Annotated in this window: 45 protein-coding genes, 1 pseudogene and 1 riboswitch (1 of these 47 running past the window's edge); of the genes and pseudogenes, 30 read left to right on the top strand and 16 right to left on the bottom strand. The window is 58.6% G+C overall.

Translation table 11 applies throughout. The annotated features are described in order from the left end of the window. From EV561_RS23395 to poxB, 5 genes are all read left to right on the top strand, one after another. A protein-coding gene (locus EV561_RS23395) for an FkbM family methyltransferase (protein WP_132524940.1) crosses the window boundary here: on the top strand, positions 1-344 show its final stretch. The gene continues 622 nt to the left of window position 1, outside the view; 344 of the gene's 966 nt are visible here — the last part of the coding sequence; the start codon falls outside the window, past its left edge; its stop codon occupies positions 342-344. 249 nt (positions 345-593) lie between these two features. Further along, positions 594-1,382 carry an ABC transporter permease gene (locus tag EV561_RS23390; RefSeq protein ID WP_132524938.1) on the top strand — a complete coding sequence of 263 codons (789 nt, stop codon included), beginning with the start codon at positions 594-596 and terminating at the stop codon, positions 1,380-1,382. A gap of 354 nt (positions 1,383-1,736) precedes the next feature. Continuing rightward, a complete protein-coding gene (locus tag EV561_RS23385; RefSeq protein WP_165927889.1) occupies positions 1,737-5,228 on the top strand; it encodes an HAD hydrolase-like protein in 3,492 nt (1,163 codons plus the stop codon). Between the two features lie 601 nt (positions 5,229-5,829). Then, positions 5,830-6,651, top strand: a complete 822-nt coding sequence (locus EV561_RS23380; RefSeq protein ID WP_132524934.1) for a nickel-binding protein — start codon at positions 5,830-5,832, stop codon at positions 6,649-6,651. Positions 6,652-6,888: 237 nt separating this feature from the next. After that, the gene (poxB, locus tag EV561_RS23375; protein WP_132524932.1) at positions 6,889-8,613 is read left to right on the top strand and encodes a ubiquinone-dependent pyruvate dehydrogenase; all 1,725 of its coding nucleotides are present in this window, start codon (positions 6,889-6,891) and stop codon (positions 8,611-8,613) included. A gap of 367 nt (positions 8,614-8,980) precedes the next feature. Here poxB and EV561_RS23370 read toward each other — a convergent pair whose 3' ends face one another. Continuing rightward, positions 8,981-9,301 (bottom strand): hypothetical protein, encoded by a 321-nt coding sequence (locus tag EV561_RS23370; RefSeq protein ID WP_132524930.1) that lies wholly within the window; start codon positions 9,299-9,301, stop codon positions 8,981-8,983. 302 nt (positions 9,302-9,603) lie between these two features. On the opposite strand from EV561_RS23370, the gene EV561_RS23365 reads away from it, so the two are divergent. Continuing rightward, complete coding sequence (locus EV561_RS23365; RefSeq protein ID WP_132524928.1) at positions 9,604-10,785, top strand: acetate/propionate family kinase; 1,182 nt, start codon at positions 9,604-9,606, stop codon at positions 10,783-10,785. A gap of 82 nt (positions 10,786-10,867) precedes the next feature. Continuing rightward, positions 10,868-11,332, top strand: a complete 465-nt coding sequence (locus EV561_RS23360) for an NUDIX domain-containing protein (RefSeq protein ID WP_132524926.1) — start codon at positions 10,868-10,870, stop codon at positions 11,330-11,332. 6 nt (positions 11,333-11,338) lie between these two features. Here EV561_RS23360 and EV561_RS23355 read toward each other — a convergent pair whose 3' ends face one another. Next, positions 11,339-11,911 (bottom strand): histidine phosphatase family protein, encoded by a 573-nt coding sequence (locus EV561_RS23355; RefSeq protein ID WP_132524924.1) that lies wholly within the window; start codon positions 11,909-11,911, stop codon positions 11,339-11,341. 106 nt (positions 11,912-12,017) lie between these two features. Then, a riboswitch (cobalamin riboswitch) is annotated at positions 12,018-12,086 on the top strand. 59 nt (positions 12,087-12,145) lie between these two features. On the opposite strand from EV561_RS23355, the gene EV561_RS23350 reads away from it, so the two are divergent. From EV561_RS23350 to EV561_RS23335, 4 genes are all read left to right on the top strand, one after another. Next, positions 12,146-12,355: a CbtB domain-containing protein gene (locus EV561_RS23350; protein ID WP_132524922.1), complete on the top strand. Its 210-nt coding sequence runs from the start codon at positions 12,146-12,148 to the stop codon at positions 12,353-12,355. Positions 12,356-12,367: 12 nt separating this feature from the next. After that, positions 12,368-13,129 (top strand): CbtA family protein, encoded by a 762-nt coding sequence (locus EV561_RS23345; protein WP_132524920.1) that lies wholly within the window; start codon positions 12,368-12,370, stop codon positions 13,127-13,129. A gap of 115 nt (positions 13,130-13,244) precedes the next feature. Beyond that, entirely contained in the window at positions 13,245-13,838 is a 594-nt protein-coding gene (locus EV561_RS23340; protein ID WP_132524918.1) for a hypothetical protein, read from the top strand. Further along, a complete protein-coding gene (locus tag EV561_RS23335) occupies positions 13,835-14,452 on the top strand; it encodes a DNA-3-methyladenine glycosylase (RefSeq protein WP_132524916.1) in 618 nt (205 codons plus the stop codon). The genes EV561_RS23340 and EV561_RS23335 overlap by 4 nt, the downstream gene beginning before the upstream one ends. 95 nt (positions 14,453-14,547) lie before the next feature. Here the strand turns inward: EV561_RS23335 and EV561_RS23330 are convergent, their stop codons facing one another. From EV561_RS23330 to EV561_RS23315, 4 genes are all read right to left on the bottom strand, one after another. Continuing rightward, entirely contained in the window at positions 14,548-16,095 is a 1,548-nt protein-coding gene (locus EV561_RS23330; protein ID WP_132524914.1) for a DHA2 family efflux MFS transporter permease subunit, read from the bottom strand. Next, entirely contained in the window at positions 16,088-17,323 is a 1,236-nt protein-coding gene (locus EV561_RS23325; RefSeq protein WP_132524912.1) for an HlyD family secretion protein, read from the bottom strand. Before EV561_RS23325 ends, EV561_RS23330 begins: the two co-directional genes overlap by 8 nt. Further along, positions 17,316-17,780 (bottom strand): MarR family transcriptional regulator, encoded by a 465-nt coding sequence (locus EV561_RS23320; protein WP_132524910.1) that lies wholly within the window; start codon positions 17,778-17,780, stop codon positions 17,316-17,318. The genes EV561_RS23325 and EV561_RS23320 overlap by 8 nt, the downstream gene beginning before the upstream one ends. A gap of 419 nt (positions 17,781-18,199) precedes the next feature. After that, complete coding sequence (locus tag EV561_RS23315) at positions 18,200-18,997, bottom strand: response regulator transcription factor (protein ID WP_132524908.1); 798 nt, start codon at positions 18,995-18,997, stop codon at positions 18,200-18,202. Positions 18,998-20,085: 1,088 nt separating this feature from the next. Here EV561_RS23315 and EV561_RS23310 point away from each other — a divergent pair. From EV561_RS23310 to EV561_RS23285, 6 genes are all read left to right on the top strand, one after another. Further along, complete coding sequence (locus EV561_RS23310; RefSeq protein WP_132524907.1) at positions 20,086-21,060, top strand: fibrinogen-binding protein; 975 nt, start codon at positions 20,086-20,088, stop codon at positions 21,058-21,060. A gap of 156 nt (positions 21,061-21,216) precedes the next feature. Further along, the gene (locus EV561_RS23305; RefSeq protein WP_132524905.1) at positions 21,217-23,247 is read left to right on the top strand and encodes a hypothetical protein; all 2,031 of its coding nucleotides are present in this window, start codon (positions 21,217-21,219) and stop codon (positions 23,245-23,247) included. A 41-nt stretch (positions 23,248-23,288) separates the two neighbouring features. Further along, positions 23,289-25,775 carry a type I secretion system permease/ATPase gene (locus EV561_RS23300; RefSeq protein WP_245512856.1) on the top strand — a complete coding sequence of 829 codons (2,487 nt, stop codon included), beginning with the start codon at positions 23,289-23,291 and terminating at the stop codon, positions 25,773-25,775. 5 nt (positions 25,776-25,780) lie between these two features. Continuing rightward, the gene (locus EV561_RS23295) at positions 25,781-27,154 is read left to right on the top strand and encodes an HlyD family type I secretion periplasmic adaptor subunit (RefSeq protein WP_132524996.1); all 1,374 of its coding nucleotides are present in this window, start codon (positions 25,781-25,783) and stop codon (positions 27,152-27,154) included. Between the two features lie 93 nt (positions 27,155-27,247). After that, on the top strand, positions 27,248-27,739 hold the full coding sequence (locus EV561_RS23290) for a hypothetical protein (protein ID WP_132524903.1): 492 nt from the start codon (positions 27,248-27,250) through the stop codon (positions 27,737-27,739). Between the two features lie 129 nt (positions 27,740-27,868). After that, positions 27,869-29,623 (top strand): GNAT family N-acetyltransferase, encoded by a 1,755-nt coding sequence (locus EV561_RS23285; protein ID WP_165927888.1) that lies wholly within the window; start codon positions 27,869-27,871, stop codon positions 29,621-29,623. A gap of 66 nt (positions 29,624-29,689) precedes the next feature. Here the strand turns inward: EV561_RS23285 and EV561_RS23280 are convergent, their stop codons facing one another. After that, positions 29,690-29,971, bottom strand: coding sequence for a hypothetical protein (locus EV561_RS23280; RefSeq protein ID WP_132524899.1), 282 nt, complete (start codon positions 29,969-29,971; stop codon positions 29,690-29,692). 168 nt (positions 29,972-30,139) lie between these two features. Here EV561_RS23280 and EV561_RS23275 point away from each other — a divergent pair, with 168 nt between their 5' ends. Genes EV561_RS23275 through glp form a run of 5 tightly spaced genes read left to right on the top strand, consistent with a single transcriptional unit; the run spans position 30,140 to position 35,626 of the window. Beyond that, a complete protein-coding gene (locus tag EV561_RS23275) occupies positions 30,140-32,032 on the top strand; it encodes a peptidylprolyl isomerase (RefSeq protein ID WP_132524897.1) in 1,893 nt (630 codons plus the stop codon). Positions 32,033-32,057: 25 nt separating this feature from the next. Beyond that, the gene (trpD, locus tag EV561_RS23270; RefSeq protein WP_132524895.1) at positions 32,058-33,074 is read left to right on the top strand and encodes an anthranilate phosphoribosyltransferase; all 1,017 of its coding nucleotides are present in this window, start codon (positions 32,058-32,060) and stop codon (positions 33,072-33,074) included. A 16-nt stretch (positions 33,075-33,090) separates the two neighbouring features. Continuing rightward, positions 33,091-33,906: an indole-3-glycerol phosphate synthase TrpC gene (trpC, locus tag EV561_RS23265; protein WP_132524893.1), complete on the top strand. Its 816-nt coding sequence runs from the start codon at positions 33,091-33,093 to the stop codon at positions 33,904-33,906. A 1-nt stretch (position 33,907) separates the two neighbouring features. Next, the gene (moaC, locus tag EV561_RS23260; protein ID WP_132524892.1) at positions 33,908-34,399 is read left to right on the top strand and encodes a cyclic pyranopterin monophosphate synthase MoaC; all 492 of its coding nucleotides are present in this window, start codon (positions 33,908-33,910) and stop codon (positions 34,397-34,399) included. 3 nt (positions 34,400-34,402) lie between these two features. Continuing rightward, the gene (glp, locus tag EV561_RS23255) at positions 34,403-35,626 is read left to right on the top strand and encodes a gephyrin-like molybdotransferase Glp (protein ID WP_132524890.1); all 1,224 of its coding nucleotides are present in this window, start codon (positions 34,403-34,405) and stop codon (positions 35,624-35,626) included. 86 nt (positions 35,627-35,712) lie between these two features. Here the strand turns inward: glp and gnd are convergent, their stop codons facing one another. Beyond that, positions 35,713-36,741, bottom strand: a complete 1,029-nt coding sequence (gene gnd, locus EV561_RS23250; protein WP_132524888.1) for a phosphogluconate dehydrogenase (NAD(+)-dependent, decarboxylating) — start codon at positions 36,739-36,741, stop codon at positions 35,713-35,715. A 328-nt stretch (positions 36,742-37,069) separates the two neighbouring features. Between gnd and EV561_RS23245 the strand changes: the two genes are divergently transcribed. From EV561_RS23245 to tehA, 3 genes are all read left to right on the top strand, one after another. Further along, the gene (locus EV561_RS23245) at positions 37,070-37,891 is read left to right on the top strand and encodes an alpha/beta hydrolase (RefSeq protein WP_132524886.1); all 822 of its coding nucleotides are present in this window, start codon (positions 37,070-37,072) and stop codon (positions 37,889-37,891) included. Between the two features lie 76 nt (positions 37,892-37,967). Continuing rightward, a complete protein-coding gene (locus tag EV561_RS23240) occupies positions 37,968-38,936 on the top strand; it encodes an MBL fold metallo-hydrolase (protein WP_132524884.1) in 969 nt (322 codons plus the stop codon). A gap of 41 nt (positions 38,937-38,977) precedes the next feature. Then, complete coding sequence (tehA, locus tag EV561_RS23235; RefSeq protein WP_132524882.1) at positions 38,978-39,973, top strand: dicarboxylate transporter/tellurite-resistance protein TehA; 996 nt, start codon at positions 38,978-38,980, stop codon at positions 39,971-39,973. A gap of 12 nt (positions 39,974-39,985) precedes the next feature. On the opposite strand, the pseudogene EV561_RS23230 reads toward tehA, so the two are convergent. Next, positions 39,986-41,121: pseudogene (locus tag EV561_RS23230) on the bottom strand (citrate synthase). Between the two features lie 84 nt (positions 41,122-41,205). On the opposite strand from EV561_RS23230, the gene EV561_RS23225 reads away from it, so the two are divergent. Together EV561_RS23225 and EV561_RS23220 are read left to right on the top strand one after the other, a co-directional pair. Next, positions 41,206-42,294: a citrate synthase/methylcitrate synthase gene (locus tag EV561_RS23225; RefSeq protein ID WP_132524880.1), complete on the top strand. Its 1,089-nt coding sequence runs from the start codon at positions 41,206-41,208 to the stop codon at positions 42,292-42,294. Positions 42,295-42,713: 419 nt separating this feature from the next. After that, positions 42,714-44,588, top strand: coding sequence for an adenylate/guanylate cyclase domain-containing protein (locus EV561_RS23220; protein ID WP_165927887.1), 1,875 nt, complete (start codon positions 42,714-42,716; stop codon positions 44,586-44,588). 38 nt (positions 44,589-44,626) lie between these two features. Here EV561_RS23220 and EV561_RS23215 read toward each other — a convergent pair whose 3' ends face one another. The 6 genes from EV561_RS23215 to EV561_RS23190 form a co-directional block, all read right to left on the bottom strand. Then, the gene (locus tag EV561_RS23215) at positions 44,627-46,480 is read right to left on the bottom strand and encodes an adenylate/guanylate cyclase domain-containing protein (RefSeq protein ID WP_132524876.1); all 1,854 of its coding nucleotides are present in this window, start codon (positions 46,478-46,480) and stop codon (positions 44,627-44,629) included. A 6-nt stretch (positions 46,481-46,486) separates the two neighbouring features. After that, positions 46,487-47,020: a FecR domain-containing protein gene (locus EV561_RS23210; RefSeq protein ID WP_245512854.1), complete on the bottom strand. Its 534-nt coding sequence runs from the start codon at positions 47,018-47,020 to the stop codon at positions 46,487-46,489. Between the two features lie 330 nt (positions 47,021-47,350). Further along, on the bottom strand, positions 47,351-48,979 hold the full coding sequence (locus EV561_RS23205) for a CTP synthase (RefSeq protein ID WP_165927886.1): 1,629 nt from the start codon (positions 48,977-48,979) through the stop codon (positions 47,351-47,353). Positions 48,980-49,123: 144 nt separating this feature from the next. Next, positions 49,124-49,597 (bottom strand): preprotein translocase subunit SecG, encoded by a 474-nt coding sequence (secG, locus tag EV561_RS23200; RefSeq protein WP_132524870.1) that lies wholly within the window; start codon positions 49,595-49,597, stop codon positions 49,124-49,126. 116 nt (positions 49,598-49,713) lie between these two features. Continuing rightward, entirely contained in the window at positions 49,714-50,484 is a 771-nt protein-coding gene (tpiA, locus tag EV561_RS23195; RefSeq protein ID WP_132524868.1) for a triose-phosphate isomerase, read from the bottom strand. Positions 50,485-50,595: 111 nt separating this feature from the next. Continuing rightward, complete coding sequence (locus tag EV561_RS23190) at positions 50,596-51,486, bottom strand: alpha/beta hydrolase (RefSeq protein ID WP_132524866.1); 891 nt, start codon at positions 51,484-51,486, stop codon at positions 50,596-50,598. Between the two features lie 216 nt (positions 51,487-51,702). Between EV561_RS23190 and parE the strand changes: the two genes are divergently transcribed. From parE to EV561_RS23175, 3 genes are all read left to right on the top strand, one after another. Beyond that, positions 51,703-53,769, top strand: coding sequence for a DNA topoisomerase IV subunit B (gene parE / locus EV561_RS23185; protein WP_132524864.1), 2,067 nt, complete (start codon positions 51,703-51,705; stop codon positions 53,767-53,769). Positions 53,770-53,954: 185 nt separating this feature from the next. Beyond that, complete coding sequence (locus EV561_RS23180; RefSeq protein ID WP_132524862.1) at positions 53,955-55,088, top strand: esterase-like activity of phytase family protein; 1,134 nt, start codon at positions 53,955-53,957, stop codon at positions 55,086-55,088. Positions 55,089-55,260: 172 nt separating this feature from the next. After that, positions 55,261-56,442, top strand: a complete 1,182-nt coding sequence (locus EV561_RS23175; RefSeq protein ID WP_188079979.1) for an AI-2E family transporter — start codon at positions 55,261-55,263, stop codon at positions 56,440-56,442. 5 nt (positions 56,443-56,447) lie between these two features. Here the strand turns inward: EV561_RS23175 and EV561_RS23170 are convergent, their stop codons facing one another. After that, positions 56,448-57,587 carry a DUF2336 domain-containing protein gene (locus tag EV561_RS23170; protein ID WP_132524858.1) on the bottom strand — a complete coding sequence of 380 codons (1,140 nt, stop codon included), beginning with the start codon at positions 57,585-57,587 and terminating at the stop codon, positions 56,448-56,450. Between the last annotated feature and the right edge of the window lie 84 nt (positions 57,588-57,671).

Genomic DNA, 57,671 nt, shown 5'->3' with positions numbered 1-57,671 from the left:
ACGGGCATGGAACCCGATTGACCAGAAACGACAATGCTGGCGGCGGCCTGCGCGTTACGTCAATTGATGATTATGTGGAGAGTGAAAATATCTCTCTTGGGTTCATAAAGTTGGACATCGAAGGCCTGGAATTCGATGTCATCAAGGGAGCAGCTGGAACCCTCACTCGCGATCGCCCCGCATTTGCGGTCGCCATTTATCACACGCCGCAAGATTTTCTCGAAATTGCTCCATTTGTCGAGAGGCTTGGACTGGATTACACACTGATGGTTCGACATCTCCATCCGCAATTAACGAGCTTCTTCGGCGAGTTCATGTTGATTGGCTACCCGGCGAATAGATAAGAGCTGACGAGAAAGACGAGCGATGCATGCCATCTTAACCTGGATCGCAATGATCGGCTTGTTCATCTGGATATTGCCACTGGTAATTGTGGCGGCGATTTTTTCTGTGAGTCGATTTAAAAAGATGCCTTTGATCGCCGCAAGATTTGCATAAACTGGGAAGCGATGGCACCTAAATCCTTTCGCTACTGCAGAAAGCGTGGTGGGACACTAAGACATAACGGATTTGTTTTGTAGAAAGAAGCAGAAATGAATGACTTCTTTATGGGATTGCTGCGACAAAAAAACATTATATTTGCACTAATTATTCGTGAGTTTAGAGTTAGAAACAGTAAACATGCATTCACACATCTGTTTGACATTGTGCACACGGTGTTTTTCATCATAGCACATTGGTTGATATTTAAATTTGCCGGGCGCCATCTGTTGATTGGCGATAGTCTTTTGACGTGGATCACGACAGGAATTTTCCCTGTCCTTTATTTCCGATCCATCAGCATTCGCGCAGCCCAAGGCGTTCGAGCGTCAAAGCCTCTCAGGACGATTCCATTTGTTCATCCGCTAGACGTCTCGATCGCGAAAGTGGCGATCGAAGCCCTGACATTCATTGGAACATTCGCATTTTTCTTCGATATGATTTATGTTTCAGGAGAGTCTAGATATGCTGCCCCTTTCAATCTTTTACCAATTTTAGAATCTATTGCTCTGCTTACATTGCTCGCGTTTGGCGTTGGCCTTGTGAATTCATTTATATCTTCGGTATTCCCGTTATATACACTTGCATGGAGTGCGTTTGCTCGTGTTCAATTGTTTTTTAGCGCTGTATTTTACATCCCAGAATACCTGCCGCCAAGCGTGAGATACTGGATATCATTCAATCCTCTTTTGCACTTTGTTTCGCTCTTCCGAACAGGATTCTATCAGAGCTATCCAACCCACTTGATATCGTTCTCTTACATGTTCTGGTGGGCAATTGGCACGACATTTGTCGGTTTGGTTTTAGAGCGCAGAATGAGAGAAGCTTCACTCGCATATTGAAAGTGAAGCGTAGAGGCTTACTTTCCTGGGCGTTTTAATCTTGAACAAAGGATATCGCGCCAGCTTGAAGAGCCCCGCGTCGTTGGCAGGGTAGCCTGCGAGTGGCAACCTTCTCACGAGCGGATATGCCATCCCCAGAAAAAAATTGACAACCCAATGTTGAAGGCGCAACTACATTAAAAGCGTCCAGATTACTGCAGATTGAATATTATGACTAAAAAGCGAGTCCTTCTTCTTTCCCATCTCGACACGGAATTAGGAGATCCCTTCTTTAGGGCCGGAGCATACAAGAGCTATCTGATCCCTATAGCCAGGGCACTCACGGCAACGACGGAATTCGAGACAAGGTTCATTATGAACCGCCATATTTTCGCGACCTTATCGTCCGAAGCGCTGGCGCCGGAACTATGCATCCTTTGTGATTCATCGTCCAAAGATCACATTGCGTTCGGCCGGATGATGACAGCCTCTTACAGGGGAATGCAAAAGGACGATCAGGAACCGGCAATCGCGTACGTGCGTCGTCTGCTCGATGGGTGGGAGCCTGACCTTATTGTTTGCTGGGAGGCCCCAGCAGACATTTTCCGAGCCGCTTTCCCTTCATCTGTGGTTCTGGACGTCATGCCCAGTATCTTCGCTCGACCGCCATATCCCAAGGCCATATCGATTGACCCGGTGGGACTATACCAGAATTCGTGGCTTTCCGTACCGACACAGGCGCTTTCCGCTGTTTCCGAAAAGGCGATCGCGATGGTGGAGGAGCTTCGAAATTTCTATTTGGCTCATTTCAATGGTCTCGGGTGTGAAAGGCACTTCAGAAATCTCTTGGCGCTGCCTGAGGAGACGCCGATTTCTTTGATCCCTCTCCAGATTAGCAAGTATTTCGGCTTTCGAGAAAATTGCGAATTCGAAGATCAGTATGATTTTCTAGAGACGGTTGCGAGAGCCGCAACGGGTGAGACGGTCATCGCGACGCAATATGTAGGCGGCCTCGTTTCGGAAAAGGTGATCACCGATGCAAACCTCAAATACCTGCAAGAGAATGTGGGCGACATTCGCTATAGCGCTTCATTTGAGGCAGTCGACAGTATTTCGCAGTACATCGTTCCATGGGTAGACAAGGTCTACTCCGTGTCAAGCACGTTAGGCCTCCAAGCGAAATTGCTCGGGAAAACCCTGATTTCCCCGTCCACATCCCATTTGCAGTATTTGGCCGATGCGACGCAGCTGAGCGTCGAAGCCAACAATGTAAACCAAGACAAGTTGTTGGCTGCGTATCTGTCGCGAGGCGTCGTGATCTTCGACCGGATTGCCAAAGAGGACGGTTATTTCGCGGGTATTGTGCACAATATCCTGGAGCGGAGAAATTCGGGCTGTCAGGGTGCAGACTTGTTGCCGGACGAGGCAGTCGTCAAAAACAGCTACAGTGCCTTTATTTCACATAGCAATCTTGGACAATCAGTCATCAATCTTCGAAAGCTGTTCCCAAGTGCTTCACTTGACTTTGCGGAGACCGAGATCCCGGCAGACATTGCGCAAGCCATGAAGCCGGATGCTGTCCAAGTTGTGTCATTCGATATCTTCGACACGCTGGTCCGCCGCACGGTCTACAAGCCAGAGGACGTATTCGAACTCATGCAACGGCAGTTGCCGGGTACAAACCTATTGCCGACGCATGCGGTAGTTCGGTTCGCAGAAATGCGCCAAGCAGCAGAACGACTCGTCCGTTCAAAACGCGATGCCGCTCTCAAAGAACCAGAAAATGCACTCGCGGAAGAAATCACGATCAAAGAGGTCTATGAGGAGTTCGCCTACTGCGTTCGAGCCGGGAACATCGATGTTGATGCACTTGTTCGACTTGAGCAGGAAATCGAACTGTCGGTTCTACGCCCCCGGCGAATTGGTCGAGCTATTTATGATTTTGCGCTAGCGAACAAAAAGCGCATCGTGCTTACCTCTGATTTCATTCATCCGCTTGCCTTCATTGAACGCGTCCTAGAACAATGCGGCTATGAAGGACATGAACGCGTATTCGTCTCGAGCGCTGTAGGCTCGAAAAAGCACAGCGGTGCGCTGTTTGACTACGTGCGCGCCGAAATCGCCGTCAACCCCGATAACATCCTGCATATCGGAGACAACCCGATCGGCGACGTCCAAAGGGCACGTGAAAAGAAATTCCGCTCTGTCCTTATTCCTTCCGGTCGCGCGCTTCTCAAGGAAGCTCTGCTTACACTAGGTACGAGCGAAGCTGTGCTCGACAAGTCATTCTATCTCAGAACCATTGCTGGACTTTTCGCTAACACATTCCTGTTTTCTAGCGGCCCTCGTCTCAAGGACCCGGAAACACGTGGCATCCCACCCAAGTTTCAGATGATCTCAACTCTCGAAGAAATGGGGTTTGCTGTCGTTGGCCCTATGACTCTGGCTTTTGCCAATTGGATAATTGATAGGGCACTCAGAGACCACTGCGGTCAGATAGTTTTCTTCGCACGCGATTGTCATCTCCCTTACGAGATGGCCAAAAAAATGGTCGCTTGCCGTGGGTTGGAGGAGCAAATTAAGCTTGTCTACGCACCCACATCGAGGAAGAGCGTGACCGGCTTCGACATCTTCTCTCCGGAAGATGTGTTCAATATTCGCTGTGATGATTTCACCGCTAGCGGCTCTCTTCAAAAGCTGCTTGCTGAACGTTTTCTCATTTCTGCCGATCTTGCAGATCGAGACCTACTCGACAAATGGAGCATCGACAGTCTTTCAATACCGAGAAAAGGTACACAACTCGCAGCGATTTACGGACTCGCTTATGATATCGCTCATCGCCATTGGGGTATATTGGAGCCAATATACCAGAACCGACGTGCGACGTTCGCGTCATACCTCAGGGAACGCACAACGGTTGATTTCTCTGTCAAGTCGGCGGCAGTCGATTTCGGCTATCAGGGCTCAATCCATAAGAAAATAGCTCCGTTATTCAATGAGCCGCTGCTCCCGCTTTTCTTCATGACCTATAGCAATGGCTTCGGTGAGGCCTCGATCGATGGAGCACAGGCATTCTTTGCCGACAATCGAAATCCGGAAACCAGATCGAACGTCTGCATTACCCACAATCTACTGCTCGAAACACTGATGAATGAGGGGAACGGTTCAGCCCTTGGGATTGTTGCGATCTCCGATGGTCGGCATGAGCTCGTGACAGATGGTGCGGTTACTCCCGACCATGCCCGCGCCATTCGCAGCATCCATGCAGGCGCCATGCTGCTATGTGAGGAGTGGTTGCGAGAGTGCGGCGCATTGCACAAATATGCTTCCGTAGAACGAGACGCAGCGGCCTTTTTCTTCTCGATTTTAGCCACGAAGCCGTCACTCCTTGAAATTTCCTTGCTCAGCAACCTCGTCTTTGACAATGCGTTTGCCGGATTCCAGAACACCAAAATCATTGATCGGGAAGCCTTCTGGCCCGAGGCATATAAGATTTGGAATGCGCGAAATTCCAACGAAGCCGCAGAAGAACAGTCCTCGAACGAAATTTCTCCGATCGCCACTCGCTATGATGAACTTTTGAGGCAAGCACATAAAGCCTGGGACGAAAGTCGATACGCCGATGCCGCCAATTATTTTACTCAAGCGGCAAACGAGAGCCCCGACACCGGAACCCACTTGCGGGAGGCGGCGGAGGCTTGCATCCTCAACGGCGACAGAAATGGAGCGCTGGCCCGCCTGATGAGAGCCCAGGCTATCGCTCCAAAGAACAAGGCGATCAAGAGACGCATTCGGGAATTGAACCGGCCGGGGTGGATTTCAGCTATCATCCAGCCTCGCCCCTTCCCGGTGGCAAAACGCGGGTAGGATTCCGTAAACTGAAATGCGGCCACCGTTCCGGGCTCGGTGGTCGCAATTGGCCCTGTCGTCTAGGCGCCAGCGTATCGAGTCCGCTGACGGGTGCGAGCAACATAAGGGAGGTCTGGCTGTCAACCTGCGGCATTGTGATCAAGTAGACAGGGCTTGCCGGAACAACCATAACTATACAGTCGCATGGTCGGTGCTCTGCGGGATCATTCTTGCCGGCATTCGCAAAACGATGATCCATCGCATCGATCTTGACGCCGATCGCGGAAACGCCGATAAAAATATCGCAGTCTACCGATGAGGCTGCACATTGTTGCGCTCCGGATAGAGGCTGTAGACCGTCGTTCCCTGTGACTTATAAAGGGCGATGGCGCCTTTTCCGCGATTGTTTGCGCCGACTTGATGGACGATGCAATTACCAAAGTGGCAAGCGGATTGATGACGTTGCGTCGGGGCTCAATGATGTCGCGGCTGCCGTGTTGGAGATGCGAAGGTCGCCATAGTCGTCAGAATTGGCGGCACCCGAACTGCGCAGACCGCGCTTGCAACTGAGTAGTCGCACGCCGGCCGTCTTGGGATCCCAGTCAGAGGCGTTATGCAGATGGCTATCTTCATGGACAGGCATGATCTCGCGGGTACCTCGGCTGCCGAGGTTGCGGAGGCGCATTGCAAGGATATCGAGATTGAGGACCAGTACGGGGTCAAGTTTCTGACCTACTGGTTCGATGAGCGGCGCGGGACAGCCTTTTGCCTTGTGGATGCTCCCGATATGGAAACCGCACAATGCGTACACCGCCAGGCGCACGGCTTCATCGCCGGTGAGGTCGTCGAAGTCGCGCTGTCGGCGGTCGAGGCGTTTCTTGGCCGAATCCACGATCCTGAACCGATGCCCGGACAATCCTCCGCCGAAATGGACGCCGGCCACAGGGCGATCCTCTTCACGGACATTGTCGGTTCGACTGCCATGACATCGCGTCTCGGTGATCGCATGGCGATCGAACTGGTCAGGGCACATGACGCCGTCGTGCGCAGATGCCTCGGTAAATCATGCGGCCGAGAAGTCAAGCACACCGGCGATGGCATTATGGCGGCATTCGCTTCGACAACTGCGGCCGTCGATTGCGCCATGACTATCCAGCGAGAATTCAAGCGCTACAATGATGGAAATCCCGAGCCAATTCATGTTCGCATTGGACTGGATTGTGGCGAGCCCCTTGAGGACAGCAATGACCTCTTTGGCTCCACGGTGCAACTTGCCGCACGCTTATGCGCTGCGGCTTCCAGCGACGCGATCCTCGTGTCAGAGAACATTTTTCGAGAATACGGTGCCTCCGATCTCTTCGCTCAGGCGACACGACGACGGTTGAAGGGCTTTTCCAAGCCTGTGTTGGCCTTCCAGTGTGATTGGGCTGATTGCGGATGAGCGCATAAAGGCCGATGGCATTTGGTCGATGACTGACCGGCGCGGCTGTTTCGCGTTGTTCTCATACCGCCTGATGACGCAGGCCGAAGCCATTCACCCTTGAGCGTAGCCTATTCATCCTTCGATATGTTGGACGACTATCCGGTACATCCTATTCTTAAGGCTAACAGTTGATCCGAACGTCTCATCGACGTGGGTCCCTCAAACTTACGCCGGCAAAGAACAGGAGCAATGATCATGCCACAAACCGTTGCCGATCTTTTGGCCGAAACCCTTGCGGAAGCAGGCGTTGAACGCATCTGGGGTGTCACTGGAGATAGCCTGAACGGGTTGAACGACAGCCTGCGGCGGCTGGGCCGGATCGACTGGACGCACGTAAGGCACGAGGAGACTGCCGCCTTTGCCGCCGGTGCCGAGGCGGCTATATCAGGCAAGATCGCCGTCTGCGCAGGCAGTTGCGGTCCGGGCAACCTGCATCTGATCAACGGTCTCTACGACTGTCAGCGCAATCACGTTCCGGTGCTGGCAATCGCCGCTCACATCCCGTCATCCGAAGTCGGACTCGGTTACTTCCAGGAGACGCATCCGCAGGAGCTGTTTCGCGAGTGCAGTTGCTTCGTCGAGCTGGTGTCCAATCCGGCGCAGATGCCAGAGATCCTGCATCGTGCGCTCAACACGGCCATCGGCCGCAGCGGTGTTGCCGTTCTCGTCATCCCCGGCGATGTAGCGCTGGCCGAGGCGCCCACTCGACCGAAATCGAAAGCTGCGCTGCCGAAGTCGCCGCGTATTCTGCCGCTGGCGGAGGAGATCGACCGGCTTGCTGATCTTCTCAATCGGTCGGAGACGGTGACGATCCTGGCTGGCAGCGGCTGCGCCAGCGCGCATGACCAAGTGGTGGCGCTGGCCGAAAAGCTTGGCGCTCCTGTCGTCCATGCGTTGCGCGGCAAGGAGCATGTCGAATGGAACAATCCCTATGATGTCGGCATGACCGGACTGATCGGCTTTTCGTCGGGCTATTACGCCATGATGAACAGCGACACGGTCCTGATGCTGGGCACGGATTTTCCCTATCGGGCCTTCTATCCCAGGGACGCCGCGATCATCCAGATCGATCGCGATGCCGCGGCATTGGGCAAGCGTGCGCAACTGACGCAAGGTGTGGTCGGCGACGTGGCCGAAACTATTGTAGCACTGCTGCCGCATCTGAAGGACAAGCCGAACCGCACTTTCCTCGACAATGCCCGCAAGCATTATGCAAAGGCGCGAAGCGACCTCGACGATCTTGCCGTGCCTTCCAAGAAAGGCAGCCCAATTCATCCGCAGTATCTGGCACGGCTGGTCAGCGAGAATGCAGCAGAGGATGCGATCTTTACTGCTGACGTGGGAACGCCGACGGTCTGGGCGGCTCGTTACCTCGCCATGAATGGCAAGCGTCGCCTGCTCGGCTCCTTCAATCATGGCTCCATGGCCAATGCGATGTTGCAGGCCATCGGCGCACAGGCGGCGGCACCTACTAGGCAGGTCGTTTCACTGTCGGGCGATGGCGGCTTCACCATGATGATGGGTGATTTCATCACACTTTCGCAGCTTGGCCTGCCGGTGAAGATCGTCGTCTTCAACAATGGCTCGCTCGGGTTTGTCGCGATGGAGATGAAGGCCGGCGGCTATCTCGACACGAGCACGGATCTGAAGAACCCCAACTTCGCGGCGATGGCCGAGGCGATGGGCGTCAAGAGCTTCCGCGTCGAGGACTCCGAAGATCTCGATGTCGCACTGCGGCAGGCTCTCGCCCATAATGGTCCGGTACTGGTCGATGTGGTTACGGCAAAGCAGGAACTGGTCATGCCGCCAAAAATCCAGCTCGAGCAGGCCAAAGGCTTCAGCCTCTATATGCTGAAGGCGATTATAAACGGCAGGGGCGACGAAGTTATCGAACTCGCCAAAACCAATCTCCGGCGTTGAGAGGAGCGACGGATGATGACGCGGCTTCTGCTGTGGTTCCTTATCGGGACAGCCAGAAGAGGTTAATCCGAAAGAAAGTCGCTTCAAAAGTTGAAGTGCCTGCGGAGGGTTCCCACATGTTGAGCATGACTCGACTATCGCAAAGCATATCTGGATCTGCCTCTGGCGCGGCCCGTCTCGCCGGATGTGTCTTCTCGGCTATAGTCGCGACGGCTATTTGGTTGCCGATTGTCGTGCGGATGATCTGGGTCTCGTTCCGCTATCGCAAGACTGCGCCTCTATTTCGACCCCACGGGCACCATTAGCAAGCTTTGAATAATGAGAAAGGAGCGCTGTTTCCACAGCGCCCCCATGTCCCGATTATGGTTTAGAAATCCAGGATGACGGCCGGGCCGCGACGGTACCGCCAATAGCGGTCTCTACGCCAGTCTCCCTCGCGCCAATTTCTCTCCCGCCAGTGCTCTCTATGCCAATAACGCCTGTCATCTCTATTCCAGTGACGTCTGTGGTAGTAGCGCGGGGCGTCCCATCGATACGGTGGATTGTCGTCCACTCGTGCCTGATGGATGTTCGATGAGCCGATCGTCAGCGGTTGCGGAATTGGCGCTGCGGATGTGGTATCGGCAATTGCCATCACAGATCCGAGCGCAACCGATGCCGTCAGCATGATGGTTGCTAATCTTTTCAAGACATCACTCCTTCGTGCATATTCGTGAGTTCATGTAACCCAACGTCCAATTCGAAGGCAGGTTCCGTTGGGCCGCCCGGCGGACGGCGGCCTCTTTGCTGGCAGCAGAGCATCATCCAGTTAGCTCGGACGACAAAATGACCGCGGCTTGACATGGATCCATGCCGGCAGGCAGGGGGTTGCGATCTCCTTCGTCTATAAGGCCGCTATTCCCCTTGCAGTTGAAGCGCTGCCCTCTATCCTTCCTCCAGACCAGGTGAAATTCGCTGGTCGCCCTGTCATTTTTGAAAAGGGGGTGCCGAATGAAACGCGAAGTCCTCGTCACGTTCAATGCAGGCTCGTCGACCGTCAAAATCGGCATCTTCGCCTATGAGGGACAGGCGGCGCGTCGGATCGGCAAGGCAGTCATCGATTTTCGTCAGGCTCCCCTCACCTTTCACCTGACCGAAGGGCCTTCGACCTTCGATGTCCCGCTCCAGGCGAAGGGCGAAGACGACTTGGACGAGGTCTTGAGCGAGGCCTTCGTCTCCCTTGCCGACCATTTCGACCTCGGCGCTGTTGCCGCCGCCGGACATCGCGTCGTTCACGGCGGTGAGGTCTTTACCGGACCCGCAAGGATCGACGCAGATGCTGTTGCAAAGATCGAGGAGCTCATACCTCTGGCGCCTCTCCATCAGCCCCAGGGTCTGCGGCTGATCAAGGCGATGCAGCGCATCCGCCCGCAGCTGGCCCAGTGCGCTTCCTTCGACACGGCCTTCCACAGCACCATCAGCGACCTCGTCCGCCGCTTCGCCATTCCCCGCGCGCTCCATGACGAGGGAATAAAGCGCTACGGTTTCCACGGGCTCTCGTATAAATTTATCTCTGGTGAACTTGCGCGGCGGGTACCTGATATCGCAAAGCGAAAGATCGTGGTGGCCCACCTCGGCAGTGGCGCCAGTCTTTGCGGATTGCAGGACGGAAAAAGTCGGGACACCAGCATGGGGTTCTCGACCCTCGACGGCATCCCGATGGCGACGCGCACCGGCGCGCTCGATCCCGGCGTGTTGGTGCATCTGCTCAATCGCAGAGGCCAGTCACCGCAGTCGCTGGAGGACTTCCTCTATTACCGGTGCGGCCTGCTCGGCGTCTCCGGCATCAGCGGTGACAGCCGCGAACTGCTGGCCAGCGAAAGGCCTGAAGCCAAAGAAGCATTGGACCTGTTTACCCTGCGCATCGCCGGTGAGACGGCACGTATTGCCAATACGCTCGGCGGCATCGATGCCATGGTCTTCACGGCGGGAATCGGCGAGCATCAATCGGAAATCCGCGAGCGTGTCGCCAGCCATCTGAAATGGCTCGGCCTGGAGATCGACACCGACGCCAATGCGCGGAGTGACGAGCTTATTTCCGCGAAGCAGAGCCGTGTCTCGGCATTCGTCATCCCGACTGATGAGGAGCAGGTGATCGCCGACGAGGCCCTGTCGATCTTATCAGCGCCTTGACCAAAATCGAGGCGCCGCGCACCTTGATGTGGGACATCGGAAATGATCGCCTGCAAAGAGCTCGGTGATCGGAGGCGAAGCGATGAAAAGAAGCGCTGGCATCCTTCTTTATCGAAAGACGAAGGGCGGTGTCGTCGTGCTGCTGGTGCATCCCGGAGGCCCCTTTTGGCGCAAGCGCGATGAGGAGGCATGGTCCATTCCCAAGGGCGAATATGTCGAAGGCGAACTGCCGCTTGCGGCCGCACTTCGGGAGTTCGCCGAGGAGATGGGCCGCGCGCCGGAAGGTACGCCACAGTTGCTCGGAGAGCTGAGGCAAAACAGCGGAAAGACGGTCACGGCCTTTGCGCTGGAAGGGGAATTCGATGTGGCCGAACTGACGAGCAACCTCTTCGAACTCGAGTGGCCGCCGAGGAGTGGCAGAATGCAGTCCTTTCCGGAGGTCGATCGCGCCGAATGGTTCACCCTGCCCGAGGCGCGCCTGAAGATCATTCCCGGCCAGCGCCCGTTTCTGGACGCGCTGGAAAAACTGGCGACCGGCCAGCCATGATCTCTGTCAATCGGACCGGGCGCGATTGGGCAGACGCAGCGTCCAGCGGCGGCCATCGCTGCTCACCTCCGTCAGGCTCAAGGGCTCTACATCTATTTTCCAGAAGGCTTCAGGGGGTGCCCGAAGCACGTGGATGATCGCAGCGCGGATCACGGACGCATGCGTCACGACGACGGTATGGCCCCCATCCCCAAGGTGTCGTTCCATCCATGCGCCGACCCGATCGCGAAGGTGGGACAACGATTCGCCGTCATGAGGGGCTGCATCGGCGTTCGTCATCCAGACCGAGAGACCATCCGGCTCGCTGGCATGAATGTCCGCCAATCCCTTGCCCGCCCACCGGCCATAGTCGCATTCCCCAAGGGCAGGCTCGATCTCGCCCTGCAGCGCCAACAGTTCTGCCGTCTGGCGCGCCCTCAGCATCGGGCTGATCCAGACGCGATAGGGCCGGGAAAGGCCTGGAACGAGCCGTTTTGACTGCTCCACCGCGCGCTCTTCCAAGGGCTCGTCGGTCGGAAAGGCGCCGTCGCGGTTGCTTTGCGTTGCGCCGTGGCAAATCCAGGTAAGCCGTCCCTTCACCGCTGAAATTTCTCCTGAAAATAAGTCGGAAAGCTCAAAGGAAGTGTCGCGACGCTTCGTTGACATCAAGCGCGCCTCGCAGATATAACGTTCTGATTATCCGTATGGAAGCCGGTGAGATTCCGGCGCGGTCGCGCCACTGTAAACGGCAGGTCGAACCTGCAGCAAGCCAGACCCAGCGGATGATAGTCCTTGTCATCGACGGAACGCGTCATTCTATGAAGGAACTGAAGAATGTCTGATACCACTTTCTCCCCCGTAGCTGTCCCGGCGCCTATTCCGGTTGGCCAGATCCTGCCCTGGGCGATTTTCGCCGGCCTCCTGGCGCTGCTCGCCATCTATTTCGTCGGCGCCGAAGAAGGCGCGACCTCGCTGATCCGCGGCATGTACGTGCACGAATTCGTGCACGACGGCCGCCACCTTCTCGGCTTCCCCTGCCACTAAGGGGTTCCTCACATGGTTGGTAATCTTTTGCTCCGCGGCATGCTGGTCGGAGTGCTCGCTGGCATCCTCGTTTTTGCCTTCGCGCACACCTTCGGCGAGCCGCTGGTCGATAGCGCTATCGCGTTCGAAGACCAGATGGCCCAGATGAAGGGTGAAATGCCCGAGCCGGAACTCGTCAGCCGCGCCACCCAGGCTGGTCCTGGCCTATTGGTCGCTGCCGTGGTCTATGCGGCCGCGCTCGGCGGTCTCTTTGCCCTCGTCTTCGCTTTCGTCTATGGCCGCGTCAGCCCGCTCGGTGCACGCGGCACGGCTGCTCTGCTGGCGCTTGCCGCTTTCGTGGTGATCGCTCTCGTGCCCGACATCAAATATCCGGCAAACCCGCCGGCGGTCGGCAATCCCGACACGATCGGCGTCAGAACCGAATTGTTCTTCGTGATGATCGTCGTCTCGATTGCAGCGATGGTCGGTGCGGTCGCGCTGACGAAGCGGCTCGCACCGCAGCACGGAATCTGGAATGCCGTGATCTATTCCGGCATTGCCTTCGTGCTGGTTGTCGGCGTTGTCCAGTATCTGATGCCGCCGATCAACGAGGTTCCGGAGCAGTTCTCTGCTGTCGTCCTCTGGCGTTTCCGCGCTACGTCCCTTGGAATGCATGTCATCTTGTGGACTACCCTCGGTCTCGGCTTCGGCGCCTGGGCGAGCCGACTGCTCGGCGAAACGCGGAAATATCCGGCGGCGGCGTCACGCTCCGGCCTTGCCCCTCGCCGATCTTGAGCAAGCTTGCTTCCGGGTCTCGCTGCCCGAAAGCATTTCAACTGGCATCGACCACTTCCCGTTTCAGATGGACGATCAGGGCGGAAAATCCGCCCAACAGCGATGGAACAGCAACTTGCGTAAGCTTATCGGTCTCGCCCTTGTTTTGACGGCAATCGCGGCTTCAGCCTCGGCGCATGGCGCGCCTGCGGGCGGACCGACCTCGGGCATTTCGATCCCCAGCCTTTCGCATGGTGAGATGAGTGTCATCTCCACCTATCGCGGCGCGATCATCGATCTGGCCGAAAATGCCGCCGATACCAACGAGGATTTCAGGCGAGTCCTCAATTATGCGCAGATCGAATATTCCTATTGCATGTGGGGCTCGGTTCCCCAAAGCGTGAGCGACGAGAACAGCCCGTTCAACGAATGCTCCCATGCCTATCTCGCGGCGACCAAGGATGTGCTCCTGCGCATGCGGACCATGCCGCGCGAGGCTGCGGCTGCGTCGGAGATCGTATCGAACATCGATACCGAGTTGGTGCTGCATCAGCTTTCGCTCATCCTTTGCCAGTTCAGCAATGAGAGCTTCAACACCGCCGACCTCATCCGCCCGGATTGGTCGGCCGTCCCCATGCATCCAGCCAGTATGGCAAGCTTCAGCGCGATTGCGTTGCTGCTTCTGGGGAGTGCCTGGGCCCTGAGAAGAACCGGCCGGTCGGCAGGATGACCGGCGAGCGCGGCAATCCAGCTTCCCCTCTTCACTCCATAGGTGCGAAGCCGCTCTCCGGCGGCAAGCTGGCGGAATTCTTCGGCCGGGATGCGGTGACGGTTGCCCATGACCTGATCGGCTGGCGTTTCAGTTGCGACGGCGTCGGCGGGCGCATCGTTGAGACGGAGGCCTATCGTCCCGACGATGCGGCGTCCCACGCTTTCCGTGGACCTACGGTGCGCAATGCGGCCATGTTCGGTTCACCCGGCCATGTCTATGTCTATCGCTCCTACGGCATCCATTGGTGCGTCAATTTCGTCTGCATTCCTGGCAGCGCCGTGCTGATCCGTGCGCTCGAGCCGGAAGATGGCATAGCGACCATGGTGCAACGTCGCGGGCTTGATGCCATCGAGCAACTCTGCAACGGTCCAGGCAAACTCTGCCAGGCGCTTGCCATAGATCGAAGTATCGATGGCCGTTTTCTCGATGCGGCGCCCCTCGAAATATCGGCGGCCGAGCCCGTTCCCGTCGTTGCGGGAAAGAGGATCGGCATCACCAAGAACGTCGATCCGCTCTGGCGCTTCGGCGCGGCGGGCTCGCGCTTCGTCAGCCGCCGCTTCCCTAATCCCTGATCACCGCTCAAATCCGGCCCCGAACGCAAAAAGACCGCCGGGGTGGTGCCCGACGGTCCCTTTAAGCCGCTGAGGACAAAGGAAAACTCTAGCGGCTATTCCATTGCGACGCTGTGGTCGACGACCGGCGGAGCCGATGGCTTCCGCAGCAGAACGAGCAGAGGGATCGCGAAGATGGACATCAGCATCAGCAGCTTGAAATCGTCCATGTAGGCGATGATCGTCGCCTGCGACGTGATTACGCTGTCGAGGGCGGCCCTGCCGACACGGGTCAGCGGGTTCATGCTTTCCATCGCCGCGGGCGCATGAAAAGCATGGTTGAATGGCGTCACATAGGCCGAAATCGAGGCATGGTTGCTCTGCGTGTTCGATACGATCAGGGCCGAAACAACCGAGATGCCGACGCTCGAACCGATGTTTCTCGACAGGTTGTAGAGACCCGTCCCCTCACCGCGCATCTGTGCCGGCAAGGTCGCGAAGGCGATCGTGGTCAGCGGCACGAAGAGGAAGCCGAGACCGGCGCCCTGGATGAAGCCGACATAGATGATCGTCCATTGCGATACGTCGGGCGTCCACCCGGTCATCGCCCACATGGCCCAGGCTGTCAGGGCAAGGCCGAGGAACAGCAACCACCGCGTATCGACCTTGCCGATCAGCCGCCCGACAATGAACATGCAGACCATGGTGCCGACACCGCGAGGACCCATGACGATGCCGGCAGTGACGACAGGATATCCCATCAGCGTCTGCAGATAAGGCGTCATCAGTGCCAGCGAGGCCAGATAGGTGACGCCGACGATGAAGATGAACAGCATGCTAACCGCGAAGTTCTGGTCGAGGAACAGGCGCGGATTGACGAAGGATTTCTTCGCCGTGAACGTATGGACCGAGAAGAGGTAAAAAGCGGAGGCGCAGACCAGCGCTTCGACGATGATCTCGCCCGAGGAAAACCAGTCGAGCTGCTCACCACGGTCGAGGAAAAGCTGCAGCGACGCTATCGCCAGACTAAGCATGCCGAAACCGAACCAGTCGAGCTTCGCCAGCGCATCGATCTTCGTCTCGGTGACGAAGACGACAATGCCGAAGAAGGCAAGCGCGCCGATCGGCACGTTGATATAGAACACCCAGCGCCAGCTGATATGGTCCGTCAGCCAACCGCCGATGACAGGCCCGAGAACCGGACCGACCATGACCGAGACGCCGAACAGCGCCATCGCCTTGCCGCGTTCCTCGACATTGTAGATGTCGAGCAGGATGCCCTGCGACAGCGGCACGAGCGAAGCGCCGAACAGGCCTTGCAGCAGACGGAAACCGACGATTTCGACGAGAGACTGGGCAAAGCCGCAAAGAACCGACGCGACGACGAAGCCGGCAATCGCCGTCAGCAACACGCGCTTGCGCCCAAACTTGGCCGACAGGAAGCCCGACGGTGGCGTCATGATGGCGGCCGCCACGATATAGGATGTCAGGACCCAGTTGATCTGGTCCGCACTCGCCGAAACGCTGCCCTGGATATAGGGCAGCGCAACGTTGGCAATGGTGGTGTCCAACGCCTGCATGATGACGGCGAGAATGACACAGGCCGTGATCGCGCCTCGATTGGCGATCGGTGCGTCAGCCGCTGGTGCTGCTGCGTTACTCATGATCCTGACCTCGGGGCTGGCCCAAGAGATTGTTGATGAAATCAGGCAAGCCGCGGGCGTGGCCGGTATCGACATCGACGACCGTGCTCATGCCGACGCGAAGCGGCGGCTTGCCCTGCATGTCATCGATCGAGACCCGCATCGGGATGCGCTGAACGACCTTCACCCAGTTGCCAGTGGTATTCTGTGCCGGCAGCAGCGAGAAGCTGGAACCGGAGGCCGGGCTGATGCTGGCAACGGTGCCCTTCCACTCGACGCCGGGATAGGCATCGACGGTGATCGTCGCCTTCTGGCCGGGCTTGACGTAGGTCAGCTCCGTCTCCTTGGGGCTCGCCGAGATCCAGAGATTGGTGCTGGATACCAAGGCAAACGCCGCCTGCGACGTCTGCAGATACTGGCCGACCTGCAGCGAATTGACATTGGTGGCGATGCCGTCGAAGGGCGCGCGCACAACCGTATCGTCAAGCTGGCGCTGGGCGTCGTCGACGGCAGCCTGCGCTTGCTGATAGATCGGGTTCTGCTCGATGGGCTGGTTGATGTCGGCGCCATATTGCGAAAGCGTCGTGGCGGCCTGGGCCTTGGCGACGTTCACCTTCTGCTGGGCGGCATCGAGATTGTGCTTCGCCTCGTCATAGGCGGATTTGGATGCGACGGAGCTGTTGATCAGGTTCTGCTGGCGATCGAATTCCGTCTGGAAATAAGGAATGTCGGCCTCTGCCTGGGCGATCTGCGCCAAGGCCTGCTGGTAGCTGGCTTTGAGGTTCTGTAGCTGGGTGGCAGCTACGCCAAGCTGAGCCTTCGCGCCGTTGAGTGCGATCTGGAAGGAACGCTGGCGCATGCGGAAGAGCACCTGCCCTTTCTTCACCGGCTCATTTTCATGCACTTCGATGGAATCGACGGTACCGGAGACATCGGTCGAGATGCCGACCATGTCCGCCTGGATATAGGCATTGTCGGTGGACATGATCTGGCCGCCGGTCACGTAGTAATAGCCGCCGGCTACAAGAGCGATCGGCAGCAGCGCAAACAGGATCGGCCTCGTCGGGCTACGACGCTTGCGCGGCTTCTCGGGAGCGGCAGCCGGCGGGACAACAGTTGCCGCGGGCGCAGGTGCCGGCGTCGGATTGGAGGACGGTGCTTCTGCCACGACAGGGGCTTCTGCCACTTCTTCGTGAGGGGCAGTCTCATTTGCGTTTGCGGGCATGCGAATTGGGGAGGAGTCAGCCATGATTTTTCTCTTTGTCGCCTGCTCCCAAACGGCAGGCCTGAATCAAGTTCGATTTCATAAGGGTCAGAATTTCAGACAGGCGCTCGCGATCTTCCGCTGACACACCATCCAGCGCCTCGCCGCGCGCGGCGTCTCCGATGCTTCGCATGTCTACGAGGAGAGGCTTTGCTTCCTCGCGCATGTAAAGGAGCCAGATCCTGCGATCGGTCGGGTGCTGGCGCCGCTCGATAAGGCCTCGTTCAGCCAGCTTGTCGAGAATGCGCACCAGCGTAATCGGTTCGATTTCCAATATCTCGGCAAGGCCGGCCTGGTGGATTCCCTCGTTGTTGGCGAGGTAGGCGAGCGTCTGCCACTGCGACCGCGTCAGGCCAAGGCCCTTCGCACGCTGTTCGAACCGCTTCCGAAGAAGACGTGCGACGTCGTGCAACAGAAAACCGATGGTAGGTGTCGTGGTCATGGAAATGAAAGCCTACTATTCATAAGCATCCTTATAATGCTGTGCCATATAGTAAGTGGGCGATGCATACAAGCAATTAAAGGGAAAGATGGGCGGCTCTTGTCAAAATGTCGCAGAATGGCAACACCTGCCCCATGGCAAGCCCGCGGACGATCGAGTCTCCGATGATTAAGAATTGAGTTTATCTAACTGAAAATGTTAATCTAATTCTAGATTATCGGCGCGCGGCATTGGTTGGGCGCCGCCCAGGCGATTAAGTGAAATTGGGGGCAGGTGCAGTGCGACAACCGCTCCTTCAGACCTCGGAAGAGAATCGTTTCGATGCCTTTGTCGGCATAATCGTCGGTGCCATCAAAAATACAAAGCCGCCGCCGGTCGTAAGGACCGACGGCGGCTCTTCTGATCTGACGTTTATCGTATCAATTACGCCATTTGCGCGACGGATCGCGATCGTGACCGAGATCCGAATTGAAGAAGCGCGAAGCGGCTTCCGTTCGGTTGCGGACATTCATCTTCTTGTAGATGTTGCGGACATGGACCTTGACCGTGTTCTCGGACAGGCTGAGCTGGTCCGCGATGATCTTGTTCTGTGTCCCCTTGCAGATTAGGTCGAGAATCTGCACCTCGCGGGTCGTCAGCGTTTGCAGGCTACCGCTACGTGCGCCCATGCCGTCATCGTACGGGCGCTGGTTGTTGCCGGCAATTCTTGAAGGCGATCCATAGAATGACTGCCCGGAGTGCTGTACTTCGCCGGTTAATCTGCGAAGCAATGCCGAAGGGAAGTGCTCTCCCCCCTTCATCAGTAGATCGATCGCCGCCATGAAAACATCGAGGCGAAGATTGAGCGGCAGCACGCCGTGAATACTGCGTGCTTCCACAAGTCTGGCAACGTAGGGATCGAGAAGATCGATGGTTTCGACCACAAGACCGATAGAAACACCAGGTGTACCGGCGCGCAACGATCGCAAAGTATCCTGCAAGTCATCTGACGATACGTGATAAAGCAGGATAAGTTTTACTCCATCAAGTACTCCGCCCTGAAGTACCTTCGGATCAGCGATGCTGACGACGTCGTAGTTTGCAAACCTTACGCCCAGTGCTTGTACCAGGCATTCGGAAAATAGATCGGCGTCGGCCAGCACGATAATGGTGTCTTTCAGCGGTATGATACTGCGGTTTTCTTCAATTTCCCCTGTTCTAGCGCTTGCAATGAACATTTACGCATCCCCCAAAGCTCACAACAAAGTTTGTTAACCCGCTTTTTCTACTGGAATGTTCTTTTATGAGCGCTGTGCTCTTTTCGGACTGTGTTCAGCCTTCTTTACTAAGTTTTAACCACCCTAATACATGTCCGGATGATTGAAAATTGCCCAAAGGGGTTAGGTCCCGCGCAAAGGCCTTAAAAATTACCATAAATGTGGGAATTTAACTAAAATGCACGACAAATTTCTGCGCAAATTCGCACATTTTCGGGCATTTATATTTGTTTGTATGAGATTTCTACTGCGAGGCCGGGTGAGGCAATAACTGTAGCTGTTTTCGGCTTAACCAGATTGTAACCATTGGCTTATCTCGGACAAGGCCGATGGTCTGAATGAGCTGACCATAAGGGCTTTCAGTATAGGTTTTATTACATTTCGAGAAGTATCGTAGCGCTTTCCTTTTGGCCGCGTTTGATCAAGAAAAGTTGAAAATTTTCGCCGGACAAACATTTTCGCTGCTTATTGGACGTCGGAACGCACCGGGAATTGACCTATCGAAGGAGTTCGCTACCCGGCATTGCCTCAATGATAGTCAGATTTTCCGGGCTAATACCGCTAAGCGTCGCTAAACCCAAATTATAACATATACTTATTAACACGTTCGTCGCCCGGCGAAGAGACGGGATTTGCTGGAAAAACAGGCTTTAGCCCAAATTGATAGCTAGGACACTGCCTGTTTTTCAGTCAAAGTCCGAACGTTCCGCCAGAGCAGCGGGACACCAGGGGGCAGCGACATTCCGGTTTTGGTGACTTGCGTAGCCGGCAGGCTTTCCCCGCATCTTTAGTGAAATGAACAGAACATGCAGTTGGCGATCCTTCGACCGCCATAACGGGTTTGTTTGCTTTTGTTTCGCTTTGCGACAAATCCGCAACAGTCCGGGTCTGAACCAACAGGCCGGTTTAGGACGGCAGGCGCGTAACTCGTATGTCTGCCGCAGCGTTAACAGAGTTCAGTGTCAACAGAGTTGGGGCCGCCGCGAGTATATCCCGTTTAGATGAGAGGGATTTCGAGACGGCCTCCTTCCTTCGGAGGAAATGATCTCATGCCTGACTTGGATATTGCGAACGTAAGCGCCGAAGACGACTTGCGCGTCGGAGCGTTGGCTGATGGGCTTGCGACAAGCGCCGTCAACGGTACGCATGCGGATGACGGTTCGGTTGCCGTCGCCGGTGTGGCAAACCAGACCAACACCACCAACACCAACATTATTTCTGATGACGACAAAACCGATAGTAACAACAGCACCGACGATCACAGTGGCAACAATCGCAACAACGATTACGATTGGGATTATACCAGCAAGGTGATCAACGCGACGCACACCGATACTGACGTCGATATCAAGGACAACGGAAATACATCCACGTCCAACAGCAACAACGACCTGAACAGCCATAACGACTACGACTGGACGTCGAACAAGTCGTTCAGCAATACTGAGACCGATATCAGAAATATCAACAAGAACGAAATGGACGATAGTTATAACACCAAGACTACGTCCGATTCACACAACTCCACGAACAGCGACGACGATTTCGGCAGCCTCAAGGATGTCGCCAACTTCGGCAACCTCGGCGTTGCCGGCCATGACGTGACCTACGATATCGGCGACGACTTCTCGTTCCACTTCAACGTCGACAACATCCTCAACAACGCTCTCGGCGGAGATGGCAACGACACGGGCTTCAGCCTTGTCCAGGCCAACAATCTTGCAGATCAGGATACAGCCTATGATCTGAAGATGAACAACTCCGGCGCCGACAACTACCTGAATGCGACCGGCGGCAACGCCCACGGCGCGGACGGCGTAGATATCGACAGCAAGTTGAGCTGGGATCCGCATACCGCAGGTGTCGGTCACGATCTCACGGGCAGCAACGTATCCGATGCTTCCGCCATTCTCGCCAATTCCGGTTTCCATCAGGAGCTGGTCCAGGGCGCGAACATGGTCAGCAATGCGGCCGATATCGCCATCACCGGCGGCAACGACCAGCACGATACGCACAACGGCTGATATTACTGCACAAGCTATCTGCACACGTGCACCGGCCATTCAAGGCCGGTGCATATTGGCGGCTTGAGCAGAGATATGCCGGCTACGGGACATTGTCGGCAGTTTCAACCAAAGTGCGCAGAAGCCAGATGCAGACGACTGTAGGGGAGCTCAGTCATGCATGCTGAAAAATTGTCGGAAATCATCGCGCATTTCATCGGTATGTTCGAAACGCATACGGATGCAATTGAGCTGCGGCAGCATGCGCTCGACGGACAGATCGTACAGGACGCCAATTCCGAGACGCCGGATCAGCCCCTGCCCCAGGATCAATTCTCCTCCGACCTGACTTTGATCGATTTCAGTCCCAACGTGAAATACGTCTCCAACGCCTATGAATACGATCATCTGCAGGCGAGACTTTATGACGAGACTTTCCACGCGACGCTGAAGAACCTCACCGCTCTGGCCCAGGAGGAGCTTGCGCCGATCCGGGACCCGGCCGACCTCTATATTGCGACCACGACTTTTGGCGCAGAGCAAAAGCTTCATGTCGACCACGGTCAAGGATCCGAAATAGCCCATGTGATGCAGGTCAACGTCGTTCGTGACGATGACATTCTCGACATGACGAACGGCCACCATGCCGTTCAGGATCTTTCCTACATCCTCGACCAGCTTGCCGAGATGAACGCCAGGGCGGATGCCATGTCGCCCTTCAGTTCGATCGAGCGCACCGATAGCCCGGATGCGCTTACGAAGATCGGCGACGACATGCACGACTTCGCGCAGACCGTCGAGCAGAACGGCGGAACGAGCATTCATGAGCCGGATGGCAGCGGCTACGTCATCCAGGCGGCCCAGGTGCTTGACGGGATTCACGTCAATGGCGCCGATGCGAACGATCTCCCCGATCTGAACGATTATATGCCTCAGCCGCTGCTGACGCCCTCCGGGGAGCCCACCGGCAGCGACACGCCGGTCCATAGCGACAATCCTTCCGGAAATTCCCTGACGATCGAGACGGGCGGGAACGAGGTCGTCAATATCGCGACAGTCGTGGACACGGGCATCATTGCGCCTGTTATGGCCGTCATGGGCGACTATCATTCCGTCGATGCGATTTCCCAGATCTACACCTATGCCGACCACGACAAGGTCGAGGGCCTGCTGGACAATGATGCATCGTCGCCAGCCAGCGCCCAGACAATCGGCAAGAACATTGCGGTTTTCGAGCATAGCCAGTTCGCAAACGATCCGACCGGCCACGCAGGCGGCGATGGCAGCGACCCGGTGTTTCCGACTGCCTGGCATGTCAGCGTCGTGGACGGCGACGTCTCCTTCGTCCATTGGACGGAGCAATACAATTTCCTGTCCGATAACGACTCCCTCACGGTCACGACCAGCGGCGTCGACACCACTGTGCTGACCGGCAATAACGGCGTCGCCGACCTTGCATCCTATCTCGGCATCGGAATGCAGTACGATCTCGTGATTATCGGCGGCCACGTCCTCGACATGAACTCGATCACTCAGATTTCGGTGCTCTACGACAGCGATACGGTGAAGCTGGACGGCACCAGGGGTGCCGAGGTGCAGACGGGCGGCAATCTGCTTTGGAACCAGGCAGCTATCCAGAACATCGGCGGAACCGATCGCTTCGAGGCCATGCCGGATTACATGAACGATGTCGTCAAGAACATCCAGGATCGCGATGCTTCCATGCCGGAAGGGCTTGCGCACGACCCGACCTTCGCCGGCTATGCGGGGCTGAACGTCCTTTACATCACCGGCAATTTTTACGACGTCAATGTCATCAAGCAGGTGAATGTCGTCGGCGACGGCGATTCCGTGACCAAGATCGCCAACGAAACCTTGCACGACAATCACGACGCGACGGTCAAGATCGATACCGGCAGCAATGCGGTCGTCAACATCGCCAGCATCATCGACTACGACAGCTTTGGCCACACCACCTACGTAGCCGGCCACACATATTCGGATGCGATTCTCATCCAGGGCGGCCTCGTCGATCACGATGGCCCCGCCCCCAACCAGCCCGTGTCGCAATTGGCGAACGAGGCGATCGCATTCCTGGACGACAACAACGACCAGCAGACAGGCCAGGACGGAACAACCGACTTCGGTCACGACCTGTCGTGGCACAACGGAAGCGTTGGTGATCCGATGCATTCGGTTCTCACCTAATCGGCAAGAAACTGGCAAGAATAAGTGGGAGTTGCATTTCGATGAACCAGATTTCCAAATTGGGAATTGCCGAGAGCCAGACCGTGCGACTGCGCAGTTCTGTCGCACCGGCGATCGAACAGTCAGACACCAACGCTGCCCCGGTCGTGACTGCGATTGATAATGTCATCGAGAGCCTCCAGAAGCTTGTACCGGTGGAATCTCGGCGGGAGGCAAAGGCTGCAGACGATGAACCTTCTGTTTTAACCTCAACGCGGGCCAGCTTTTTTCCGCTTCGCAACGAACCTCCGTCATCCCCGGCGCGCAAGCAGGTGCAGTTGGATCTGCCAAAGCCGAAGGCCTTCGAGCCGCGTCAGCTGGGCGATCTTTCAATAGAGGCGCCGTCAAAGGCAGCAAAGAAGCTTCCGTTACCGCAAGCCGTTACGGAAGGTGTTGATGAAGCCGCATCCAAGGAGCGCATTGCGCCTCCTCAGATCGAGGTTGCGACCCCAAAGCAGACCATACTGCCGCCCGAGGCTCAAGCAGCGACCGCGTCTGCGATTGAGCCCGCTCCTGCGGTTCAGACCGTCATGCGCGATGTCTCGCCCGTGACCGAAGTGAAGCCGCCCGAAGTGAAGCCGGAAGTCGAGATGAAGGCGCATCCGGGCCCGCTGCCTCGCACAATCGATAGTGAGCCGGGACCGATCAAGGACGGTGAACGGCGCGTCCGCAGCGGCGGTGGCGGCAATAATGGGGACGACGACGGTAAGGGCAATGGCGGCGGTGGAGGTGGAGGCGGCAACGTCTTCCACAAGCGAAGCAGCCAGCCGCTGAATTTTGCGGCCAGCTTGCGGACCGGCATGATCGTCATCAGACGCAACATGCTGATCGTCATGGCTTTCACGCTCGCCATCAATGTCCTCGTCCTGGCAATTCCGATCTATCTGTTCCAGATATCGGACCGCGTATTGACCAGCCGCTCCATCGATACGCTGGTGATGCTGACCATCGCCGTGCTCGGAGCCGTGATCCTCCAGGTCGTGCTGGATGCGGTCAGGCGCTTCATCCTGATGAGGACGGCGGTTGAGCTCGAAGTGCAGCTTGGCGCTCCCATCCTCAGCGCGGCCGCCCGCGCGTCGCTACATGGAACAGGACGTGACTATCAAACTCTGTCCGACCTGCAGCAATTGCGCGGTTTCATTACGTCGGGCACCCTGATTGCCTTTCTGGACGCGCCGCTGATGCCGCTCTTCATCGTCGTCGTGTTTATGGTGCATCCATCGCTCGGCGTCATCGTGCTGACCTGCTGCGCCATCATGTTTGTCATCGCCTATCTCAATCAGAAGATGACGGCCCAGCAATTTGCCGAGGCAAATTCGTTCCTTGGCCGCGCCAATTTCCATCTCGATTCCATGGCCCGCAATTCCCAGATCATCAATGCGCTTGCGATGATCCCGGAAGCGGTGAAGATGTGGGGGCGCGAAACATCGGGTTCACTGAAGGCGCAGGTGGCGGCGCAGGATCGGAATATCGTCTTCTCCGGCCTGACCAAGGCCTGCCGACTGGTCACGCAGGTAACGCTGCTCGGCTGGGGCGCGCATCTGTCGCTTGCAGGTGACTTGACCGGCGGCATGGTGATTGCGGCGTCCATCGTGTCGGGTCGCGCGCTGGCACCGATCGAAGGCGCGATCGAAGGCTGGAACCAGTTCAACCATTCCCGCGCCGCCTATGGCCGCATCAAGCAGCTTCTCCTAAATTCGCCGCTGAATTTCCCCCGCCTGCGTCTGCCCAATCCGGAGGGGCGTCTGGATGTCGAGCGCATTCTCTTCGTGCCGCCGCCACAGAAGAAGGTCATCCTCAACGGTATTTCGTTCTCGCTGAGCAAGGGGGAATCGCTTGCGGTCATCGGCAATTCCGGTTCGGGCAAGACCACGCTCGGCAAGATGCTGGTCGGCTCGATCCTGCCAACCTCGGGCAATGTGCGCCTGGATCTCATGGACCTGCGCAACTGGGATCAGCGTCAGTTCGGTGAGAGTATCGGCTACCTGCCCCAGGATGTGCAGCTCTTCCCGGGCACGATCAAGGCGAATATCTGCCGCATGCGCGACGATGTGGATGACCAGCTCGTCTATGAGGCGGCCGTCCTTGCCGATGTCCATGAACTGATCGCGAGTTTCTCCCAGGGCTATGAGACGGTGGTTTCCGCCGACGGCTCTCCGTTGTCCGGCGGACAGAAGCAGCGCATTGCGCTTGCCCGCGCCTTCTTCGGCAATCCGAAATTCGTTGTTCTCGACGAACCCAACTCGAACCTCGACACGGCAGGCGAAAACGCCCTCGCCCGAGCTCTTCTTCACGCCAAGAAACAGGGCATCACGACCGTCACCATCACCCAGCGTCCTGCGCTGCTGCAATGTGTCGACAAGATCCTGGTCCTGAAGGACGGTTCGGTCGCGATGTTCGGAGAACGGATGGAGGTGCTGAAGGCGATGAGCACTAGGCCAAGTGACAGCATCAACGGCGGGCAACAGGCTCCGCGGATCGGTGGGTGAGTACCATGTTTCGGAGAGGCAAGGAAAAGACAGAAATCCAATCCGCCAGGAAGAACGAGGCCGCTCAAGTAGAGTGGTACAGCGAAGTGCCGCGCTCCATTCGCCTTCATAGCTTTACCGGATTTGCCATCCTGCTCGCCTCCTTCGGCGGCTTCGGCTACTGGGCGGCGACGGCGCCCCTTGCCTCTGCCGTCATTGCCCAGGGCAGTTTCGTCGCGACCGGCAACAACAAGATTATCCAGCATCTCGAGGGCGGCATTATCAAGGAGCTTATGGTGAACGAAGGCGATGTCGTCCACGAAGGCGACATCCTGCTGACGCTTGATCCCACCGCAGCGCTTGCAAACGAACGCGCCCTCAAGATGCGGCGTCTGAGGCTTGAGGCAGTCGTCGCCCGCCTCAAGGCCGAGGCTCAAGGCGCCAAGGACTTCAAAATTCCCGACGTGGTCCAGCAGGAGGCAAGCGATCCTGATGTCAACGCGCTCATTCAAAGCCAGTTCGTCATTTTCCGCAGCAAGCAGGTCAAGCTCGACGAACAGCTGAACCTGATCGAGAAGAACATCACCTCGCTGGCATTCCGCAATCAGGGTTATGACGGCCAAAAGAAAGCCTTCGTCACGCAGCTCAATCTTCTCACGGATGAACAGAATTCCAAACAGAAGATGGCCGAGATTGGCGTTGTACGTCGCTCCGATCTGTTGGCAGTACAGCGCGCCGTCGCCGACGCAATGGGCGAACTGGCGCGCATCGAGTCCGAGATCAACGAAAGCGAATCGCAGGTGGCGAAGTACCGTCAGGAAGCGATCATCGCGATCAATGCCAATAAGCAGGCTGCCCTTGATGCGCTGGAGACCGCCGAGTCAGATCTCGAAAGCGTCCGCGAGCAGGCGCGCGAGGCGACGGGCGTCCTCGACCGAACCGTCATCCGTTCTCCGGTCAGCGGCACCGTCGTGCGCGCCTACTACCACACTGCCGGCGGCGTCATAACGACCGGCAAGCCGATCATGGAAATTTTGCCCAACAACGTGCCGCTGATCATCGAGGCACAAGTGCTGCGGACCTCGATCGATCAACTCCATGAAGGCGAAACAGCCACGATCCGCCTCTCTGCGCTCAACCGCCGCACGACGCCTGTTCTGAACGGAGACGTCTTCTACGTCTCGGCGGACTCGGTGGAGGATGCCTCGGGAAGCACGCAGAGGGATGTCTATATCGTGCGGGTCAAGGTGGCGCCGGAAGAACTCAAGCGTATTCCCGGGTTCAAGCCGGTGCCCGGCATGCCGGCCGATGTGATGATCCAGTCGGCGGAGCGAACATTCTTCGAATATCTTTCGAAGCCGGTTGTCGACAGCATGTCGCGAGCATTCCGCGAGCGTTGATCGAGACCAGAAAAGGCCAGAGGAAGGACATGCTTAAATAGGATTTTGCTTTATGATGAATGCATAATCTGTGATTTTCGATTGGGTCGTACAATGCCTGCGATATCAGATGTTCTGCTCCTTGTCGGCCGACTGAACTATGTCTGGACCAATACCGAGAGCCTTTTGATTTATATTATTGCGCACCTTCTCAATGTGGAGAAGGATGCTGCCATTATCGTTTTCCTGACATTGAATACGACGCGCGCGCGTATCGATCTGGTCGAGCGGCTGGCCAAACTGCCGTCGGCCCCATCGGATGACAGCAAGGCCGTTCTTGCGCTGATGGGCCGCCTGAAGCGGGAATCGAAAATGCGCAACAAATACAATCACTGCATCTATTCTTTCGACGAGAGCGGTGAGATTTCCAGCACGCAATTGATGCGCCTTGTCGAGGACGAAAAGGAAGTCCGCTACGGCAAGATCGAACAGCTCGACCGGAAGGAAATCGACCGCCTGGAGAAGTCCATCCAGGAGATCGTCGAGATCAGCAAGGCGCTCTGGGTCTTCATCCGCGCCAGCCCGCGCTACACGGATGCCATGTAGATCGCTAATCCCATTTTACCTCTGCAAATAACACGAAGGGAATATTTGACGCATTTCAAATACAGCTAATATGAGCGCTTGCTGTTTAGCGAAGTAAACAAAGCGATCGGTAGGCGTATGCGAATTGACGTGATCGAAAGCATTGCTGATCTGGATGCGGCGCGTGCGGATTGGGATCGGGTTTATGTAAGCGACCCTCAAGCACAATATTTTCTCTCCTGGACATGGTTGCAGGCATATGTGAGGAACCGGAAGCGCTGGTTCATCCTGGCGCTGCGCGAGAAGCAACCTGGATCTCCTTATGTTGCCTTCTTTCCCCTGCGCCTGAGAACGGTTCAGGATCAGAAGACCGGAATTTTTACCGACGACATCTTCATGGCTGGCAATCATGCAGCCGATTATACCGGCCTGATCAGCGAGCCGGGCTATGAGGCACATGCGATCCGCGGTTTTGCCCTGTTCCTGAAAAGCCAGAACTGGACGAACCTCCATCTCGACAATTTCTCGGGCTCCATCGAGCGGCGCAATGCGCTGCTTGCAGAGTTGGGCGGACCCGACGTATCATTCCGCAAGGTCTCGCGGCTTGATGAGGCCGGCATCGACCAGACTATCTGCCCGGTCGCGAAATTACCGACCAGTTGGGATGCCTATCTCGAACGCAATCTGAGCAGCCCGACGCGGCAGAAGCTTCGCCGCTTCCTAAGGCAGGTCGAGAATGATGACAGCTACCGCATCACAGTCGCGACCGCCGACACGATCGACCGGGATGTCGATATCCTCTTCCGGCTTTGGCGTGCAAAATGGGGCAGCCTCAAGGGTGATCGGACAGAGAAGATCATCGCTACGTCACGTGCCATATTGCTGGACGCCTTCCGAAGCGGAAACTTGATGGTTCCAATCCTCTGGCATGGCGAAAGGCCGCTGGGGGCACTCGCCAACTTTCTGGATCATCAGAAGAAGTCGATCCTCTTTTACATCGCCGGCCGCGATGAGGACTGGAAAACCCCCTCGCCGGGTCTCGTCCTCCACGGTTACTCAATTCGCCGGGCGATCGAAGAAGGCTTTATCAGCTACGATTTCCTCCGTGGCAACGAGCCGTATAAATATGCTTTCGGCGTCGAGGAGCAGACCCTTCACTGCATCACGGTGCGCACCCGAAGCGGTCGCAATCTTCGCGAAGGATTGAATGTTCGCAGCATAGGTCATGTTTACGAGGAGGGAAGCCGGCTTTACGCATCGGGAGACAGGACGAATGCCGAAGCGGCCTTCGAGCAGGTCCTTGCCGCCTACCCGGATCATATCGGTGCCGAGCTCTCGCTTGCGCAGCTCCTGTTCGACAAGGGCAAGCTGGCGGAAGCGGAGGCAGCCTATAGTACGCTTCTGGCAAAGGCCTCCGACCCGATCCCGGTGCTCGTGCGTCTTGGCGACACGCAGATGGCGCAAAAGAAATTTGCGGAGGCCGCAGCAACCTTCTCCAGGATCGTCGATCAAAGGCCCAATAACATACGATCGCATTTTAAGAAGGGCACGGCCCTGGCGGCGTCAGGCCGAACGACCGACGCGATCAAGGCATTCAAGGTGCTGGAACAGCTTCATTCCGACGATCCCTTATTGACCACCTACAGGCAAAAGGCCAGGGAAGCGCTGGCCAAGCTCCTGAAGCCGCTTTCGCCGGATCTCAATTTGCCTGCAATACATCCCAAGGGCTTCCCACTCAAACCGGTGGCGCGTGCCTCGGGGCCGATCGCAAGGCAGATGAAGCAATCCTCAGATACTATCCTTGGCTCTCTTAAGGATTGGGAAGCGCTGCAGGCGCCACCCACCGAGCTGCCTTTCCCACGTTCGGTGGGTTTGAAGAGCTTCCTTCAGCGAACCAAGCACTAAGTCATCAGTCCACGCAAAAAGACCGGCGAACTCCGCCGGTCTTTTGAAAATGAAACTGCCCTGTTTTCAGCGTCGGCTGAGCAAGCCGATCATATAGGCGACGCCGGCCGTGACTGCCAATGCAAACAGAGGCTCTTCACGGACCTTTTCGCGCACGCGTTCCGTGACCTGCGAAGCCTCTCCAGCCACCACCGACTTAGCGCCCTGCCCGATCGCGACGACGCTCTCCGAAAGACGGGCGAGATCCTCTCTCAGGGCAGTAATCTGCGCTGACAGATCGTCGCTTGCGACTTCGGCTTGAATGCGCGCCGCTGTGGCTTGTGCGGAGGTAGTTTTCGTATCGGCCATATTGAACTCCTCTTGTTCGTGCCCTTTAAAACGCCCGCATTGGGCAAAGGTTCCGGGTTTGGGGGTGATTTCGGTCGACGCTCTTCAATTCCGTTTCGGATTGTTCTAAGGAACTCCAAATGCTTTGCCTGTGGGCAAAGTCAAGGTTTATGCGAGGTTTGCGTTCTGATGTTCGAATTGCTGAGAAGAGCCGCCCAGACCTGGGTTGCCAAAGGCCTGATGCTCCTGCTGGTCGCGTCCTTCGGTATATGGGGTGTGACCCGCTCGCTGGTGAGCGGCGGTTCGAGCACGACGGTCATAACGGTCGGCGATCAGCATATCGATGCCAACGAGTTCCGGCTTGCCTACCGCCGCCAGGTCAGCGCCATGAGCCAGCAGTTCGGCATGCAGCTGACGCCTGACCAGGCCAAGGCCTTTGGTGCCGCGCAGCAGACCTATCAGCAGCTCATCGCCGGCGCCACGCTCGATCAGCTCTCCAGCGAGATGGATCTTGGCCTTTCCAAGGATCGCCTGGCGCAACTGATCGGCGATGATCCGGCCTTCAGGGCCGTCAATGGCCGCTTTGACCGCGATCTCTTCTCCAGCCGACTGCGGAACGCCGGCATTACAGAAGATGACTATATCAAGGAACGCAGCAAGGTCGCCGTTCGCGGCCAGATCGTCGACGCCGTCTCCAACGGCTTTTCCGCCCCCCAGGTGCTCGTCGATGCAATCCGGCAGTTCCATGACGAACGCCGTAGCATCGATTATCTCATCCTGACCAACGCCAATATCGATCCGATCAAGGCGCCTGCCGATGACGTGCTGGCAAAATGGTTCGAAGGCGTGAAGCAGCGTTACCGCGCCCCCGAATATCGCAAGATCGGCTATGTGACGTTGGAGCCGAGCGATCTTGCCGATGTGGCCAGCGTCACCGATGACGAGGCCCGCGCCGAGTTCGAGAAGCGTAAGGAAAGCTTCAAGACGCCGGCAAGCCGCACGATCGAGCAGCTGACTTTCGCCAACAAGGATCTTGCCGACGCAGCAGCGACCGCGCTGAAGACCGGCACGACCTTCGATCAGCTGGTGAGCGATCAGGGCAAGACCAAGAACGATGTGCTCCTCGGCGATTTCACCAAGGACAAGGTTCCCGACCAGGCCATCGCCGACGCTGCCTTCGCCGTCACCAAGGAAGGCGGCACGACGCCTGTCGTCCAGGGCTCCTTCGGTTCCGTCATCCTGCGCGTAACCAACGTCAAGGAAGAGACGGCCAAGAATTTCGACGACGTGAAGGAAGATATCCGCAAGCAGGTGGCGCTCTCCAAGGCCGCCAGCCAGATCAACGATGTCCACGACCGTTTCGAAGACCTTCGCAGTTCGGGTGCATCGCTGCAGGATGCCGCCAAGCAGCTCAATCTGAAGGCCGTCACGATCGACGCCGTGGATGCGACCGGCCTCGACAAGAGCGGCAATGAAGTGAAGGACATCCCCTCCAAGCAGCAGCTCCTCACAGAAGCCTTCAAGACCGATCAGGGCGCCCAGCCCATTCCGCTGACCGTTGGAAATGACGGCTATATCTGGTTCGATGTCGAGGACGTCATCGCTGACAGAGATCGCCCGCTGTCGGAAGTTCACGACAAGGCCGTCGCTGACTGGACTGCGGAACAGCAGAAAGCAGCCTTGGCCGTCAAGGCCGCGGAATTGAAGACGGAAGCTGAGAAGGGCAAGTCGCTCGCCGACATCGCGGCTCCGCTCGGCATCGCCGTCGAATCGAAGGCGGATGTCGTCCGCACCACCGATGATCCGGTCCTCGGCCATGGTGGCGTCACGGCCGCCTTCTCCGGCGCTGTCGATACGGTAGCGAATTCGGTGGGCGGCGATGAGACGACGCAGATACTTCTCAAGGTTACCGACGTCAACACAGCGTCGGCAACGGATGCGCTCAACAATCAGGACCAGCAGATTGCCGCGATCGCCAATGCGGCCGGCGATGACATCCTCGATCAGATCGTCACCACCCTGCAAACAAAATATACGGTGAACGTCAATCAGACGCTCGCCGAACAGGCAATGGTTCGCTAGGGACGCTTGGGAAGGATCGAAAGCCATGGCTGAGTTGAAGCCGCTTCTTGCCAAGGTCGCCGGCGGCGAGGCACTGACGAGGGACGAGTCCCGTCAGGCGTTCGAAATCCTGATGTCCGGCGAGGCAACGCCGTCGCAGATCGGTGGCTTCCTCATGGCGTTGCGGGTTCGCGGCGAAACCGTCGACGAGATCGTCGGAGCCGTCGCGACCATGCGTTCCAAGATGCTGGCCGTCGAAGCGCCGACCGATGCCATCGATATCGTCGGAACCGGCGGCGACGGCACCGGCACCTACAATATATCGACGCTTGCAGCCCTGATCGTTGCCGGCACCGGTGTTCCCGTCGCCAAGCATGGAAACCGCGCGCTGAGCTCCAAGTCCGGCGCCGCCGACAGTTTGTCTGCGCTCGGCGTCAAGCTCGATATCGGCCCTGACATGATCGCCCGCTGCATCCGCGATGCCGGCATTGGTTTCATGTTTGCGCAGATGCATCACTCGGCCATGCGGCATGTCGGCCCCTCGCGCGTCGAACTCGGCACGCGGACGATTTTCAACCTGCTCGGTCCCCTCTCCAATCCGGCCGGCGCACGCCGCCAATTGCTCGGCGTCTACGCGCCGCAATGGGTGGTTCCGCTTGCCGAGGTGCTGCGTGATCTCGAGGCCGAAAGCGTCTGGGTCGTGCATGGCGACGGCCTTGATGAAATCACCACCACGGGCACGACCAAGGTAGCCGCACTCGAAGACGGCAAGATCCGCACGTTCGAGCTGACGCCCGAGGATTTCGGTGTTCCGCGCGTCAAGCTTGATGTGCTGAAAGGCGGTGACGGCATTGTGAACGCTGCAGCGCTGCGCGATGTCCTGTCCGGTGCTAAGAACGCTTACCGCGACATTTCCCTTGCCAATGCTGCAGCCTCGCTTGTCATTGCCGGCAAGGCGGAAACCATCCATGATGGCATGAAGCTCGCAACGCAGTCGCTGGAAAGCGGTGCAACGGCAGCTGCGCTGGAAAAGCTCATCGCCGTCTCGAATGAACAGGATTGAGAAGGACGAGGACGCGATGACCGATATCCTCAAGAAGATCGAAGCCTATAAGCGCGAGGAAATCGCCGCCGCCAAGTCCGCTGTGGCGCTCGCCGATCTCAAGGCGATGCAGGCCGACCAGACTGCGCCCCGCGGCTTCCACAAGGCGTTGGTCTCCAAGCACGATGCCGGAAAATACGGTCTTATCGCTGAGATCAAGAAGGCGAGCCCCTCCAAGGGCCTCATCCGTCCCGATTTCGACCCGCCGTCGCTGGCGGCCGCCTATGAGGCTGGTGGTGCTGCCTGCCTCTCCGTGCTGACGGACAAGCCGAGCTTTCAGGGCGCGCCGGAATTCCTGACCGCGGCACGCAACGCCTGCGCGCTGCCTGCACTGCGCAAGGATTTCATGTTCGAGACCTATCAAGTGCATGAGGCCCGTGCCTGGGGCGCGGATTGCATCTTGTTGATCATGGCTTCGCTGTCCGACGGCGATGCGGAGCGCCTGCAGGACGAAGCTTTCGGTCTCGGTATGGATGTTCTGGTCGAGGTGCATGACGCCGAAGAGATGGAACGGGCGCTCAAGCTCTCCTCTCCGCTCGTCGGTATCAACAACCGCAATCTACGCACCTTCGAAGTGAGCCTCGCGGTCAGCGAAGCCTTGGCAACCATGGTCCCGGAAGGCCGGCTTCTGGTCGGTGAGAGCGGCATCTTCACCAATGAGGATTGCAAGCGTCTCGAGAAATCCGGCATCACCAGCTTCCTCGTCGGCGAAAGCCTGATGCGCAAGGATGATGTGACGGCAGCGACGCGCGCTCTGCTGACCGGCGAAACCGGTGCCGTGGCGGCCGAGTAAGATGGCCGCCGAAAAGACCGGGCTGACGCATATAACCGCTTCAGGCGAGGCCCATATGGTCGATGTCGGCGAGAAGGCCGAGACCGCTCGCGTTGCGACCGCCGAAGGCCATGTCCGGATGAATCCGGAGACGCTCGAGCTGATCCGTCAGGGTAACGCCAAGAAGGGCGACGTCATCGCGACCGCCCGGCTCGCCGGCATCATGGCTGCCAAGCAGACAGCCAATCTCATTCCCCTTTGCCACCCCCTGATGCTGACGAAAGTGTCGGTCGACATATCGGAGGATGATGCCCTCCCCGGCCTGCGGGTGACGGCGACGGCTAAGCTGACCGGACGCACAGGCGTCGAAATGGAAGCGTTGACAGCTGTCTCGGTCGCCTGCCTCACGATCTATGACATGGCAAAAGCCGCCGACAAGGCCATGGAGATTAGTGGGATCCGCCTTCTGGAAAAGTCAGGCGGCAAATCGGGTGATTTCCGCCGCGAGGAGTAAGATATGAGCCTGCTGCCAGTCGCTGAAGCCCAGAGCCGCCTTCTCGACAAGGCCACTCCCGTCTCGGAAAGCGAGGCCGTCGCGCTGGACAAGGCTACTGGTCGGGTGCTGGCGAAAGACCTGGCCGCGCGCCTGACGCAGCCGCCTTTCAACGCCTCGGCAATGGATGGTTACGCGCTGCGCTGCGAGGATCTCGCCGAGCCGGGATCGACCTTGGCTGTGATCGGCACGTCAGCTGCCGGCCACGCATTTCAGGGTTCGATCGGGAAAAACGAGGCGGTGCGGATATTCACCGGCGCACCGATCCCTGAAGGCGCCGACACCATTCTGTTGCAGGAGGATGCCGAGCGGGAGGGTGACCATATCCGGACGACCTATGGAGTCCGCCTCGGCCAGCATGTTCGCCCACGTGGCCAGGATTTCGCCGAGGGTGAGGTCGTGCTTTTCAAGGGAACCGTCATGGACTTCTCGCGCCTGACGGTCGCGGCTGGCATGAACCATCCGGTGCTCGACGTCTACCGACGGCCACTGGTGGCGATTCTGGCGACCGGCGACGAGCTCGTCCCTCCGGGCACGCCGCCGGCGGAAGCCCAGATCGTGGCCTCCAACACATTCGGCATAGCTGCGCTCGCCAGGGAGGCCGGCGCCGAAGTGCTGGACCTTGGCATCGTTCCTGATGATCGCACCGAGATTGCATCAGCCGTCGAGCGGGCACGGTCGGCGGGCGCCGACGTCATAGTCACTCTCGGCGGCGCCTCAGTCGGCGATCATGATCTCGTCCAGTCGACGTTAAAGTCAGTGGGCATGACGCTCGATTTCTGGCGCATCGCCATGCGTCCGGGCAAACCGCTCATGATTGGAAGCCTCGATGGCGTCCATGTGATCGGGCTCCCGGGCAACCCGGTTTCGAGCCTCGTCTGCGGCGTGCTCTTCCTTGAGCCGCTGCTGCGCAAACTGGCGTCTTTACCGCCGCTGAAGAGGGAAAGCGTGGCGCTTTCAGCCACGAAACTTTCCGCCAACGACCAGCGGCAGGATTATGTCCGAGCAAAGCTGTCCAAGTCACCGGATGGAGAATGGCTGGCCGAGCCTTTCGGCAAGCAGGATTCGTCGATGATGAAGATCTTTGCCCGCTCGGATTGCCTGATCATCCGCCCGCCGCATGCGGCGGAACTTGCAGCCGGCGAGCCCTGCCCTGTCCTGTTGCTGCGCCCGGAGCTCCCGGTTTAGCATCGCGGATTTTTCTGCCCCCTGCTTCGTCACTCTTACGAATCAAATCGGGCGGCCATTGGCCGCCCGAGGAATGTTTGTCCGACTTACTTGGCAGCCGGCTTTTCGTGATGGCCGCCAAAGCCGGCGCGCATGGCCGACAGGATCTGGTTGGCGAAATCGTCATTGCCGCGCGAAGAGAAGCGGCCGTAGAGTGCGGCGCTGAGCACCGGCGTCGGAACGCCTTCGTCGATAGCGGCGGAGATCGTCCAGCGACCTTCGCCCGAGTCCGAGACGCGGCCCGCATATTGCGTCAGGCCAGCATCGGCATGCAACGCATCGGCAGTCAGGTCGAGGAGCCATGAGGTGATGACGCTGCCGCGGCGCCAGACTTCGGAAACCTCGGCGATATCGATATTGTACTGATAGAATTCCGGATTGGAGAGCGGCGCAGTCTCGGCATCGATTTCCGCCTTCTGCATCCCGATATTGGCATGCTTGAGGATATTGAGGCCTTCGGCATAGGCGGCCATGAGGCCATACTCGATGCCGTTATGGACCATCTTGACGAAGTGACCGGCACCATGCGGGCCGCAATGCAGGAAGCCCTGTTCGGCAGTGCTCTTGGCGGCTGCGACTTCGGTGCGCTGCGGAGACGGCTTCACGTCGCCGACACCGGGCGCCAAGGTTGCGAAGATCGGCGACAGATGCTGGACGGTCGGCGTTTCGCCGCCGATCATCAGGCAGTAGCCGCGCTGCAGGCCGAAGACGCCGCCGCTGGTGCCGACGTCCACGTAATGGATGCCCTTCTGCTTCAGCATGGCGGCGCGACGAATGTCGTCGTGATAGTAGGAATTGCCGCCGTCGATGATGATGTCGCCCTCTTCGAGGAGCGGGACGAGCTTGGTGAGTTCGGCATCGACGATCGCAGCCGGCAGCATCATCCAGACGGCACGCGGCTTTTCGAGCTTCGAAACGAAGTCTTCCAGCGAACTGCTGCCTGTGGCGCCGAGGTTGGCGAGCTCCTCAACGCTCTGTGCGCGAGCGTCGAAGACAACGGCACTGTGGCCATTCTTCATAAGTCGCTGGACCATGTTGCTGCCCATGCGGCCGAGACCAATCATACCAATCTGCATTTCAAATCTCCTTGGGAGGGGGTTCTCGTATCCAATAAAGAATCTTGCGGCGGTTTGCCACTGAACTAATGGCTTGCAAGCTATGCAGAGGGACGCAAACACGCAAGCGAAGCTTACGTCACAAAGCCGGCGCAGTGAACCACGTAAGCCGGATTCAGGTGAAAGTGGCAAGAATCGACAATCAAGCTCCGCCGATATCGACAATGATCGGTTCAGGCGTTCGGAACGTCACGCCTCCGACGCCGAATTCTATTGCCCGTACTCCCGATTCTCATTCGATTTTTGAGTCGCAACTCGCCTAACCAACTGGACAAGAAGGGGTTTCACTATGCCGACGATTACCACGAAGGATGGCGCCCAGATTTTCTACAAGGACTGGGGCAAGGGACAACCGGTTGTTTTCAGCCATGGCTGGCCGCTGAATGCGGATGCCTGGGACGACCAACTCTTCTGCGTTGCCTCCAACGGCTACCGCGCCGTCGCCCACGATCGCCGCGGCCACGGTCGCTCCAGCCAGACCTGGGACGGCAACGATATGGACACCTATGCCGATGACCTTGCTGCAGTCATCGAGGCTCTCGATCTGAAGGATATCATTCTGGTCGGCCATTCCACCGGCGGCGGCGAAGTGACCCGCTTTATAGGCCGTCACGGCACGAGCCGGGTGGCGAAGGCTGTGCTGGTCGGCGCCATTCCGCCGCTGATGTTGAAGACGGAGGCCAATCCCGAGGGCTTGCCGCTCTCGGTATTCGACGGCATTCGCGCCGGTGTCGCCGGTGACCGTTCGCAATTCTATAAGGACCTGGCCTTCCCGTTCTATGGCGCGAACCGTGAAGGCTCCAAGGTCAGTGAAGGTCTGCGCGAGCAGTTCTGGCTGCAGAGCATGCAAGTCGGCATCAAGGGCTCCTACGATTGCGTTAAGGTATTCTCCGAGACCGACCTGACGGAAGACCTGAAGAAGTTCGACATTCCGACGCTCTTCATTCACGGCGACGACGACCAGATCGTCCCGATCGTTGCAGCCGCCCGCATCGCTTCCAAGATCGTCAAGGACGCAACGCTCAAGGTCTATCCCGGTGGAGCACACGGTTTGACGGCGACGGAAAAGGACAAGTTCAACGCCGACCTGCTTGCGTTTCTCAAGGCCTGATCGCTGAAGGCCGGCGCTGCAGGGCGCCGGTCTCTCGAAGCATAAACGCACCAAGCATTCCCTGGGGGAAAACATCATGAACAATCATCACCAATCCGGCATGTCTCGCCGAGGCTTTTGCCTGTGCTGCATCGGCGGCGCCGCCTTTGCTGCGACCGGAGCCTGGTTGACTCCAGCCGAGGTCTTTGCCGCCGCCGGCAATATCGTCGACATGATCCGCGATGAGGCCGCAAAAGCCCAGATCAACACACGCAAGCTCAAAGGCGGTGTCAACGTCCTGTCCGGTTCCGGCGGCAACATTGCGGTGCTGACGGGCGACGACGGCAAGGTGCTGGTGGATGCAGGCATCACGGCAACACGGCCTCGTATCGAAAAGGCCCTTGCCGACCTTGGCGACCAGCCCATTACCCACCTCATCAATACGCACTGGCATTTCGACCACACGGATGGAAACGAGTGGCTTCATTCCGAAGGTGCCGAGATCATCGCGCAGCAGAATACGTTGACACATCTCTCTTCCGCGCAGCGCGTTCAGGACTGGAATTTCAATTTTCCCGCCTTGCCTCCTGCCGCCCTGCCGACTGCGTTGATGAATTCGGAACGAACCCTCAAATGGAATGGGGCGACCATCATTCTGAAGCACTATGATCCGGCACATACCGACGGTGATATCTCCGTGACCTTCGAGGAAGCCGACGTCCTGCACACCGGAGATACGTTCTGGAATGGCATCTATCCGTTTATCGATTATTCCACGGGCGGAAATATCGACGGTATGATCAAGGCAGCCGCCGCCAATGTGAAGGCAACGACCAGCAAGACGGTCGTGATCCCCGGCCACGGCCCCGTTGGCAACCACAAACAACTCGTGGCCTTCCACGACATGCTTGCGCATTCGCGCGACAATGTCGCAAAGCTGAAGAAACAGGGACGTTCTCTTGAGGAAGTGGTGGCCGCAAAGCCAACGTCACGATACGATGCTACCTGGGGAAAATTCGTGATAACGCCGCGTTTCTTCACGCAGCTTATCTATGAAGGCGTCTAAGACGCCATATCTTGGGGTCTTGCATTCTAGGAGAATTGGTAATGTCCGCTGTGAAGGTGCCGCTCGTCCCGGCCGCGTTCTTTGGTATGGTGTTGGGACTTGCCGGTCTCGGAACTGCATGGCGGCTTGCGCATCAGGTCTGGCATTTGCCGGCTCTCATCGGTGAGATCATCACCTTTGTCGCGATCGCCGTCTGGGCGTTGCTGATCATCCTCTTTGCCCTGAAATGGCTGGTGGCGCGCGAGGAAGCCCTCAAGGAGGTCGTCCATCCCGTTCAATGCTGTTTCATCGGGCTGGTGGGCGTCGCCACCATGCTTGCTGCGGGCGGGCTTCTGCCCTACTCGCACGGAGGCGCCGAAGTCCTGTTCGGTCTCGGCGCCCTCTATACCCTGCTCTTCGCCGTCTGGCGCACGGGGGGCCTCTGGCAGGGTGATCGGCAGGACGCCATGACGACACCCGTTCTCTATCTGCCGGCGGTTGCTGGAAGTTTCGTCACTGCCATCATTGCCGGAGCCATCGGTCACCCCGACTGGGGACAATATGCCTTCGGCGCCGGTATCTTTACCTGGCTGGCGATCGAATCCGTACTGCTGCATCGCTTCTATACCGTAGCACTGCCGCCGCCGATGCGCCCGACGCTCGGCGTCCAGCTTGCGCCGGCTCCGGTCGGCGCGGTCGCCTATCTCAGCGTCACTCAGGGGCCTCCTGACATTATCGTGCACGCGATGGTCGGCTATGCCGTTCTGCAGGCGCTGATCCTGCTCCGACTATATCCTTGGATCAGGCAGGAGCCCTTCGCCCCGTCCTACTGGGCCTTCACCTTCGGCGCGACAGCCCTCGCCTCCGCGCCGCTCCGTCTCATCGATCGCGGCGATACAGGGCTGATCACCGTGCTCGCACCAGTTCTATTCGTCGTGGCCAACATCGTCGTGGGCCTGATTGCGATCGGCACGATTCACCTTTTGGTGACAGGGCGCATGCCCGTCACCTGGGCGGCGCTATCGCAGCGCAATAGAGACGCTGTCGGGCAAGGCTGAGCCGCTATTCCACTACACCTCAAGTGACGGACCCACATAGCGGGCACGGGGCCTTATGAGCCTGCCGCTGGTCACCTGCTCCATGGCATGCGCAAGCCAACCCACGGTACGGGCGAGAGCGAAGATGGTCAGCGGCGCATCTCTCGGCAGGTCGAAGACGTCAGCCAGCGCCGACAGGGCAAAGTCGATATTTCCCCGTTCCCCAACCATCTCCTCCCCTGCGGCCTGAAGTTCCGCGAAGATAGGCGGCAGAGGAATATGCGGTAATAGCGCCTGTGCGCGAACATCCCCGTCCGGATAAAGCGGATGGCCGAAGGCAGGCAGCGACTGTCCTTGCGCCAGGTAGGATTGAACTGCCTCCCTTGCACCCATCGCAGTAGCCGTATCGACCAAACCCGAAACGCCACGCCAAGCCCCGCCATGAAGCGGTCCGGTCAGTGTCGAAAGACCGGATAGCACGACGGCGGAAAGCGTGGCGCCCGCTGATGCCGTAATCCGCGCTGCGAAGGTCGAGGCATTGAGTTCATGATCGGCAAGCAACACCATCGCGCGCCGGATAGGATCGGCCGCCTCGGGACGCTTCCAGTTTTCTGCCAGGCGCTGATCCAGCGTCATATCGTGGGTTCCCGGCGCCAGAGCATCGGCAACGGTCATCAAGACATCCTCTGCTTCCGCCTGCAGGGCAACGGCGGATCGCCCAAGAGACGGGAGATCATTGGGCGCTCGATGTGCCAGCGCACCGAAGGCCGTGGCAAGCTTCGGCTCGGCCATCTGCGAGACCTTTCCATCGAGCCGCAAAGGTCGCTTCATATCCCACAGCAGGCAGGCGATCTCTTCCAGCGTCGAACCCTCTGAGAGCCGGGCAGCGTCGCGACCGCGGTAGAAAAGTCTCCCATCGGTGACAGTCGATAAGGCAGAAGACAGCACCGGATCGCCCCAGCGAATGCTTCCTCCGCCACCGCCTCGCTCTTGCGTCGTCCTGGGTGTCGGGCCGCCAGTTTGTTGACGTCCTCGCCGAAATAGAGGCTCCGTCGCGTGTCCGAAGGATCGGGTTTGGCGCGGATGCGACCGCGGCTGACATTGGCATAAAGCGTCTGGGATTTCGTTCCGAGCAGGATAAGCGCCTGTTCAGCCGTCAGCCAGGTCATGGAACCTCACATTGATCAATTTCATCAAGATTGACGTCAATATCATTTGTGCCGATCTAGAGGGAAAGTCAAAGGAGAATGGCAATGAAAAGTGGACTTGATGACGTGGTCGCAGCCGAAACCCAGCTTTCCGATGTTGATGGTGCAGCGGGACGCCTGATCATTCGCGGCGTATCGCTGGACGATCTGGTGGCGACCAGCCGCTACGAGGGTGTCGCGGCGCTGCTGCTCGGCGGCCTGTTTCAGGAGGATTTTGACGCCCGGCGTCTCGAGATGTTGCTTGGCGCTGCGCGAGTGGCTCTGTTCAGCCATGTGGAAGCGGCAGACCCGACGCTCCTCGCGCTGCCCCCCGTCGATGCCATGCGGGCGCTGATGGCGCGCGTGGCCGATGGAGACGACCTTGCGACGGCCGTAACCCTGATGGCGGCTTCGGCCGTATTCCTGCCGGCGGTTCTGCGCCTCAAGCGCGGCGAACAGGCAATCCAACCTGACGCCGCGCTGTCTCAGGCTGCGGATATTCTGCGCATGATGAACGGAGTCGCCCCGACCCCGGAGCAGACGGCAGGCCTTGATGCCTATCTGGTGACGATCTCCGACCACGGACTGAACGCCTCGACCTTCGCTTCTCGGGTCATCGCCTCCACGCACGCAGGTCTCACCTCTTCTGTGCTCGCTGCGCTCAGCGCCTTGAAGGGCCCCCTGCACGGAGGTGCGCCGGGACCGGTGCTTGACATGCTGGATGCGGTGGGCAGCCCCGACAGGGCGCGCACGTGGCTTGCCCACGAGCTCGATCGCGGTGAGCGCCTCATGGGCTTCGGCCATCGCATCTACCGTGTCCGAGATCCGCGTGCCGATGCTCTCAAAGCAGCCTTGAAACCCATCATCGACGGTGGCCAGGTCGATGCCGAGCGCATTGCTTTGGCCGAAGCGGTCGAGGTCGCGGCACTTGCGCTTCTGAAGGAACGCAAGCCCGATCGGCCGCTGGAAACGAATGTCGAATTCTACACGGCATTGCTGCTCGATGCGCTCGGCTTCCTGCGTGAATCCTTCACCGGGGTCTTTGCGATCGGGCGCACGGTCGGTTGGATCGCCCACGCCCGCGAACAGATACTCGAGGGCCGGCTTATCCGCCCGCAGTCGCGTTACGTCGGTCCCATGCCGAAGGCGGCGTGAGAGACGATTCGAGGCGCCGGAGCGATTCGGCGCCTGCTCTCTGCTCACCGCGTCCTGACCGAGCAGTTGCTGATTCCATCCCCCAAATGCGGTCATAGAGGGCGCGTTCTCGATTTTGTGCGCGCCAATTCACCGGATTCGTCGCTTTTTCCCCGTGGTTTTAGCAACGTTAAAACCACGTATCTGGCCCCGGATTCGAGGTTTTATGACCGAAAGGGGTTAGAGAAATTCGTGCTTATATAGCCCTTGTTCCAAAAAGATTAATCCTAAATGCGATCTCGCGAGCTGTGGCATTCGATGCTATCAGCGCCGCTTGGTTGATTTTCGCAGCCGGTGGTGCACACATGGAAAATGCACGACATTGGGATAACATCGGAATAGATTGTTCCTTTGGGACGCAGGATGGATGTGGAGGGCTCTTGGAACGCCGTCTCACTGCGATTCTCGCTGCTGATATCGTCGGCTACAGCCGATTGATGGGCATGGACGAGGCCGGCACGCTGGCAGCGGTCAGGGCTCATCGTGCCGAATTGGTCGACAAGACGATCGCAAACCATCGCGGACGCATCGTCAAACTGACCGGCGACGGCATGCTCGTGGAATTTCCAAGCGTCGTAAACGCCGTCGCCTGCGCAGCTGAAGTCCAGCGCGGCATGGTCGAGCGCAACAAGGATATCCCGCAGGATAGCCGCATCGAATTGCGCATTGGTGTCAACCTTGGCGACGTGATCGTCGAGGACGGCGATATCTTTGGCGACGGTGTCAATGTGGCCGCACGGCTGGAAAGCATCGCCGAGCCCAATGGCATCGCCATCTCCTCCTCCGTGCACGATCAGATCGGCTCCCGTCTTGATCTCGCGTTCGAAGACCGCGGTGAGCATTTCCTGAAGAATATTGCCCGGGGTGTTCGGGTCTACACGATCTCGTTTGGCGATCCGTCGTCGCATCGCCGGCGCGCGGCTGCCGTCTACCTTGCGGCCCAGGGTGGTGGCAAGCGACTGGTTGCCGTCTTGCCGTTCACGAATATGAGCGATGATCCGGAGCAGGAATATTTCTCCGACGGCATTACCGAAGATATCATCACCGATCTCTCGAAAATATCGGGGCTGCACGTCGTCGCCCGCAACACCGCTTTTACCTACAAGGGCAAGTCCGTGAAGGTGAAGCAGGTGGCGCAGGAACTCGGCGTCCACTACGTGCTGGAAGGCAGCGTGCGCAAGGCGGCGCGTCGCGTTCGCATCACGGGTCAGCTGATCGACGCCCGCAACGGCGCCCACATCTGGGCGGATCGCTATGATCGTGACCTGACGGACATCTTTGCCATTCAGGACGAGATCACCCATGCGATCGTCAATCAGCTCAAGGTCAAGCTGCTGCCGGACGAGAAAAAGGCGATCGAGAGCGAACCCACCGCCAACGTGGAAGCCTACACCTACTATCTCCGAGGGCGGCAGTTCTCGCATAGCTGGACAAGGACCTATCTTCTACTGGCGCGGCGGATGTTCCTGAAAGCGGTTCAGCTGGATCCCGGCTATGCCGGCGCCTATGCCGGTATCGCCGCCTGCGATGCGGCACTCAGGGATTGGAATGCCCAGGAATTCCCGCTCGAATGCATCATGAAGGCGAGCGCCAAGGCGGTGGAACTGAACCCCAATCTCGCCGAGGCACAGGCTTCCTACGGCTTGGCCTTGCATCAGAGCGGCCGAGACGAGGAAGCGCGCATTGCCTTCGAACGCGCTCTGGAAATCGACCCCACTCTTTATGAGGCCAATTTCCATTATGCCCGCGTCTTTTTCATGCAAGGTTGCTTTCAGGAAGCCGTGCATTATTTCGAACGCGCCGCTGCTATCAGGGAAGATGACTACCTCACGCCGGTTCATCTGATGAGCGCCTATCGCTCACTGGGGCTGCAGGTCGAGCAGGAACGCTGGGCAAGGGTCGGTTTCGAGCGCGCGGAGCGTGCCTTGAACCTCAGCCCCGAGAACTCCGGCCCTGCGCATCGTGGCGCCTTGGCATTGGCGCATATGGGAGATGAGGAACGTGCCCGGGAATGGGCGGAACGTGCCTTGGCGATCGATCCGGATGATATCGTCGCCCAATACAACATCGCCTGCGTCTATTCGATGCTGGGCGATCTGGATCGCGCACTCGATCTTCTGGAGACGTTGCTCCCGCACAGCTCGAGCTATCATCTCTACTGGTTCCGCAACGATTCGGACCTTGATCCGCTTCGTAGCCTGCCGCGGTTTCAGCAGTTGCTGGATTCCGTCGGCGAAGAGCCTATCGCGGTGTAAAACCTGTTAGAGGCCGCAAGCGATTGCGCATTGCGGCCCTATATTTTCCATAGCCACACCGCAATCGAACCTGCTCGACCACGAAGCTGGGTTTCCATTGGTCCATCCAGGGTGCCGGTTTGAAAAGGCTCGCTGTCACGACCGGCAACCTTGAGAAGTTCGTCGCTGATCGCAACCTCGTTGCCGAAATGGGCAGCAACCTCCATGAGCCGGCTTGCGACGTTCACAGTGTCGCCTGTCGCTGTGATCTGCTGTCGGCTGCCGCCGCCTAGTCGCGAGGCGACGATGGTACCGAAATGGGCGCCGATCTTGAAACCGATGCGCGACGCTGTCGCTTCCGGAAGCCCTTCAAGCCAGCGCCGCGTACGGTCGGCAAGCCTGACGCAGCAGCGCAAGGCGTTTGTTGCATCCTGCGGTCCCGGTTGCGGCAGGCCGAACAGGATCATGGCACCGTCACCCATGAAGCTGATGATGGCGCCGTTGTTGGCGATGACTTCATCATCGATAAGATTGTAAAAGTCGTTCAGCAATTCCCGCACTGCCGTCGGACCGATCGTTTCGCTCAAGCCGGTGAAGCCGTTGATGTCAATGAAGACGACAGCTGCTTCCTGCCGGACCGGCTGGGTCAGAAAATCGGGATTGCGGGCCAGGAACTCCGTAAGGCCCGGCGCCTGGACGCGCTGCAAAAGCTGGCTCTGCTGCGCGAAATGATGCGCCTGGCGCCTGCCGAGGAGAAGTTGAGCTGCGCCGAAAAGGACCGCCGGCGGCCCCGCCGCCGCCATGGGCAGTGCTGCCGAAAGCCAGATGCCATGTGCGAATGCGGCCAAATTCACCATCGCCCAGAGGAAGATGACGCTCAAGATGGTGGCAATACCGATAGCACTGCGCTGCCAGGCAAGAAGCCCGATCAACAGGACGGACAAGGCGACCGCCAACCCCGCATCGATGAGCCTGACGTTATGATCGCGAACCAGTCCATCGCCAGCCATCAGATGGGTTATCGCGGTCGAGACGACCTCCGCGCCGGGAAAGACAGGGTCGAAGGGCGTCGGAAACACGTCGCCGCCACCCGTAACCGTCGCTCCTATGACCACGATATGGTCCTTGATGACGTTTTCGGGAATCTGTCCGTTCAACGCAGCGGTGGCGCTGACGGTGCGGATCGTGCCTCGCGGGCCGTAAAAGGATAGCGGCAGCATATGGCCGATATCCGTTCCGACTTCGCGATTTCCAAGCAGGATACCATCCGGCTCGATAACGGGATCGGCGCCGCTTGCAAGCGTGGCCACGCGCAGCGGGAAGGAGGGCACTATGCTGGTGCCGCTGCGCAGAAACATCGGCACGAAGCGCGGTGCCCCGCTCTTGTCTGTCTGCACGTTGACGAAACCAACCGCAGCCGCGTCCGTGAAACGCCGTTGCGGCAGGAGTAGTTCGCTGGCCTTCGGAAGGCCAGTCAGCAGGTTCTCGCCGGTATCTGCAATCTGCTGCCGGCTCTCGGGAAAGACGGCCGCGGCCGCAAGGACAGTGTTTCCCTGGCCCAGTGCATCTGTCAGGGCCTTGTCACCCTCCTCCGGTCCCGCGTCGACAAGAAGCATGTCGAGCGCGATCGCCTTGGGCTTCGATTTCTGGATGTCGGTGACGATCTTGGCCAAGGTTGCGCGTGGCAGGGGATAGGCGCCGGCTTGTCGCGCTGTATCGTCGTCGATTGCGACTATGGTGACGATGTCAGGGGGCGTATGTCGCCCAAGCAGCGTCGTCCTGAAATTCGTCAGCGTCGCTTCGACACCATCGACGACTGGTATGTCGCCCCTGAGATGCAGCACGCCAAGGCTGGCGCCCCATGAGGCCGCGAGGAGGGCCGCGACCAAGGTCAGTAGTGGAGGCTTTCGCATTGTGCGTTATTGACCCAGCCTTGCCATCAGCGCATTGACGCGCGCCGTGGGCCAGCGCTTGACGGTCAACGGCGTGCTAGTGCCTGACTGGACATCCACCCCCTGCCCGACGCCAAGCACGACGCCGTTTCTTTGGTCCGAGCGGCGCACGGAAACACGTCCGCGCAGCACGAGCACAGCCGTCTTGTCGCTCTGAACGTCGACCGCCCAACGAGTTCCTCGCACCGCCGCGATCGCCTGGGGCGTCACCACCTGAAAGCCGCCCTTGACGCGGGCGCTATCGACGTCGAGCACGATGGCCTTGCCATCGAGCGAAGCCGCGTCGATCTGGCCGTCGCCATTGCGGTCCAGAAACTGGAAGCGTGCGCCGCTTTCCGCCGTGATGCTTATTCCGCGGCCGCAATGCAACGTCAGCCGTGTCGTCGCGTTGACCGGTTGAAGCGAACAACTGGCTGCAGATTGCGCCAGCGCGTCCTGGGCTCCGAATGCACATAAAGCCACGGCGAACGCGATCCGAACCAGTCCGATTTTCCCGTCCATGGTCATTCCCTCTGATCGGTGTGCCGCTTCGCGTGGGGCTGTCACGGCCGTTCGAGACCGGATGATGCGTCACGCGCCGCGGATCTGCAAGCCGTTGTAGCCTTTTAGCCTTTTGGAGCAAGGCGGATTCCCGCGTCGCACCGAAGCTGACACCGAGAAGTGATCCTATGCGCTCCCGGCACCGTCAACCTATGAGGTCCCCTCGGCGAGACTGTCATCGACAGCGTCAGAGCGCGCTCGAGAATTGAAAAGATTAGGTGCCACCGGAAATAGCAAAACCCGGCTTTCGCCGGGTTTTGTGTCTCATACATCTAAATGTCCGGGAAAGGCCTAGACCAAACGGCTCTGTTCCAATGCCGCTTCGATGAAGCTTGCAAACAACGGATGCGGATCAAGCGGGCGAGATTTCAGTTCCGGATGGTACTGAACGCCGATGAACCAGGGATGATCCGGATATTCGATCGTCTCGGGCAAGATGCCGTCAGGCGACATGCCGGAGAAGATCAGGCCACAATTCTCCAGTCGGTCCTTGTAGTCGATATTGACTTCGTAGCGGTGGCGATGGCGCTCGGAGATATCGGTCGAACCGTAGATCTGCGCGATCTTCGTATCTTTCTTGAGGGCGGCCCTGTAAGCGCCAAGGCGCATCGTCCCGCCGAGGTCGCCCGACGCAGTGCGCTTCTGCAACTCGTTGCCCTTCAGCCACTCGGTCATCAGACCGACGACGGGCTCCTTGGTCGGGCCGAATTCCGTCGAGGATGCCGCTTCCACGCCGCCGAGATTGCGCGCCGCTTCGATCACAGCCATCTGCATGCCGAAGCATATGCCGAAATACGGCACCTGCCGTTCGCGGGCGAAGCGGGCCGCATGGATCTTGCCTTCCGAGCCGCGCTCGCCGAAGCCGCCCGGAACGAGAATGCCATGGACCTTCTCGAGATAGGGCGCCGGATCTTCCTTCTCGAACACTTCCGATTCGATCCACTCGAGCTTGACCTTGACCCGGTTGGCGATGCCGCCGTGATGGAGTGCCTCGATCAGAGACTTGTAGGCATCCTTGAGGCCGGTGTACTTGCCGACGATCGCGATCGTCACCTCGCCTTCCGGCGTACGGATGCGGTTGCAGACCTCTTCCCACTGCTCCAGACGCGGCTTCGGTGCCGGCTCGATGCCAAATGCGGCCAAAACTTCGTTGTCAAGGCCTTCCTTGTGGTAGGCCATGGGCACGTCGTAAATGTTGGCAACATCGAGCGCCTGGATGACGGCAGACGGCCGCACGTTGCAGAAGAGCGAGAGCTTGCGCCGCTCTGCCTCCGGAATTTCGCGGTCGGCGCGAACCAGCAAGATATCGGGATGAATACCCAGCGCCTGCAGTTCCTTGACGGAGTGCTGCGTCGGCTTGGTCTTCAATTCGCCGGCCGCCGGAATATAGGGCATCAGCGTCAGGTGGACGTAGATTGCGGTGCCGCGCGGCAGGTCGTTACCGAGCTGGCGGATCGCTTCCATGAAGGGCATGGCTTCGATGTCGCCGACCGTGCCGCCGATTTCGCAGATGACGAAATCGTAGTCATCATTGCCCTCGGTGACGAAATCCTTGATCTCGTTGGTCACATGCGGAATGACCTGAACGGTGGCGCCGAGATAGTCGCCGCGCCGTTCCTTGTCGATGATATTCTTGTAGATGCGACCGGTGGTGATGTTGTCGGTCTTTGTCGCCGAACGGCCGGTGAAGCGTTCGTAGTGACCGAGATCGAGGTCGGTTTCCGCTCCGTCGTCGGTGACGAAGACCTCGCCGTGCTGGGTCGGGCTCATGGTGCCCGGATCCACGTTCAGATAGGGGTCGAGTTTGCGAAGCCGGACCCGATAACCACGGGCCTGCAACAACGCTCCGAGAGCCGCGGCCGCAATTCCTTTTCCAAGAGAAGAAACCACGCCGCCAGTGATGAATACATATCGCGCCATGGGAGTCACCGGATACCTTTTAACAAATGATTCCGCCAGCCCAAAAATTCCTTTCCGGATTTTTTGGAAGCTAAGCGGAACGTCGACAAAAGAAAACCGGCAGATCCTGAGACCTGCCGGAAGATGATTTCTTGAACTCTCGGCTTACTGACCTGTCGGTACGCCGGAGTTGCCTTGCGCCGGTGCGGTCGCAGCCGGTGCCTGGCCTGCCGGAGCGGGCTGTCCCGCCGCCGGAGCCTGAGGTGCGGCATCGCCGCTATTCGGAACGCCATTGCCGGCCGGAGCGGGAGCCTGGCCGTTTGCCGGCTGAGCGCCCTTGTTGCCACCAAGCGAATCGAGAATGCCGTTGCCCTGGCCGCTCGTTGCCGGAATCCGGTCGAGAATATCGGTCGGACGGCCTTCGAAGCGAGAGAGCACGTTCATGCCGAGCGCCAGAACGAAAAACAGCGCTGCAAGAATTGCGGTCGTTCTCGTCAGGACGTTTGCCGTTCCGCGAGCCGACATGAAGCCGGATCCGCCGCCGATACCGAGCCCGCCGCCTTCCGAGCGCTGGATCAGCACGACGCCGATCAAGGCGATGACAACCATGAGATAGATGACAAGCAGTACGGTTTGCATAGATCCAGTCCTGCCCACTTACGCGGGCATAATGAAGAAAAGCTGGCGGCTCTTTACATGAGACTTTCATCTATTCCAAGTCTTTTTGACTGGGGAGTAGATGAGAGTTCAGGCGATCAGGCCGGAAGTTGCTCGTATGCACCGTAAATGGCGAGGAAGTCCGCCGCTTTCAAGCTCGCACCGCCGACAAGAAGCCCATTGACCTCCGGAATGCGGATCAGGTCGCGCGCATTGGTCGGATTGGCCGAGCCGCCGTACAATATCCGCATTTTTTGCCCTTCCGCTCCGAAGAGCTCCACTAGCCTGGCTCGCATGAATGCGTGCGCTGCCTCGATGTCGGCAGCCGTAGGCGTGTGGCCGCTACCAATGGCCCAAACGGGCTCGTAGGCAATGACGGTCCTGCCGGCCCTCGCTCCCTCTGGAACCGAAGCGCATATCTCTTTGTTCAACACATCCAGCGTACGGCCGTCTGCGCGCTCCTCCGCCGTTTCGCCGACGCAGATGATCGCCGTCAGGTCGGCTTCATGGGCAGCCGCGGCCTTTGCGCGAACGAGCTGGTCGGTTTCTCCGTGATGCGTCCGGCGTTCGGAATGGCCGACGATGACATAGGTGCCGAAGCAGTCGGCAATCATATCGGCGGAAATGTCACCGGTATGCGGGCCACAGCGATCCTGGTGGCAGTCCTGGGCCCCAATCGCCAGTGGACTGTCGTCGGCGAGTGCCGTCGAGACGTAGAGCAACGTCGACGGCGGGCAAAGCAGCGCCTCGATCTTTTCGGAAAGCGGTCCCTTTACTCCTTCCGCGATCGCCTTGATCTGGGTCAGGCACTCCCGAGTGCCGTTCATTTTCCAGTTCCCCGCAACGAGCGGACGCATTTTTGTTGTCATTCTTCGCTTCACTCCCCTGGCTCTTAGTCGGACTAACAAAACCGCCGTGAAAATGAAAGTTGCCTAAGGAATTCAAATCGTTTGAAAATTTACGATCTACGAAAATAGTCTCTAGCGGCTAGTTGCGAGGATCCAGTTTAGCATCTTTCGCCAGTCCGTCATGCGTATTGGTGTGCCGTGATTGCCGGTCTGGTAGAGCGTGAACCGGGTTGGGTAGCCACCCTTGTAGAGCTGCTCGAACAGCGCCTCCTGGGCAGCTGGCGGATAGACCGGATCTCGGCTCCCCTGTGCAAACCAGAGCGGCAGTTTGGACTTGTAGAAGACGCTCTTGGTGAAATCCGGATCGGTGACGCCGCTGAGGATCGCCATGCCCTTCAGCCGTTTCACGCTTTCGCCGTCGCGGGTAATCCCCCAGCAGATGAAGCTGCCCATGGAGCCGCAGGTCAGGATGACGGGCTTTCCGCCTGATTGCTCATAGGAATATCGGATCAGCGCCGCAATATCGGCGACACCATCGCTGTCGAAGGTCTTCACGCTTGGCGCATAGTAGGTACCGCCATTGTCGACTGCCAGGTTCTTCAGCCGGTTGAAGTTGCCGCCGAAGGTGTAATCGTTCGAGCCGAGCCTCCGGTCGCCACCCCGCCCGTGAATGAAAATCACGGTGAAGGCCTGTTTCGCGTCGAGCCCCGTTCGGGATACATCGACCTTACGATCGCCCAATGTCAGCGTCTGATCCTGTTGCTTCCAGCGCACGCCAAGCGAAACGTAGGGACCCTTGACCCGCCGCTCGGGGATTTCATCGCGGCCGTTGATATCGCGCATTTCCTGATAGTCGATCGTCTCGAAAGCGCCGTTGTCGTGGCTCTCGATGACAGTCTGTTTCGAAAAGAGCTCGTCTTTGAAGGGTTTCAGCGCGCCGTCAGTCGCGCCGGCGCTGCCGGCGAACGGCAGAATGGCCACAATTGCAGCGATAATGACGAAATGAATTGTGGACATTTGCATGTGAACGCTTCCCTTGCTGCGTCCGAGGCTTGCTATCGAACGCCCGGCAACGCACATCTTCTTCAAATTTATTCCGCCAAACCGGCGGCGTCGCGCTTTCGGGCGATTTCTGGCAAAATTTGTCTGATTCGCAAACGTGACATCAAATGCGGTGATTTTGGGGTTCGGCGCGATCCCGCGCGACCGCCGGCCCTCTAGGAAGATCTGAACGACCCCATGGAAGAAAGCAACGACCTCTTTGCCGGATTGCCGGTTTCTCCGAAACAGGAAACGGCAGAAAAAGCCCCAGCGCCAGTCGAAAAGGCTGCCGCCGCCCCTGCCCCGCGTCCGGCACCTCCGGCTCAGTCCTCTTCCGACACCTACGACGCCTCTGCCATCCGCGTGCTTGAGGGTCTGGAACCCGTGCGCATGCGTCCCGGCATGTATATCGGTGGTACGGACGAGAAGGCGCTGCATCATCTCTTCGCTGAAGTCATCGACAACTCGATGGACGAGGCTGTTGCCGGACATGCCAACTTTATCGAAGTCTATCTCGATCGTCAGGGTTATCTGACCGTTACCGATAACGGCCGTGGCATCCCAGTCGAGAACCACCCGCAGGTCCCCGGCAAGTCCACGCTTGAAGTCATCATGACCAAGCTCCATGCGGGCGGTAAGTTCGACGGCAAGGCTTACGAGACCTCGGGCGGTCTGCACGGCGTCGGTGTGTCTGTCGTCAACGCGCTGTCGGACGATCTGGAAGTCGAGGTTGCCCGCAATCGCAAGCTCTATCGCCAGCGCTTTTCGCGTGGCCTGCCGCAGGGCGGGCTGGAAGAGCTCGGCGACGTCCATAATCGCCGTGGCACGCGCGTTCGTTTCCATCCGGATCCGCAGATCTTTGGCGATCATGCCAGATTCGATCCTGCCCGCGTCTTCCGCATGGCGCGCTCGAAGGCCTATCTTTTCGGCGGTGTCGAAATCCGCTGGAGCTGCGAAGAGGGAATTCTGCCCGAAAATTCCGACATACCGGACAAGGCAGTCTTCCACTTCCCCGGTGGCTTGAAGGACTATCTTCAAGCGACGATGGGAAAGGAATTCACGGTCACCCGCGAGATCTTCGCCGGCAAAACGGAAAAGACCAGCGGTCATGGTTCGCTCGAGTGGGCCGTGACCTGGTATGGCGGCGATCCGCAAATCCATTCCTATTGCAACACGATTCCGACGCCTGAAGGCGGCACGCATGAGGCGGGCCTCCGCCTCGCCCTGCTGCGCGGCCTGAAGAATTATGCCGAACTGACGCAGAACAAGCGCGCGAAGGAGATCACCAGCGATGACGTGATGATCTCGGCCGCCGGCATGCTCTCCGTCTTCATCCGCGAGCCGGAATTCGTCGGCCAGACCAAGGACAAGCTTGCGACCGTCGAGGCTCAGCGCATTGTTGAAAACGCGCTCCGCGACCCCTTCGACCACTATCTGACCGACAATCCGGCCGAAGCCGAAAAGCTTCTCGACTGGGTGATCGAGCGCGCCGAGGAGCGCCTGCGTCGCCGCAAGGAGAAGGAAGTCAACCGCAAGACGGCGGTGCGCAAGCTGCGCCTGCCCGGCAAGCTCGCCGACTGCGCGCAGAATACGGCGGCAGGCGCCGAACTCTTCATCGTCGAAGGTGACTCGGCAGGTGGTTCGGCGAAGCAGGCGCGGAATCGCGCCAACCAGGCGATCCTTCCCCTGCGCGGAAAGATCTTGAACGTCGCCAGCGCCGGCCGCGAAAAGCTGTCTGCCAACCAGCAGATCTCGGACCTGATCCAGGCGCTCGGCAGCGGTACGCGGTCTAAATACCGCGACGAGGATCTCCGCTACGAACGCATCATCATCATGACTGATGCCGACGTCGACGGCGCTCACATCGCTTCGCTGCTGATTACCTTCTTCTATCAGGAAATGCCGGAGCTGATCCGCGGCGGCCATCTCTTCCTGGCCGTGCCGCCGCTCTACAAGATCACGCAGGGCGCAAAATCCGCCTATGCCCGCGACGATGGCCATCGCCAGGAGCTGATGGACACCGAGTTCAAGGGCAAAGGCAAGATCGAAATCAGTCGCTTCAAAGGCCTCGGCGAAATGCTGCCGGCGCAGCTCAAGGAAACGACCATGGATCCCTCGAAGCGCACGCTTCTCAAGGTGGCGATCGACGAGGTCGATTTCGAAGGCACGCGCGACGCGGTCGATAATCTCATGGGCACCAAGGCCGATGCCCGCTTCCGCTTCATTCAGGAGCGGGCGGCATTTGCGGAAAATCTCGATATCTGAGTTCGAGGCCTACGGGAGCGGATCAATCCGCCATTCGCTGCCCAGCCAAGATTTGGCTGGGTCGGCAATCAATTTATCGGCAGGACCGCGCGGCGTAACAAAGGCGTCACAAGGCAGTGCATAGATGGGCTGCCGGTTCTCTGTCATCCGGCGTTCCCTTTGATCCAATGTTGCCGGACCCTTCCATGCTTAAGCCCTTTTTGACGACCAGTGCTCTTGTTCTGTTGTTCAACGCCAGCGCTTACGCCACCGGGATCGGCCAGACCATCGACGTGCCCTGCCCGTTCGGCGATTGCAAAGCCGGGATAAGCCTCTCCTATCTCGGCGAATTCGATATCCCCACGGGCTTCATGGAAGGCGGCGTGGAGGTCGGCGGCCTCTCGGGCATCGATTTCGATCCCGCGACCGGTCATTATATTTCGATCAGCGACGATCGTTCCGAGAAAGCACCTGCCCGCTTCTACGATCTCGACATCGATGTCAGCGCGGACGGTCTGAAGGGCGTTACCGTCCTCGATCATGTGGTCCTGAAGGACAAGAACGGCGAACCCTTTGCGATCCGCACCGTCGATCCGGAATCGATCCGCATCGGCAAGGACGGCATTTATTGGAGCAGCGAAGGCGACGGCAAGGCGCTGCTGCCGCCCTTCGTCCGCGTCGCTAAGCCGGACGGCAGCTTCGTCAGGGAATTCACCCTGCCCCAGGGTTTTGCGCCCACCGCAGATCACAGCACGGGCATCCGTGATAATCTTGCCTTTGAAAGCACGACCTTCCTGCCTTCCGGCGATTTTCTCGTCGGCCTCGAATCCGCCCTCTATCAGGACGGACCGATGACGACACTCACCAACGGAAGTCTCGACCGCGTGATCCGCTACGATGCGGCGACCGGCGAACAGAAGGCGCAGTATGTCTATCCCGTTTCGCCGATTCCGCAGGGCGCCGCAAAGCCGGACGGCTGGAACGATTTCGGCATGTCCGAATTTCTGGCCCTGGATGACCATCATCTTCTGTCGATCGAACGTGGCTATGCGCAAGGCGTCGGAAACTCTGCCGTGATCAACATGTTCGATCTCGACGGCGCGACCGATGTGAAGGACATTCCTTCGCTCGCCAAGGCAGACCAGCGGATCGTCCCGGTCAGGAAGGCTCAGGTCATGGATCTGCGCTCGCTCGGCCTTGGGCCGGACAATGTCGAGGGCGTGGCGCTGGGCAAGGCCAAGGACGGAACCGACGTCCTGATTTTCGTGGCCGACAACAATTTCAATCCGACGCAGAAGACACAATTCTACGCCTTCAAGGTTGTTCGCCGTCCTCAATAAGGCTTCGCACTGCTCTTAGCTTGGATGCGTTCAGGACCTGCTGCTCGCAGCGGTAGTCTTCATGTTGTCATGCCGCCGTATTATATGCGCGCGGCAGCTGTTCCCCTTGAAACAGCCCAGATCATGGCCCATAACCGGTTCATGTAAGAAGAAACTGAAGAAGTGAAGCCGGGTGGGTATGTTCGAACGACAGAATCCGAGAGAGCCAAGATGGCTGGGGCCTTCCGCGTCGGCGCGGGTCGCCCTGATTCCCTCGATTTCGGCTGCTCGATGGCTGCTGCTTTTCATTGCCCTTGCCGCCATCTATTTCTTCTACGGCTTCATCATTCCGGTGCTGGCCGCCCTGGTGATCGGCTTTGCCACCTGGCCGCTCTATAGCGATCTCCTGCGCCGTACAGGCGGCAATCGCACGATCGCAGCCACCATCGCGATCATTCTGATTGTCACCTTCCTCGTCCTGCCGATCGTCTTTGCGGTCATCTATACGTCGGGCGAAGTGCGCGACTGGTTCGCCTGGGCGGTCCATGCCAACCGTTTCGGCGCTCCGACGCCGCAATGGATCGTGGCACTGCCGGTTGTCGGCTCGTGGCTCGACGAGCAATGGACGCAATATATCGGCGATCCCGGCTCTATCGGCGAGCTTGCACAGGTCGTCAGCGGCGCCAATATCGGCAATATCTATCGCGCGGTGCTGGCAGCCGGCGGCGGCGCCTTCCATGTGGTGCTGACGCTTCTGTTCATGCTGATCGCGCTGTTCTTCGTCTATCGCGATGGTGCCTCATTCGTGCGCCAGCTCGACCTGATCGGCGAGCGCATCCTGCCGAACCGCTGGGAGCGCATCTCGCGCGTCGTGCCGGCCACCATCAGTTCGACGGTCATGGGAATGACGGTCATCGCCATTGGCGAGGGCATCGTTCTCGGTCTCGCCTATTGGGTCGCCGGCGTCCCTTCCCCCGTCACGCTCGGCGTTCTGACCGGGATTATGGCGCTCGTTCCGGGCGGTGCTCCGCTTTCGTTTACGCTTGTCGCGATCTACCTCCTGGCCAACGGTGATCATGTCGCCGGTATCGGTCTGGTGATCTGGGGAACGGTCGAGCTCTTCATCGTCGACAAGACCTTGCGCCCCAAGCTTGTTGGTGGACCGATCAAATTGCCTTTCCTGCCCACCTTCTTCGGCCTTGTCGGCGGCGTGAAGACCATGGGTTTCCTCGGCCTGTTCATCGGCCCGGTTCTGATGGCGATCATCGTCGCAATCTGGCGTGAATGGATTCGCGAAGTGGAATTGGCCGAGGAGCAGGCTCAGCGCGAACCGGAGCTTCAGCTCCGTATCCATCGGGAAGCTTCCGAAGGCTGATTCTGTTAGGCGGCTGCGAGAGAAGCAAGCGAGGCGAAGCTGCGGGCCGATTGCCTCTGTTCAGCAATATGCAGCTTTTCGACCATGTCCATCAGCTCGGTTGCGGCTGGGGATACGCTGTCTTTGCGCCGGAATATCTGCAGGAGCCGCGACGACACGTTTTCGAGCACGGACCCGGCATCGGCCCGGGAGGCATTGCGCCATAGCAGCGTGGCCTCCACGAAGACGGCGCTGATATCGCGCGGCAGGCCTGCGGATTCGTAGAGCGCCCGCACCGCATGCATGCGGCCGTTACCCAGGATCGAGCGCACGCGGCGTTCGTCGCAGCCGGAAAGGCTGACGATAGTCGCCGCAAAGAAATCCACCTTGCCCGAGCAGAGCGCATGCATCAGGAATGCCGGAGTAAGCCGGCCTGAGAGCCGCAAGTGTTCGACCAGTTCCGGAATATCTTCGTGCCGCACGGCGCCGGCAATGGTAACCGTCGCAGTCTCGCCGGCTTCGCGGGTGATGTGGCGTAGTCGCTGGCTTCCGATCGCTGCCTGTACGAGATTGAAGCCTGAAAGCGCCTCACTGACGCGCTGCATCAATAAGTGACGCGCGTCGGAAGGCAGGTCCTCCCGCTCAAGCAGCAGCCTGCGCACATCGCAGCAGTCGCCAAGCCGCTCGGCTATACGCTTCAGGGAGGCGCGCGAGATGGCTGCTCCATCGTTCTCCAGAAGGCAGAGAACATCCTCCTCGCCTCCAACCTCGGCGAGTGCGGCCGAAACGGATCGCGAGACCGAGCCGCGTGAAGCGATGAGAATTCGGGTGACGCTCGTGCCTCGTGCTGCAAGATCGACCAGATCCACGTCGGAAAAGAGCGGCGAGGAAATAATGACCTGGCCGGCGATCTCGGGCTGGTCTTCCGCGAGCGATAAAATTACATTCCGTGGTGCAGCATCCGAATGGGCAAGGGCTTCGGCAAGGGACAGTCGCACGCGCGGCGACGGATCATCGAGCAGATAAGTCATTGCCATTTCGGCAGCAGCGCGTTCTTCGGTAGGCATCGAAGACTGAAGATAGGCCCGGCCCAATGCATTGGCTGCCTTCGCCCTGTCTCCGGTCTTGGCGGTTTCCGCCCAGCGAAGAAATGCTTCTACGATCACGTTACGCCCCAATACTTGCGGGACAATCCTTGTCCGCCAACTACAGCATTCACGTTACCTTCAAAAAGTTTATGATTGGTTCAC

It is taken from the genome of Rhizobium sp. BK376 (assembly GCF_004341625.1).
In the GTDB taxonomy this organism is placed as follows: Bacteria; Pseudomonadota; Alphaproteobacteria; order Rhizobiales; family Rhizobiaceae; genus Rhizobium.
The sequence above is the reverse complement of the archived record's forward strand: the minus strand, read 5'-3'. Positions and strand labels throughout refer to the sequence as shown.

Coding starts and splice junctions, on each gene's coding strand:
- trpD (WP_132524895.1), top strand. CDS start 32,058: ATGGCTGAGTTGAAGCCGCTTCTTGCCAAGGTCGCCGGCGGCGAGGCA.
- tehA (WP_132524882.1), top strand. CDS start 38,978: ATGTCCGCTGTGAAGGTGCCGCTCGTCCCGGCCGCGTTCTTTGGTATG.
- EV561_RS23215 (WP_132524876.1), bottom strand. CDS start 46,480: ATGCGAAAGCCTCCACTACTGACCTTGGTCGCGGCCCTCCTCGCGGCC.
- EV561_RS23300 (WP_245512856.1), top strand. CDS start 23,289: ATGAACCAGATTTCCAAATTGGGAATTGCCGAGAGCCAGACCGTGCGA.
- EV561_RS23210 (WP_245512854.1), bottom strand. CDS start 47,020: ATGGACGGGAAAATCGGACTGGTTCGGATCGCGTTCGCCGTGGCTTTA.
- EV561_RS23380 (WP_132524934.1), top strand. CDS start 5,830: ATGGCTATCTTCATGGACAGGCATGATCTCGCGGGTACCTCGGCTGCC.
- EV561_RS23280 (WP_132524899.1), bottom strand. CDS start 29,971: ATGGCCGATACGAAAACTACCTCCGCACAAGCCACAGCGGCGCGCATT.
- EV561_RS23315 (WP_132524908.1), bottom strand. CDS start 18,997: ATGTTCATTGCAAGCGCTAGAACAGGGGAAATTGAAGAAAACCGCAGT.
- EV561_RS23360 (WP_132524926.1), top strand. CDS start 10,868: ATGAAAAGAAGCGCTGGCATCCTTCTTTATCGAAAGACGAAGGGCGGT.
- tpiA (WP_132524868.1), bottom strand. CDS start 50,484: ATGACAACAAAAATGCGTCCGCTCGTTGCGGGGAACTGGAAAATGAAC.
- EV561_RS23320 (WP_132524910.1), bottom strand. CDS start 17,780: ATGACCACGACACCTACCATCGGTTTTCTGTTGCACGACGTCGCACGT.
- moaC (WP_132524892.1), top strand. CDS start 33,908: ATGGCCGCCGAAAAGACCGGGCTGACGCATATAACCGCTTCAGGCGAG.
- gnd (WP_132524888.1), bottom strand. CDS start 36,741: ATGCAGATTGGTATGATTGGTCTCGGCCGCATGGGCAGCAACATGGTC.
- EV561_RS23335 (WP_132524916.1), top strand. CDS start 13,835: ATGACCGGCGAGCGCGGCAATCCAGCTTCCCCTCTTCACTCCATAGGT.
- EV561_RS23275 (WP_132524897.1), top strand. CDS start 30,140: ATGTTCGAATTGCTGAGAAGAGCCGCCCAGACCTGGGTTGCCAAAGGC.
- trpC (WP_132524893.1), top strand. CDS start 33,091: ATGACCGATATCCTCAAGAAGATCGAAGCCTATAAGCGCGAGGAAATC.
- EV561_RS23225 (WP_132524880.1), top strand. CDS start 41,206: ATGAAAAGTGGACTTGATGACGTGGTCGCAGCCGAAACCCAGCTTTCC.
- EV561_RS23245 (WP_132524886.1), top strand. CDS start 37,070: ATGCCGACGATTACCACGAAGGATGGCGCCCAGATTTTCTACAAGGAC.
- EV561_RS23365 (WP_132524928.1), top strand. CDS start 9,604: ATGAAACGCGAAGTCCTCGTCACGTTCAATGCAGGCTCGTCGACCGTC.
- EV561_RS23305 (WP_132524905.1), top strand. CDS start 21,217: ATGCATGCTGAAAAATTGTCGGAAATCATCGCGCATTTCATCGGTATG.
- EV561_RS23330 (WP_132524914.1), bottom strand. CDS start 16,095: ATGAGTAACGCAGCAGCACCAGCGGCTGACGCACCGATCGCCAATCGA.
- glp (WP_132524890.1), top strand. CDS start 34,403: ATGAGCCTGCTGCCAGTCGCTGAAGCCCAGAGCCGCCTTCTCGACAAG.
- EV561_RS23240 (WP_132524884.1), top strand. CDS start 37,968: ATGAACAATCATCACCAATCCGGCATGTCTCGCCGAGGCTTTTGCCTG.
- EV561_RS23190 (WP_132524866.1), bottom strand. CDS start 51,486: ATGCAAATGTCCACAATTCATTTCGTCATTATCGCTGCAATTGTGGCC.
- EV561_RS23310 (WP_132524907.1), top strand. CDS start 20,086: ATGCCTGACTTGGATATTGCGAACGTAAGCGCCGAAGACGACTTGCGC.
- secG (WP_132524870.1), bottom strand. CDS start 49,597: ATGCAAACCGTACTGCTTGTCATCTATCTCATGGTTGTCATCGCCTTG.
- EV561_RS23295 (WP_132524996.1), top strand. CDS start 25,781: ATGTTTCGGAGAGGCAAGGAAAAGACAGAAATCCAATCCGCCAGGAAG.
- EV561_RS23385 (WP_165927889.1), top strand. CDS start 1,737: ATGAACCGCCATATTTTCGCGACCTTATCGTCCGAAGCGCTGGCGCCG.
- EV561_RS23205 (WP_165927886.1), bottom strand. CDS start 48,979: ATGGCGCGATATGTATTCATCACTGGCGGCGTGGTTTCTTCTCTTGGA.
- parE (WP_132524864.1), top strand. CDS start 51,703: ATGGAAGAAAGCAACGACCTCTTTGCCGGATTGCCGGTTTCTCCGAAA.
- EV561_RS23345 (WP_132524920.1), top strand. CDS start 12,368: ATGGTTGGTAATCTTTTGCTCCGCGGCATGCTGGTCGGAGTGCTCGCT.
- EV561_RS23325 (WP_132524912.1), bottom strand. CDS start 17,323: ATGGCTGACTCCTCCCCAATTCGCATGCCCGCAAACGCAAATGAGACT.
- EV561_RS23350 (WP_132524922.1), top strand. CDS start 12,146: ATGTCTGATACCACTTTCTCCCCCGTAGCTGTCCCGGCGCCTATTCCG.
- poxB (WP_132524932.1), top strand. CDS start 6,889: ATGCCACAAACCGTTGCCGATCTTTTGGCCGAAACCCTTGCGGAAGCA.
- EV561_RS23290 (WP_132524903.1), top strand. CDS start 27,248: ATGCCTGCGATATCAGATGTTCTGCTCCTTGTCGGCCGACTGAACTAT.
- EV561_RS23180 (WP_132524862.1), top strand. CDS start 53,955: ATGCTTAAGCCCTTTTTGACGACCAGTGCTCTTGTTCTGTTGTTCAAC.
- EV561_RS23390 (WP_132524938.1), top strand. CDS start 594: ATGAATGACTTCTTTATGGGATTGCTGCGACAAAAAAACATTATATTT.